Below are 57,671 nucleotides of genomic sequence, written 5' to 3' on the forward strand. Positions count from 1 at the left end.
CGGCAACCATCGCGCGGCTGGAACGCGAAACCGGTGCGATGTATGCGGATGCGTGGCTGGAAGAGTTGGCCGTAACGCGAGCGCAGGTCGATGAAGCGGCTGCAAAGCTGCCGGCCTGATCGCCTGCTGTTGCGGAGGCGCTCGCACCTTCGGATCAACGCGCGCCGCGCACCGTCGCGGCGCTCTTCTCCTGATCCGCTTCTTTCTCCAGCGCCATCCGGAAACCCACCACACTCGGGTCTTCCGTCGGCGTGATCGTGAAGCCGCTCGATCTCGCGAGCGCGATCATCGCAGTGTTCTCCCGCAGCGCCTCGCCGACAAGCCAATGTGTACCGCGCGCACGCGCATACCGGATAATGCGGTCGGTCAGCAGCCGGCCAAGCCGTCGCCCTTTCTGATCCGAGCGAATGGCAACTGCGAATTCCGCTGTTTCGTTATCCGGGTCCGCCACCACGCGCACCACGCCGAGCGTGCGCGCCAGGCCCTCGTCGCTTTGCACCGTCGCGATCAGCGCCATTTCACGGTCGTAGTCGATCTGCGTCATACGCGCGAGCTGCGAATGATCGAAGCTGCCTACAGCACCGAAAAACCGCAACCGCAAATCCTCCGGCGTCATCGCTTCGACGAAGTCGTGATGCGCGGCCTCGTCTTCGGGGCGAATCGGCCGCACCGTAATACGCAGACCTTGCCAGTCGAGCGTCTCCTCGAAGCGGCGCGGATACGGCATGATCGCGAGGCGGCTGCGCGTCGGCGCGATGCTCAGCGTGGGTGCGACAACCGTCACATGATCGCGGTACACGCGCAGCGTGAGCGTAAGACCCACGATTTCCCTGACGTCGCAGACGGCTTGCGAGAGCGCCGTCAAGGCGGCTAACGCAGGCTCCGGCGCGATCAGCCGCGCATACGGCGACCGCGTGACGATGTCGCGGGCGAGCGTCGGATTGAGCGGCGGCAAGCCATAGAGGCGCAGCGGCTCGGAAATACCATCGGCGGACGGCGCCGTGAAGCGGAACACAGGACCGAAGTTGTCGTCGTCATGAAGCTCCACGACGATGTCGACTACCGGCTTGCGCGCAGACGCCGCGTCGGTTCCCGCACAGTCCGATTCGCGCGAAGCTTGAGCCGCGTCGGGACGCCCGTCCACGCGTGCTGTATTCGCTGTCGGCACTGTTTCTATGGCGAGCCCGAAACGTTTCAACAAGTTCGCAGCCGCTTCACCGGTTAATTCGCGCTCCCCAGCAGCAAGCGCGGCGCGAGCCTGCGCTTGCGCGGCGTCGATCGCGTCGGGGACTTCGGCTGGCAAGCCTTCCGGCGTCTGCATCAGCAATTCGCGCCCCATCCGGTAATCGACGAGACGCGCGAATGCGCGGGCGAGCCTATGCGGCGTCGTATGAACCGGAATTCCTTGCGCATGCAACGCGTCGCGCGTCGCAGCGTCGAGTCCGCCAAAGAAGCATGCGAGCAGTCCGCGATACGCGAACCGCTGATTCGCGATCAGCGCCTGCGCCACGTCGTCGACCGGCGCACTATGCGTCGAGGCATGCACGACGAACGCCGTGCCGGTGCTGCGATGCTCGGCAAGCAGCTTCAGCGCCGTGCCGAAGTGCTCAGGACGTGCGTCGTCACCAAGTTGCAGCGGGTTGCCGCCCACCGCGTGCGGCAGCGCCTCCTGTAGCGCCTGCGACGCTTGCTCCGGCCACGGCGCGAGCGTATCGCCAGCGGCGGCGAAGGCGTCGCACGCAAGCGTCGCGAGGCCACGGTCGCTAGTGATCAGCGTCGCGGTCGCACCCGCTGCGACGCGGCCCACGCCAAGCGTTTCGATTTCGTCGAGCAGGTCGTCGAGCGCGTCGACGCGTACCATGCCGGCGCGGCGAAATGCGGCGGTATAAAGCCCGTCGGCGGGATCGGCGCGGCCCGAGCGCAGAGCAAGCACGGGCTTATTGCGCGCCGCCGCGCGAGCCGCCGACATGAATTTGCGCGCCGCCTTCACGCTGTCGAGTTCGAGCAGGATCGCGCGCGTGCCTGGGTCGCTCGCCAGGTAGTCGAGCACGTCGCCCGCGTCGACATCCGCCTCGCCGCCGAGCGCGATTGCGTGCGAAAAACCGAGGCCGCGTGCATGCGCCCAGCCGAGCACCGCGTTGGTCAGCGCGTTCGACTGCGAAACCCACGCCACGCCGCCCGCCTTCACAGTGCACGACGGCGCGCCGAAATGCGCGCGCAGCGCCGGCGTCACGACGCCGAGACTGCCCGGTCCAACGATTCGCAACAGGTGCGGCCGCGCCGCTGCGAGCGCATGCTGCAGCGCGAGTCTGTCGTCGTCGCAGCGCATCTCCCCGACAATGATCGCCGCGCGCGTCCCTAAACCGCCGAGTTTGTGAATGATCGAAGGCCAACTCGCCGCCGGCGTGCAGATAAGTGCCACGGTGGGCGCTTGCGGCAAGTCGCCCACATCGCCGATTACCGGGTGCCCGCTCAGCGTTTTGTATCTCGGATTGACCGGCCAGAGCGGGCCTTCGAAGCCGCCTTCCAGCAAGCGCGCCCAGACCATCGCGCCGGTGCTGCCCGGCCGCTCGGAGGCGCCGATCACGGCGACAGATCTGGGTCGGAATAACGCGTCGAGATTGCGAACGGTCACAGGCGCTCCGCAGATGAAAATGGCGCGCCGCTCGGACGTCGACGCGCGCGTGTTCCTCAGCATAGGCGAAGAGCGGCCATCGCGCGGCGCTTCTCACGCACGAGCCCAGCCCTGGCAATCGAAGATTGATCGGCGCAACCGTGCATTGGGATTTTTTTAGCGCGCGCAGGCAAAATGCAGTGCTTCAATGCGACAATTGCAGGCGATACGCGCGCCTTCACATCGGCCGCACTGCCCCGCACGATCCAAGAGACAGAAGGTGATGTATGCGACGCTTGCCATCGCTCATCGCGTTGCGCTTTTTCGAGGAAACAGCGCGCCACATGAGCTTTAACCGCGCGGCGAGCGCGCTATGCGTGACGCAAGGCGCCGTCAGCCGGCAAATCAAACTGCTCGAGGAATCGCTTGGCGCGAAGCTGTTCGAGCGCGATCACAAAGGCATTCGCCTGACGCCCGTCGGGCTGCAATTCCTGCCTTGTCTGTCGGACGCGTTCGACACCATCGAGCGAGGTTTCCGGCAGATCACCGCGGCAAAGGGCCGGCGCCGTCTCGTGGTGGCCGTACCGCCTACTTTCGCGACGCAATGGTTCTCGCCACGGCTGGGTTCGCTCGCCGATGAGATGCCCGACGTCGAATTGTCGATTCGCACGGAGCCGACCGCCGACTGCCACTGCACGATCCGCTTCGGCCGTCATGCATTGCCCGACGCACATTCGGAATTGCTGATGACCGAGCGCCATGCACTGGTGGGTGCGCCGATGCTGCTCGGCGAGCCGCTCGACAGGCTGCTTGAACACATGCCCGCGCTGCATGTGCTGCACAACGACGCGAGGCTCGACCTGTGGCCGAACTGGCTCGCCACGGCGGGGCTGCCCGCGCGTTACGCGGATAACGGTATTGAATTCTCGACGCTGGAACAGGCGATCCGCGCCGCGCGCAAGGGCGCGGGCCTCGCTATCGTCGACAGAAATATGATCGTCGAGGAACTGGCGGACGGTAGCCTCGCGCAGTTCTCCGATGTCGAAGTGGCCGGCCCGTTCGGTTACTGGCTGGACGTCGCGCCTCAGCACGCCGCCCTCGAATACGTGCAGGCGTTCGCGGGATGGCTGCGCGAACAAGTACTGAACATGGGCTAGCGGCTATTCCGTCCAATGGCGAGCCGCGAACGCGCCTCGAAATAAAAAAGCCGCGTGCATGACACGCGGCTTTCTATGTTCTGGACAGGCACCGCCAGCCACATGCGCTGGCGGACGGGCTCAAACCGTCACATTGCCTTCTTGAACGGCGCGCCCGAATGCTCGCGCAACTCGTTGAACACGATTTTCGGCCATGCCTTCTGCGCAACTTCGATCTCCGACACATGCGAGGCCAGATACGTGGGCGCGTCGGATGCGTCGAGCGCAATACGCGCGGCGTAGGAGTCGGTGAAGCGGCGCAGTTCCGCAGGGTCGTCGCACGTCACCCAGCGGGACATGCGGTAACGCGCGGGCGCCATGCGCACGTCGACCTTGTATTCGGTCGACAGACGGTGCGACACGACTTCGAACTGCAGTTGGCCGACCGCGCCCAGAATCATCAACCCGCCCACTTCGGGACGGAACACCTGAATCGCGCCTTCCTCGCCGAGCTGCTTGAGCGCCTCGCCCAGTTGCTTTGCGCGCATTGGGTCGACCACCTCGACGGTCTGGAAAATTTCCGGCGCGAAGAACGGTAGCCCGACGAACTGCAACGCCTCGCCTTCGGTCAACGTATCGCCGAGGCTCAACGTGCCGTGATTCGGAATACCGATAATGTCGCCCGGATACGCTTCACTCACCGTCTCGCGCCGCTGCGACAGGAACGTCACAACGTTATTCGCGCGAAAAGTCTTGTTCGAACGCGTCACCTTCACGGCCATGCCGCGCTCGAAACGCCCCGAACACACACGAATGAACGCCACGCGGTCGCGGTGCGCCAGATCCATGTTCGCCTGCACCTTGAAAACGACGCCGGTGAACTTCGGCTCGTCAGGCATCACTGGACGCTGCACCGTCATGCGCATCGACGGCGGCGGCGCCAGGTCGACCAGCGCGTCGAGAATTTCTTTCACGCCGAAGTTGTTGATCGCCGAGCCGAACAGCACCGGCGATTGCTGACCGGCAAGAAACTGCTCGCGGTCGAAATCGGGCGTTGCGCCGGTGATCAGGTCGATCTCTTCCTTTGCTTTGGTCCAGCTATGGCCGAAACGACGCTCACCTTCTTCGTCGCTCAACGCTTGCAGCGTTTCAACCGCGCCGCCGGCCGTGTCCTGACCGGCCCGGAACACACGAACCTGATCGCGCTGGATGTCGTAGACGCCCTGGAATTCCTTGCCCATGCCGATCGGCCACGTGAACGGCACCGCCGCGACGCCGAGATGCTGCTCGATCTCGTCGAGCAGTTCGAGCGGCTCGCGCACTTCACGGTCGAGCTTGTTGATGAAGGTGACGATCGGCGTCTTGCGGCTGCGGCAAACTTCGAGCAGCTTCAGCGTCTGCGCTTCGACACCGTTCGCGCCGTCGATCACCATCACGGCCGCATCCACCGCCGTGAGCACGCGATACGTGTCTTCGGAGAAGTCTTCGTGGCCCGGCGTGTCGAGCAGATTAATAACCGCATCGCCGTACTCGAACTGCATCACCGAACTCGCGACGGAAATGCCGCGCTGCTTTTCGATTTCCATCCAGTCGGAAGTCGCGTAGCGATTGCTCTTGCGGCCCTTAACGGTGCCCGCAATCTGAATCGCGCCCGAAAACAGCAGCAGCTTTTCGGTCAGCGTGGTTTTGCCCGCGTCCGGGTGGGAAATGACCGCAAAGGTGCGGCGGCGTTTGAGTTCGGAGACTGACATCGGGTCTGGCGGTCACAGATAGGGGTTCGGCGGTCTTCGGAAGCTTGTGGCCTCCGGGCTGCCACGCGTGGCGCGGCGGCGTCGAGCTGCGGGAGTCGGGTCGGGAACCCGCATCACTATGGCAACCGGGCCGCGTCGGAAAACAGGTCGGGAACGAGCGTTCGACAATACGGATAATCGCCAGCGCAGAACAGCGCAGGGAACGAATGATACACGCCGGGACGGCGGACGTGGGAAAGCCGCCCGCGAGGGGCGGCCGGCCGGCGCAAGTGTTAGAAACGTACGCCGGGCGGTGAAGCGGCTGCCTTAGCCCCGCAACCGCGCCGCCGCCGGGTTGCACGCTTTGTGTCCGACTAGCCGCCGCTCGCTTCGGTCAACGTCAGATGTTTAGTCTCCGGCGCCCAGGCAATCGAAACGATCATGCCGACCAGCAGCACGGCCGCGAGCACGAACATTGTGATGTGAAAGCCGAGCGTGGCGATGCCGAGCGGCAACAGAAACGTACCCACTGCGGAGCCGAGACGGCTGCAAGCAATGGCTAGTCCGACGCCGCAGGCGCGCACTTCGGTGGGAAAACACTCTGGCGGGAACACGCCGACCAGGTTTGAGAATGCCGACATGGTCAGCGTGAAAATGCCGAATGCGACGATCATGGCGAGCGCCGCCGATTCCGGCAGCAAGCTGAGTGCGATCAGCGATACGCACGTCACCGCGAACGAGCCGATCAGGAAAACGCGCCGCGGCAGTTTGATCGTGAGCCAGATGCCGATCAGCGCGCCAAGCACGAGAAAGCCGTTCAGCAGCAAATCCGCGCCTGAATCGTTGTTCAGATGAATCGCCTTGAGGATGGTCGGCAAGAACGTGTAGACCGCGAAATACGGGATCACGAGACACACGAAAAACGCGCAGTTAAAAATGGTCCGGCAAATCAGGTCTTTCTCGAAGAGACGCATGAATCCGCCAGCCGATTGCGCGTGCTGGTCGTGAGCGCCGTCGAGCGTGACGTTCTCGCCGAAGTGCTTGAGCACGACTGACCTGGCCTCCGCAATCCTGCCTTTGCCGAGCAGCCAGCGGGGCGACTCGGGCGTGCCCATGCGCAACACCAGCACGATCAGCGCCGGAACGCCCGCAGACGCGAGCAGCCAGCGCCATGCATCGGGCGAGGCGTCGGCGTAATGCATGCCGAGCACGTTCGCCACCACGTAACCAATCGTCCATACGACGCTGAACGACCCCAGCAATGTTCCGCGATGCTTACGCGGCGAGAACTCCGCGAGAATCGCATGTCCCACCGCAAAATCGCCGCCCATGCCGAAGCCGATCAATACGCGCAGCAAGCAGAGTTCGAAAGGCGAGTGCACATAGAACTGCGCAAACGCGGCCACGGAGATGATGACAAAGCTCAACAGAAAGATTTTTTGCCGCCCGAGCCGATCCGACAGCCAACCGAACACCAGGCTTCCAAAGAAAATGCCCATCAGCGCCGAACTGCCGATCATGCCCATCCAGAATGCGTCGAGGGGCATTTGACGATTCATCGCGGCCAGCGCGTAGCCGATCGTGCCGAGCGCGAAACCTTCGGTGAAGTGCGCGCCGAACGTGAGGCCGGCGATCTTCACGTGGAACGCGTTCAACGGCACGTCGTCGATGGAAATGGGGCGGTTTGCGGACGGCGCCGCAGCCGGGAAAGTGGGGGCGAGGCCGAGAGGGCTCGCCTGGACATCCTGATTACTCACGCTGTCTCCTTGATTTATTGGCTTTTTCGAGCGGCGAACGCCATGCGCTCCCGCCCGTATGAGGTCTGACGATCAGCGTCCGAGCCCGCCCATCATCATGTATTTGAGTTCGGTGTATTCATCGAGCCCATACTTCGATCCTTCGCGGCCGAGGCCCGATTGCTTGACGCCGCCAAACGGCGCGACTTCGGTGGACAGAATCCCTTCGTTGATGCCGACCATGCCGCTTTCGAGCGCCTCGCCCACGCGCCATGCACGCGCCAGATCGCGCGTATAGAAGTACGCGGACAGACCGAACGGCGTCGCGTTGGCCGCGACGACGGCTTCGTCTTCGGTCTTGAAGCGAAAACACGCGGCAACCGGTCCGAAGGTCTCTTCCTGCGCAATCAGCATCGAACTGGATGCATCGACCAGAACCGTCGGCTCATAAAAGGTGCCGCCAAGCGCATGCGGCTTTGCGCCGGTCAGCACTTTCGCGCCCTTTTGCAACGCGTCGGCCACATGCGCCTCGACCTTCGTCAGCGCGGCCTGATTGATCAGCGGCCCTTGTTCGACGTCGCCTTGCAACGCGTTGCCCACGCGCATCTTGCGCGCCGCCTGCGCGAGCGCCAGCGTGAACGCGTCGTAAATGCCGTCCTGCACGTAGAAGCGATTCACGCACACGCAGGTTTGTCCGGTGTTGCGGAACTTGGACGCCATCGCGCCTTGCACGGCGGCGTCGAGATCCGCGTCGTCGAACACGATAAAGGGCGCATTGCCGCCCAACTCCAGCGAAAGCTTTTTCAACGTATCCGCCGACTGCTTCGCGAGCAGCTTGCCCACGCGTGTGGAGCCCGTGAACGAGAGCTTGCGCACTACGTCCGATTCGGTGAGCGCGCCGCCAATTGCGACGGCATCGCCGGAGACCACGTTGAACACCCCCGGCGGAATGCCCGCCTTCTCTGCGAGCACGGCCAGCGCCAACGCGGACAGCGGCGTTTCCTCGGAGGGCTTGAGCACCATCGTGCAACCCGCCGCCAGCGCGGGACCCGCCTTGCGCGTAATCATCGCGAGTGGAAAATTCCACGGCGTGATGGCCGCGACCACGCCGACCGGTTCGCGCGTCACAATGATTTTCGCGTTCGGATTCGGACTCGGAATTACGTCGCCATATGCGCGCTTCGCTTCTTCGGCGAACCATTCGAAGAAGCTCGCCGCATAGCCGACTTCGCCACGCGCTTCGGCGAGCGGCTTACCTTGTTCGCGGGTCAATAGCGCAGCAAGCGCATCGCGATGCTCGAGCATCAACTCGCCCCAACGCCTGACGCGCGCGCTGCGCTCTTTAGCCGTCAACGAGCGCCACGCCCGAAACGCCCGTTCTGCGGCGGCAATGGCTTGCGTCGCCTCCGCCGCGCCGCCCTTAGCCACTTGCGCGATGACTTCGCCTGTCGCGGGATTGAGCACGGGATAAGTGCTTGCGCCTTCGTACCACTCGCCGCCGATGTAATGCCCTGTCCGGAGAAATTCGTTCATGCCGCTTCCTCCAGCTTTTCAGCGAACGCGTCTTGCGCAAGCCTCGGCTCGCGCGCGATGCGCTTGCCAGCGGTGTAGTCGTTGATCAGATCGCACGGCGTGTAATTGCGTTCGAGCTCGAAGACCTCTTCGTCGGACAGCGCCGTGCCGAGCGCGGCGATCGCGCTGTCGAACTGCGCCGGCGTGTCCGCGCCGACCAGCATGCTCGCCACGCCTTCGTGCCTCAGCACCCACGCCTGCGCGATCTGCGCCGCGGACACGCCGCGCCGGGCGGCCACGCGCGCCACCGACGCCGCAATCTGCCGCGACACATGATCGCCATACATTTGCGCGGTGAAGAAGTCGGTCTGATTGCGCGTCGAGTTGGCGTCGCTTGTCAGCAAGCCGCGCGCGAGCGGGCTGAATACGGAGACACCGACGCCCTGATCCTTGCAATAAGGGATCATCTCGCGCTCTTCCTCGCGATACGCCAGGTTCAGCTGCAACTGCATGTTGATCGGCTTATGCCAGCCGTTGCGCTCGCAAACCTGCATGATCTTCGCGAACTGCCAGGTGTACATGGTGGAGACGCCGATATAGCGCGCCTTGCCCGCACGCACGATGTCGTTCAGCGCGCCCATGGTTTCCTCGACCGGCGTGTTCACGTCGAAGAAATGCAGCATGTATATGTCGACGTAATCCATCCCAAGGCGCGCGAGCGACCCGTCGATGCCGTCCATGATGTGCTTGCGCGAATGGCCACCCGCGTTCTGGTATGCGCCCATGTCGTAGCCGACTTTGGTCGTCACGACAATCTCCTCGCGGCGCGCAAGGCGCTTCAGAATCCGGCCGACGACTTCTTCGCCGACGCCTGTGGAATAGAAATCCGCGAGGTCGATGAAATTGACACCGGCTTCCAGCGCATGACGAACGATCGGCTCGCTGCGCGCCTCATCGAAAATCCAGGGCTTCCATTGGGGCGTGCCCATGTTCATCGTGCCGAGGCACAGACGCGAAACCTTCAAGCCGGATTGGCCGAGGCGAATGTATTCCATGAAAGGTGTCTCCTTGCAGATCAGGTACGGCTGCTTTCGATCGAGGCCGCGATCAGCGTTGTTTGGGGGTATAGAACGGGTTCGAGACATCGCGCGCGGCGGCGAACACTTCGTCGCGATGCGGCAAGCCTTTCATCGCGGCAAGGATCGCGTTTCTGCACGCGCGGTAGTTGTTTTCGAAGACGGCGTCGAGATCGTCGGTCGCGGGATTGACCCAGTTCGCCGACACGACAACCCAATCGTTCTCCGCTTCCGGAGGCAGCGTGCCGTTCTCCAACGACTCGGCCACCGCCTTCGCGATACCGGCTTGCGACGCGCCCCAAGTTGCGTTGCCATGGAAGTCGCTGCCGATCTGCGACTTGTTCACGTAAAGCGTCAGAGGCTTGGTCGGCACGCCCGGACGCGCGATCACGACGAACGGCGCGTGACCAGCGGAAGGCGTCGCCAACGCAGTGGCGAACGCCTGGCCCGCCGGGCCGTTACGCGGGCCGACCAGCACGTTGATATGCGCGAGGTTGACGCCCGGTCCTTCGAATCCTTCGCCGATAAAAAGCTGTTTGTCCGTCGATACGCTCATGGTCTTTCCGTCAAGTTGAGTGGATGACCGATTGTGGCGTTCGGCATCCGCGACCATGTATCGATGAGTTTTGATCCGGGGTATGAGGCGAACTCAACTCCGGGTTTGTCCGGACCGCATAAGGAAAGCGGCGTGTTCGCGCAAGCGGAACGCACGCAAAGGTGAGAGTTTTCGGGACTTGCGACGCCGCGCCGCGCACGACGGCGAAAGGTGAGCACGCGCGAGGAGGTTCTTGCACCAACGACGCGGCGTTGCTTGCGCGTCGGCGTGTACGAAGCGAACGCAGAGCCGCGTTCGTATTGCCGCGAACGATTCTTCGTACAGCCTGGGAACGCCCGCCCGCAAAGGCTGGCGCGGGTTTCGGACATGTCGGTGAGGCCCGGTCCCTACTTCGCACTCACCTCGGATTGGGTGCGCCCGGTGAAGAAGCCAGGCTCACCGAAGTATGTGGACCGCAGGCGCCGGTCGGGTGTGCGGACTCCAGGTTTTGATCTAAAGGTGAGCGTTTTCGGGGGATGCTAGCGGTGCAGAAAAGTCGAAGCGCAGCATCACTTCAGGAATGCGGACGACCCGACGCCTGTGAAGCGCACCCTACACTTCGATCAGAAAACGCTCGCGATTCTTGCCCGCGAGCCACGCAGGCGAACGCCCACGGCCGCTCCAGGTCTCGCCGGTTTTCGGGTTGCGATACTTGGCGACCGAAGCGGCTTTGCGCGCAACGGTGCGTGTGTTCGCGAAACCGAGTTCTTCGGCGGTCAGGTCGTACTCGGCGATCTTCTGTTTGATGTCGGCGATCGCCTGCGCGACTTCCTTGTCACGAGCCGCCGCAACTTCCTTGTGAAGCTTTTCGAGCTGAGCGGTCAACTGCTTGTATGAGGCCATCGCGAATGCTCCCGTTGATTGTGGCGAACCGAAGTGCGGACGCTATCAGACAAATAAAACGCCGGATAGAGAGCCCTTCATTGTCCGGCGCTAAAAGTGCGGCCGGTCATCGCCGAAGCATGCGCACTCAATCGTCAATTGCATCGTACACGCGGCGCTCGAAGTCGACTGCCATGGGAAACGGCTCGATCGAACGGCGCTGGATCAGCATGATGCCGATCAGGTCCTCGACCGGATCGGCGAACCAGCTTGTGCCGAAAGCGCCCGGCCAACCGAAGGAGCCGGTTGAGCGATAGCCTTGCGGGAGTTGCTGCGCCGGATCGTCGACGATCGACAAACCGAGGCCGAAGCCCTGGCCCGCCCACATCACATGACCGAACGCCGGGAGGCGGCGTTGATCGCGAGTCAGAAAATTCGAGCGCATCAGATCGACCGAGCGATGCGACAGCAAGCGCACATCGCCGACACGTCCACGCCGCAAAAGCAACTGCGCGAACTGCAGATAGTCCTGAGCGGTCGAGACGAGGCCGCCGCCGCCGCTCTGAAAGCGCGCCGGATTGGCCCAGCGGCTCGCAGACGCATGATCCTCGACCACACGCCGCCGTGTTTCTGGATCGACGCCATATGCGGTAGCCAGACGGGCGAGTTGCGGCTCGGGCACCCAGAACGCGGTATCGCGCATGCCCAGCGGCTCGAAAATGCGCGTGCGGAAAAACTCCCCCAGCGGCATGCCGCTCACTCTCGCGATCAGCGCGCCGAGCACGTCGGTGGCAATGCCGTAATGCCAGCGCGAGCCCGGCTGAAACATCAGCGGCAATTGGGCGATGCGCTCGAGCCACGCGTTCACGTCGCCATGCCCATCGACGCCGTTGAAAGCCGTCGCGTACGCCTGTGCCAGCGGGCCGGTCGCGGTGAAGTGATATGCGAAGCCCGCGCGATGCGTCAACAGATCGAGCACGGTAAGCGGCGTGCGCACAGTATCGGTCGCATCGAGCGGGCCGCCGGGATCACGCAACACGCGCGGCGACGACAGTTCGGGCAACCACTGCGCGATGGGCGAGTCGAGCGCCAGCCGATCCTCTTCGATCAGCATGAGAATGGCGGCGCTCGTCACCGGTTTGGTCATCGACGCGATGCGAAACAGCGTGTCGCGCTCCATCGGCAAGTGCGCGGCTTCGTCGCGCAGACCGAGCGCCTCGAAGTAGCCTGTTTCGCCGCGGCGCCAGACGAGCGCCACCGCGCCGGCCACATCGCCCCGGTCAACGTAACCCTGCAAGGTGCGCGTCAGGGCTGTCAGCCGAGCTGACGAAAATCCAGCTGCTTGCATGTCGATAGTGTGTCCTGGCTTAAGCGTCGTCGATAGACGATGACGAGATGGCAGCGAGTTTTCAGCGCGCAGTGCCGGTCAGGCCTTCTGGCGCTCTTCCAACGCCGCGAGCGCGGCATTAAGACGTTTGATGCGACTGGCCTGTGTCGGCATGCGAACCGAACCGGAAACCGAATCGATGCGGTTTCGCCAATACGACAGCGGTATGCGGTCTTCGGCGGAAATGTGCGAAATGACGTGTTCGAGATGTTGGATGTCTTTTTCGAGTTGGTGATGATTCATTCTTTTCCCCGGAATACTCGTTGACTTAATTCGAAACGCAATGAAAAGCACAACTGTGCCGTTTCTAACGTCCATTCCGTTAGTCGGCAACTTCTTCCTCGCGATTGCCGCGTGGTCTATTTATTCGGCAAAAGCTGCTGGTCGCATGCGCTGGCGAACCTGTGAAAAGAGAATACTGCCGCGGGATTTCATGTTCCGTTACCTGCCGCACTGACTTCGCTTCAGTGCGAAAAAATACCGTGACTTTTTATGGATGTCGATCCATTAGGAATAAAAACCAACGTCGCTGATTAATATGCGAGCGGCATAGACACGGTTTTGCCTGCCACGCATTAGATGCATATATTTATGACGTTCGTGCACTTTTGAAAGACCGCCTTCGGCGCAATAGTTCGCCGCTGAAGGCCGCAAGCATTTTGAGCAGCGAGTTATGCGTGACCGGCGTACAAATTGGGCTACACAGTCCGGGAAAGACTCTTGGACCAAAGGCAGTCGAACACTGCCTTAGTCGGCACCGCGATGGGCGCGGCCGCAGCGCTACTACTTTGCGCGGCAGGCGTAGATCAGGCTGAGCGTGCCATTGTTCGTGGACTGGCGAACCGTGTCGAACGCGCCGCCGCAGCCGGCGGCCGCCTGCTGCGAGCAGGAGTCGGAGCCAGCTGGACATTCAACGAGTGTGGTGGCACGTCCGTCGGACAAAAACAGCGGCGCGCTGCTGCTGCAACCGCCCAATACCGTGCTCGCTGCAACGACCGCGAACACACAGGCGCGGCGCCCGAAGAAAGAAAAGCTGCGGTTCATGTGAAACCCCGATCACGTCTTGTTTTTGGATCACACGATTGTGCCACGCGCCAATTGCGCTGCGTGCCCCGGTGAACGCCGGCTTTGTCAAATCTCGATGCCGTGCGCCGCAATCTTTTTATAGAGCGTTGCGCGCCCCATGCCGATCTGCGCGGCGGTGTCGATCACGCGCCCGCCGTTGGCGCGCAATGCATCGCTGAGAAAGCGCTTCTCGAACGCTGCCATTGCCTCGTTCCACGACGACGGCTCCAGCGCCGGATTCCCCGCTTCGGCCACAGCCGGCGGCTGGGCGTGCGGCGCGCCTTGTATCGCGCTGAGTGCGCCGCCCTGCCCCGAACCGACGAACGGCGCAAGCGCGCGCGCATCGATCCGCTCGCTGTCGGACAACATCACGGCCCGCTCAAGCGTATTGCGCAATTCGCGCACATTGCCCGGCCATGCGTAGGCGCACAGCAAGCGCAATGCATCGTCCTGCAGTTCGTAGTGACTGCCGCCGCGCGCCTGCGTCGACAGGTCCTCGAGCATTGCGTAGGCGAGCGCTTCAATGTCTGAAGCGCGGTCGCGCAAGGGCGGTGCGTGGATCGTCAATACGTTCAGGCGATAGAACAAGTCCGCGCGGAAACGTCCCGCCGCCACGAGCGCGGGCAGATCGGCAGAGGTCGCCGCGATGATCCGCACTTCGGCGCGCACGATCCGGTTCGAACCGAGCGGCTCGAACTCCTTGTCCTGCAAAACTCGAAGCAGCTTGCCCTGCAACGGCAGCGGCATATCGCCGATTTCGTCGAGGAAAAGCGTGCCGCCGTTTGCCAGCTCGAACTTGCCAACGCGGCCCTTGCGATCCGCGCCCGTGTAAGCGCCGGGCGCCGCGCCGAAGAACTCGACTTCGAGCAACGTGTCCGGAATCGCCGCCACGTTCACCGTCACGAGCGGCTGGTTCGCGCGCGCCGAGCCGCCGTGGATTGCGTGCGCGAGCAGTTCCTTGCCGGTGCCGGTCTCCCCTAGCAGAAGAACCGGCGATTCCAGTTGCGCCGCACGGCGCGCCTGGCGCTTGACCTCCAGACTGGCCGCGCTCGTGCCGACAAAACTGCCGAATGTGTACTTGGCCCGGCGCGCCTGTGCAAGCGACTGGCGCGTCGCGATCAATTCTTCCTGCACGCGCGAATAGTGCGAAAAAAGCGGTGTGAGCGCCTTCAGTTCGTCAAACAGCGCGAAACCGACGGCGCCCACGGTCTCGCCTGCGTCGTCTTTCAGCGGCAGACGCGTGACGACGAGCGGCTCACGATCCGTTTCCAGAATGTCGAGCAGAATCGGCTTGCCCGTCTTCACGACTTCGCGCATCAGGCTGTTTGGAATCACCGCTTCGCAATCCCGGCCAATAGCCTGCTCGGGGTCCGCAAAGCCGAACCGCGCCGCATAACGCTTGTTGATCCAGACTACGCGCGCCTCGGCGTCGACGATGAACGTGCCTTCGCTGAAATTCTCGAAAGTGCGGAATAGCGAATCCATCGCGCGGCGCAGGACGTCGCTATAGGTGGCGGGAAGCCCCGCCCAGTCGTTCATCATGTTGTCGCTGTCTCCGGCTATCGTCTATTAGTCGCTTGTCTCGATTTGTGGACAAGCTTATCTCAACGAAGAGATCGCCGACAAGCCTGTACAACCACGTTCTCGCCGTGACGTCAGTGTGCATGGAGCAATTCACGTCCCCGTTTGGAGACGTTTAGGTACAATCTGCGGCAACACGTCTCATGGTTTTGTCCGCTTCGGCCCCGCGCATCGGCGCGCGAGCCGTTACCGGGCGCATGGCATGGAACCTGCGTTCGCGGGCGCCGTGCCGTGTCTAACCGAGACGGCGTACACGTAGAACAAACCAAGCTTCTGGAGACTCAATGTCCTTTGTCATCGTCCTTGCCGCGCTGGCGTTTCTGATGTTCGCCGCGTATCGCGGCTACAGCGTCATTCTCTTCGCACCGATCGCCGCTCTCGGCGCCGTCCTTCTGGTCGATCCGGCCGCCGTTGCACCGGTTTTCACCGGCATCTTCATGGAGAAGATGGTCGGCTTCGTCAAGCTTTACTTCCCCGTATTCCTGCTGGGCGCCGTGTTCGGCAAGGTCATCGAACTATCCGGTTTCTCGGAGTCGATCGTGGCCGCCGCGATTCGCTACATCGGCCGCTCGCGCGCGAACGCCGTGATCGTCGCTGTGTGCGCGCTGCTTACCTACGGCGGCGTATCGCTGTTCGTGGTGGTGTTCGCGGTCTATCCGTTCGCCGCTGAGTTGTATCGCCAGAGCAATATTCCAAAGCGCCTGATGCCGGGCGCCATTGCACTGGGCGCGTTCTCGTTCACGATGGATTCGCTGCCCGGCACGCCGCAAATCCAGAACATCATTCCAACGACGTTCTTCAAAACGACCTCGTGGGCCGCGCCCGCGCTCGGCGTGATCGGCTCGCTGTTCATTATCGTGGTCGGCCTCAGCTATCTCGAATGGCGCCGCCGCGCCGCGATGGCAACCGGCGAAGGCTACGGCACGGAACTCGTCAACGAACCGGAACGCGTCGAGCCGAAGCAGCTGCCGCATCCGTTGCTCGCGGTCGCGCCGCTGGTACTGGTCGGCGTCGCGAACTTCGTGCTGACTCGCTGGATTCCCGCTACGTACGGCGCTTCGTACACCGTCGCGCCGGACATCCTGCCGGGCGTCCACGCGCCGCTCACCACGACGATCAAGACAGTCGTGGCGATCTGGGCTGTCGAGGGCGCGCTCTTGCTCGGCATCGTCATGGTCGTGCTGACAGCGTTCGGCCGCGTGCGCGAGCGCTTTGCGGTCGGCACCAAGGCGGCAGTGGCGGGCGCGCTGCTGGCGTCGCTGAATACTGCTTCCGAATATGGCTTCGGCGGTGTCATCGCCGCATTGCCGGGTTTCCTCGTGGTGAGCGACGCGCTGAAAAGCATTCCGAACCCGCTCGTCAACGCAGCCGTGTCGGTCAGTTCGCTGGCGGGCATTACGGGTTCTGCGTCCGGCGGCATGAGCATCGCGCTTGCGGCCATGTCGGATGTGTTCATCAAGGGCGCGGAGGCCGCGCATATTCCGATGGAAGTGCTGCACCGCGTGGTCGCAATGGCAAGCGGCGGCATGGACACGCTGCCGCATAACGGCGCGGTCATCACGCTGCTGGCGGTGACCGGATTGACGCACCGTCAGTCCTATCGCGACATCTTCGCGGTGACGGTCATCAAGACGCTGGCTGTTTTCTTCGTGATCGCCGTTTATTACACGACCGGACTCGTTTAAGCACAGGCTTGCAGGGGACGATGCCGGCCGCCTCGCCGGCATCGTGAGTTTTGATCGGTTATCTTGTCAGCCCGACATTCGAAGCCATGACCGGCATTCCCAATGAGCTCAACCCCCGCTTTCTGGATGATTCCCGGCGCTCCTACGCCGGTCGGCCCGTTTTCCCACGCCACTGAAGCCGACGGCTGGGTTTTCCTCACGGGCCAGATGCCGACCTCCCCCACCGACGACGCCGCGCCGCTTCCCGAAGGCGTAGTCGCGCAGACCCGTCGCGTGATGGACAACCTTGTGCTGGTTCTCAAGGGTCTCGATCTCGGCCTGCAACACGTGGTCGCCGCACGCATCTTTCTGACGGAGTTCAAGCGCGATTACGCCGCGATGAACGAAATCTACCGCGTGTACTTTCCCGCCGACGCGCTGCCGGCGCGCACTTGCATCGGCGTGACCGCGCTTGCGCGCGACGCACTGGTGGAAATCGACTTCATCGCACGACGGCCGGGCTGAGCGGCGACGGTGCGCGTGGTCAATGCGGTCAATGCGTCGACGGCTCGTCGACGCCGTAGTGATCGCACAGAGCCTCGTGCAACGACACCGCGCGCTCGTCCATTTCGGTCGTCCAGATTTCGCTGTCGTTGCACAGCCGTTGTAGCTGCCTGCACTCTTCAACGAACCTCGGCTCCTGCACGATCACGAACGCGCCGCTCGCACTATGCGCCCAGCCGGCCAACGCCTGCCGGTCTTCTTCATCGACAATGGCGAGTAGCCGCGGCAGATCGTTTTTCAAGTGCTCCTTGAGCATGGCGGTGTAACGCGCTTTCTCGTCTGCGGCGAGCGTGGCGCCCGTTGCGGCAACGGACGCAGGATCGGCAGCCGGTGCGGCCTTTTCCGGCACGGCAGGCGCTACGGCGAGCAGTGCAGCCTGAAGTTCGCTCAACGAAGCAGGCTTCGAGACGTAACCGCTGAAACCACGCTCATGCCAGCTTTGCGCTTCCTGATTTTCGGCCACCGCGCTGAAGGCAAGCACCGGCACGTCGGCGTCCACCCTGCGCAGTGCGGCGAGGAACTCGAAGCCGTCCATGGCCGGCATGTGGATGTCGGTCAGTACGACGTCGAAACGCGTCCGTTCGAAAAAGCCGAGCGCCATTCTGCCGTCACCGGCGATGGTCGGCGCGCATCCGAGCGTGGCAAGCTGTTCCGCAATCAAGGTTTGAATCAGCGGATTGTCTTCGGCAACGAGGATGGCGAGGCCTTGCAGCGCCGGATGCGTCGTTAGCACAGTCGCGGCCGCCGAATCTATTCGCGGTGCCGCCGGCACCTCGCCAGCCGCGGCAACCGGTGTGCCCTCGACTGCCAACTCGATGGCAGACCGGACTGCCGTTCCGCTGAACTCCGTCACTTCGAGTACGCCTTCCGCGCGCAATTGCGGTCGTTGCGGACCCGCTCGCGTTACCCAGACGGCAGGCACCGGCTGCAACGCCCGTAGCGAAGCGATGACGTCGAGGTCGTACGCGCCCGTAACAATCAGCGCCTTCGGGCGGTTTACTTGCAGCCACGCCCGCGCGGCGGCGAGCACGGGTACCACGTGCGCGCTCCATCCGAAGTGCTCGAGCCATCGGCGAAGCAGTTCGGCGACCTGGGAATCCTGACACAGCGCGAGCAGCATCCCGCGCTTCTCAGCGACGGGCGCCGGCTTCGACGGCTTCTCATCGGGCGAGGCAGCGAGCGGAATCGACACGTTGAATACGCTGCCGACGCTCACCACGCTCTCGGCCGAAATCGTGCCGCCCATCAACTGGCAGAGGCGCGCACAGATCACGAGTCCGAGACCGGTACTTTCGGCGCCGCGCGACGCACCAGCCTCGCCTTGCACGAACGGCTTGAAAAGCCGCGTGACCAGTTCCGGGGTCATGCCCGGCCCGGAATCCGACACGCGGCAATTGAGGATCGGACGGCCTTGCGCATCCTCGATAAGGTCGGCTTGCAGCATGATCTTGCCGCTCGACGTGAACTTGAATGCGTTGCTCAACAGATTGTTGATGACCTGCGCGATCCGCATTCTGTCGCCGACAACCGTCCGGTCGAGCGCCGGCGAAAGCAGTGAAAAGAAACGGACAGGGCGATCGCCGGCCATCGCCGCATAGGAAAGCGCAATGCTCTCGAATGCCTCGAGTAGAGCAAACGGTTCGCGTACCAGAAGCATCTCGCCGGCATCGATCTTGGAGAAGTCGAGAATATCGTTGACGACGCGGCGCAGCGCATCACCCGCCACATTCAGCGCGGCAAGCCGCTGCGCATGCGCTTCAAGCCCCGGCGTGCGCGCGAAGAGTTCGAGATTGCCGAGCAGCGCATTCAGAGGCGTGCGAATTTCGTGGCTCATCGCGGCAAAGAAGTTGGTGCGCGCGCGCATCATCGCTTCAGACGCCTGCTGCGCGTCGCGCAACTGTTGTTCGAGCGCGTGCTGCGCAGTCACATCGAGAATCGCGCAGAACAACACGTGCTCGCCGGCATAACGAGCGGGCGCGTAGGTGATTTGCAGGAATTGCGCGGGCGCGACGCCGGCTTCTGGCGCGGCGGTTGCCTGCGCATTCGCAGGCACTAACGTCGCAGGCTGAGATGGCGGCTGCGCCGGCGCGACAAAAGCGGCGATCCGTGCAAACGCGGCGACGGAGGTCTGCTCCGGTGCCTGCGCGAGAAACCCGGCAGCGATATGCGGCGGCAGCCGGCTTGTGCCGGGTTCAATTTGCAACAGTTCGCCGGCGAGCGCGTTTGCCGTCAAGATCGAATAGTCGCTTCGCCGCACGATGCACAATCCGATCGGCGTCGCGCTTACCAGAATGTGGTTGAGGGTGTCGCTTTCCAGCGCGCGTGAAGTCTCGGCAAACGCGCTGCGCAAAAGCCGCAGGCCGAACAATCGCGCGGTCAGCGCAATGGCCAGCATGACCACAAACGCAAGACTACCGATCACTGCCAGTTGCCAGCCCAGCGCCGCGAACAACCCACCCCAGGGCACATAGCCGACGAGCGAGCCGAAGCCCGGCATGAGCGGCTCGTAGAAGATCACGCCTTCGCGGTCATAGTGAAAAACGTGCGGGGGAGTCGCGGCCACTGCGTGCTGCAGCATCGCGCCGGTTTGCGCGTCGAGCGCAGCGGAAGACGCCAGAATGCGGCGATCGGGCGCCATCAGCAATGTCGCGCCCGCGCTGCCTGGCGGCGCAATGCGCGCGGCGAGCACATCGAGTGGAATGCTTGCGCTGATGAGCGTGACAGGCTTGTCGCCCTCGTAATACGCGCTTACCGCCGAGATCACCGGCGTGTTTTGCAGAGGATCTCGATAAGGTCCGACCCACAGGCGCTCGCCTTTTCCGGGCACGCGCTTGCCGGTTTGCGACTTGAGCTCGCGCTCGATCGTCTCCCTCAGCACACCTGCGAGCGCCGCTTGCTGAGCAGACGTGGCGAAGCGCGCCGCCCCGCTGTTCGGTTCGGCGGCGGAACCCGCCAGCGAAGGAAGAATCACGGCGTAGTCTTCATCGACGCCGATCAGCGTTGCCCGTTGTTCGAGTTCGAACGCCTGTTGCGTGACAAGCGTGGATTGCGCCGATTCGTAAAGCCGCCCCAGTTTGTCGCCGAGTCGGGCGCCCCAGGCGGCGCGAGTGGACTGCCCAATCACGACGTCGAACTCCGCGTCGACTCTGTCCACCGTGCCGCGCGCCGCGCCCGTCTGTGCGATGGATTGCTCGACCGCCTCGGGCGCGCGCCGCACGTCCGTTGCGCCGTAGTAGTAGTCGAGGGTAAATTCGGCGCGCCGCAGGAAGGACTCTTCTCGATGCAGCAGCAACGACAGGTCGGTTGCATTCTGCGACGTGAACGTGCGGCGATATTCCAGCTGCTTGAACGCAGCCACGACCGCGATGACCAGCGCAAAAACAGCCACCATCAGCATCAACGAGCCGATTGTCGCGAGATAGACCCGTTGCTGGCGCTTCGCCGTCTTCGCGAGCGACGCGAACGCGTATTCGAGTGACTCTTGACTACGATCAAGGATTTTCTGCATCAGATCACGTGCGTGCGGTTCGCGCAGGCAGACCACTGCGATCTTTAGCGGACTGCTCTGCTGGCCTGTATCGGCGCAGTGTAGTCGCTTTGACCGTGTCGCGCGATGCATCCGGCACTTTTAACGCAGTCTACCGCCAAGGCATTCTCCAACCCTGTATTAACGGCGCCACGGGCTTAAACCTGAGTGGATTAGTGGGGGAACCCTCAAGGCGCCCGCACTTCATGCCGATATTCCTTGCAACACTGTAAGACCGCGCACTGTGCGGGGTAAGCATCAGCAAGGAAAGTCATGCGCAATAACCAGCCTGTCACCGGGCAAGAGTACGAATTCCCGTCGTCGCAAATGCTTGTTTCCGCGACCGACCTGACCGGCCGCATCGAATATTGCAATCCGGCTTTTATCGCCGTGTCCGGCTATACCCATGAGGAGCTCGTCGGTCAGCCGCACAATCTGATCCGCCATCCGGACATGCCGCGCGAAGCGTTCGCGGACATGTGGGCAACGATTCGCGACGGACGCCCGTGGACTGCGCTCGTCAAGAACCGCCGCAAGAACGGCGACCACTATTGGGTTCATGCGAACGTCACGCCGGTGGTCAAGAAAGGTGCCGTGGTGGGCTATCTCAGCGTGCGAGTGAAGCCGGCGCGCGACGCCGTGCGCGCGGCCGAAGCGTTGTACTCCCGCATGCGGACGGGCGAGGCGCGCGGGATCAAGCTGCGTCGCGGCATGATCGTGCGCACGGGTTTGCCTGGTCGGCTGCAAGCACTGACGCGTCTGCCCGTGGCGACGCGCGCCGCTTTCGGCTATGCGCTCACGCCGCTCGCGCTCGCGGCGGCCGGCCTCGCGGCCTGGCAAGGCGCGCCGCCAACGCCGTTCTGGATTGCATTCGGCGTGGCCAGTGCCGTCAGTCTGGTTTCATGGCGTCTGCTCGCGCGGCACGTGGCTGCGCCGGTGCGCGACATGAGCGGATTCGCGACCCGGCTCGCCGCAGGAGATCTGACTGTCGATCTGGAGATCGCGCGTCACGACGACCTGGGCGATGTGCTGCAAGCATTGAATCAGTTGAAGGCCAACCTGGCCGCGATCGTCTATGACGTGCGCGAGCAGATCAACGGCATGCTCGATAACGCGCGCGAGATTTCGAGCGGCAACGTGGACCTCGCTCGCCGTACGGAACTGCAGGCCGCCTCGCTCGAAGAAACCGCCGCCACGATGGAAGAGCTGACCACCACCGTGCAAGCGAACGCCGACGCCAGCGTGCGCGCGCTCGACCTCGCGAAAGACGCGCAGGCCGCGGCAGCCGAAGGGGGCAAGATCGCAGGCCAGGTCGAGCAGACCATGGCGGCCATCACGGCCGCATCGCGGCGAATTGCCGACATTACCGGTGTGATCGACGGCATCGCCTTCCAGACCAACATTCTGGCGCTGAACGCCGCCGTCGAAGCGGCACGCGCGGGCGAAGCAGGCCGCTCGTTCGCCGTGGTCGCGGGCGAGGTGCGGATGCTTGCGCAACGTTGCGCGGCGTCGTCGAAGGAGATCAAGTCCGTGGTCGAGGCAAGCGCGGCGGAAGTCGCGGCGGGCACCGACCTGGTGGCGCGCACCAGCTCTCAAATGCGTGCAATCGACGAAGCGGTCGAGCGGGTGTCGTCGATCATCGTGGAAGTGGCGAACGCGAGCAGCGAACAGGCCGAGGGCATTCGCCAGGTGAACCAGGCCGTTTCGCACCTTGATGGCGCGACCCAGCAGAACGCCGCACTCGTCGAACAGGCGGCGTCCACGGCACAGCGTCTCGCCGCGCAGGCGGACGTGCTTAGCGAGGCAGTACGTCTGTTCACGGTTGCGGACACGGCGCCTGCATCGCGCGTTGTTGCTCGCACGCGTCAGCGCGCGCCGGCCAATGCTGCGCACGAGCCAGCATCTGCAGTGGCGCTTGCGCATGCACAGCGCGATGCTCATCACGCGAAGCATGACGAGGCGGTCCCGGTTGTCCATTAATGGCGCATGGATGCCGCATCGAGGTTGCATTGAAGTCGCATTGATCCGATAGATCGGCATTACTCCTACCTCGACAGCGGGATATTGACGCCTTACCGTGCAAGCGTCGCTGCCCAATGGATGTATGGACAGACTGACCCGAGTAACAACGGCGTTGAGCGGCCCGTCCCAAACAGACGGGCCGTTTTTTTTCGTGCAATCTATGCTGTTGGAGCGCGCGCATCGATGCGCGCCTTCTTGCTCGCAGATTCATGCCGCTTGCTATCGACGGAGACACAGATGATCGAGTCCAACTCGCGAGGCGCCGCTTCACGCGATCCGTTGTCTTTGCATCTGACTGCCATGGCGCGCAACAACGCATGGTCGAACCTGCGCCTCTACCGCGCGTGCCTGAGCCTAACCGACGAAGCATTCGCCGCGCGCAGGGTGAGCTTCTTTCCTTCGTTGCAACTCACGTTGAATCACATTTTGCTGGTGGACCGTTACTACTACGACGCGCTTGTGGGCGGCGGCCAGGGCCTCACGATTTTCAACGACGAACTGCCCTATCCGCGCGCGACTCAACTGTGGGACGCCCAGGCGCGAAGCGATAGCGACCTGCTGGCCTTTTGCGAGTCGCTGACGGGCAGCGACTTGGACCGCGAGGTGGAGATCGACCGAGGTCCGTCGGTCGGCATTCAACGGGAGAGCATCGGCAACGTGCTGCCTCATCTCTTCGTGCATCAGATCCATCATCGCGGGCAGGTTCATGCGATGTTGAGCGGCTCCGACGCGGCACCTCCACAACTGGACGAGTTCTTTCTCGACGGCGATGCGCCGTTGCGCGCCTCGGAGATCCTGGAACTGGAGCGCATGCGCGAAGCTCATAACCGACCGTTGTAGTGGAGCGACGGCTGGACATTGCCCATGGTCCGGCGAGCGCGATGTACTGAGCATTGCTTCGGGCGTTTTTGCCGATCGCCTATGCGCTGACCTCGGGATGCATAGCCATGCTGCGCGTCAGCAGCATGACACTGCACGAGAAGAACTGCACCGCCACGGGGCACGAAAAATGCGCCCGTCGTCGCAACGAGTCGCGTTAAACTCATTGTCACAGGTGAACGCCACTGCACGCACCCGGCTCGCGGCCCGCGGGCTTAGGTGCACGGCGGCGTTCGGGCAAGCAGGCGCACGCATCGGTCAATCGCCAAAGCGTGAACATTGCGCGACAGACGGCGCGTCATGCTGCCCGTACAATGGTTCGATCAACAACGATTAAGGACAACTTCGATGCGCACTACCGGGTCCTCCGGGTCAATGGCCCTGCTCACCGAATACGACGACGCAACCGGGCGCGAACTGCGTTCGCTGCGCCTTGAGTCGACAGAAGACGGCAAAGGCATCCTTCTGATCGAGGTCGATGAGCGCAAGCCCGGCATACATCGGGAAGTACGCTATGAAATCACGCCGGCCGAGCTGATTGCGGCAATCCGCGCGCACGGCGCCGAGTTGCCGGGCGAGCAGCATAATCATCGTCAATAACGTAATCGCGCGGCGCAGCGCATCAGCGTGATCGCCGCGTGCGCAGTAGAAAGCGCGGCACTGCAGGCGCCGCGCACCATTACCGACATCTCCGCGCGCCACCTCTGTTCAGGCTGCGCGAGATTCAATCGTCTTTCATTTTGTTCGGCTCGCGCTGGTTGACATTCGCGGCGCGCGCGGCGCGCGGACCTAAGGCGCGGCGGTAACGCTTCCAACCCCGAATAACCGGGGTTTTTCAAGGGCTTTGCACGCCTTGAAAATGGTCCATAATCGCTCCATTCTCCTATGCTTCCCTACTGCGCCGTGCCTGAAAAGGCCGCGGATGTAAGTCGATGCTACATGATCTCGTCGAGCAATACGGACCGGCGCTCATTTTTGCCAACGTGCTGGCCGCCTCTATCGGGCTGCCGGTACCGGCTATGCCGTCGCTCGTGTTGTTCGGCGCAATGGCCGCCATGCATCCCGGCTCCGTCGGCACGCAACTGCTGCCGGTACTCGTGTTGTCCATCTTCGCAACGCTGATCGGCGACAGCGCGTGGTATCTGGCCGGCCGTCTGTACGGCGGCAACACGCTGAAAACCATCTGCCGCCTGTCGCTTTCGCGTGACACGTGCGTGAAAAAAACCGAGCGGTTTTTCGGGCGCTGGGGCGTGCGTGTGCTGGCCGTCGCCAAGTTCGTTCCGGGCCTGTCGATCGTGTCTATTCCAATGGCGGGCGCAATGGGCACCCGGTATCGCACGTTCCTCACCTACGACAGCATCGGCGCCGCGTTGTGGTCGGGCACGGGGCTGATCGTCGGCGCCTTGTTCGCGCATCAGATCGACATGGTGTTCGCCGCCGCCGGGCGCCTCGGCCGCACTGCGGGCGTCGTCGCTATTGCGCTATTGCTGTTGTACGCGGGGTATCGCTGGATTCGGCGTCGTCAGTTGATCAACAAGCTCGCGTCGGCTCGCATCGAAGTCGACGAACTCGCCACGCTGGTCGAGGCGGGCAAGACGCCAGTGCTGTTCGACATCCGTTCGCACGAGAAGCGCAAGCTCGATCCGTTCGTGATTCCGGGCTCGCAATTCGCCGACGAGCGGCAGCTCGATCAGATCGTCGCCACGTATCCGCGCGACCAGAAGCTCGTGATTTACTGTTCGTGTCCCAATGAAATTTCGGCCGCATGGATGGCCAAGCAGTTGAACGAAGCAGGCTTCGACGACGTGCTGCCGTTGCGCGGCGGCATGGAAGCCTGGCGCGACTCCGGCAGGCCTGTCGAGGCCTTGCCCGGCATGCCGCCGCCCGAGGCCGCAGTCGAGCACATCGCGCCGAAAGCGGTTTGACGCCGCGGCGCTTCCGCTTGCGCGCTTTTGCGTGCGCGCCGTTGCGCCTTCGTTCAGTCAATCAATGAACACTGAAGGAGCGGTTCAATGCTTTCCGTTTCAGAACCCGAAACACAATCCGAAGCGGTAGTCGCCGACGCGCCGTTTTCGAATCTGTCCACGCGCATGCATCAGATGTTCCCCGCGCTCACCGCAGCGGAGATCGATCGCGTACGCCGGTTCGGCGAACCGAGCCACTGGGAAGCGGGCGAACTGCTGTTCGAGACCGGCCACACCGGTCCTGGCATGTTCGTGCTGCTCGAAGGGCGCGTGAAGGTCTATCAACGCGACGGCATCGGCCGTGAAGTCGTGATCGGCGAACACGGGCCGGGGCATTTCCTCGCCGAGGTCGGCCAATTGTCGGGACGCCACGCGCTCGTCAACGGCATGGCGCTTAGCGCGGTGCGAGCGTTGCTCATTCCGCCGGAGAAGCTGCGCGCACTGCTCGTGGCCGAAGCCGAATTGGGCGAGCGCATCATGCGCGCGCTGATTCTGCGGCGCGTGTCGCTTATTGAAAAGGGCGCGGGCGGCCCGATCCTGATCGGCAGCAGCACGGACGCGCGCCTCGTGATGTTGCAAGGCTTTCTGTCGCGCAACGGTCATCCGCATTCCACGATCGACGAATGCGACGAGGACGCGTTGCGTCTCGTCGAGCAATTCGGCGCGCAGCAGGAAGACATGCCGCTCGTCATCTGTCCGGACGGCTCGGTGCTGCGTCATCCGAGCATGCCCGAACTGGCGACCTCGCTCGGCTTGCTGCCAGATCTGGACGCCTCGCTGGTCTACGACGTCGCGATTGTAGGCGCGGGACCGGCCGGGCTCGCCACGGCCGTGTATGCGGCGTCCGAAGGACTCTCGGTCATCGTGCTCGATAGCCGCGCGCCGGGCGGCCAGGCCGGCGCAAGCTCCCGAATCGAAAACTACCTCGGCTTTCCGACCGGCATTTCGGGTCAAGCGTTGGCCGGACGCGCGTTCGTGCAGGCGCAGAAATTCGGCGCGCACGTGGCGATTCCCGTCCACGTAAAAGCGCTGCATTGCGGGGAGGCGCCGTACCGTCTCGAACTGAAGTGCGGCGGTCACATCAGCGCGCGCACGATCGTGATCGCGAGCGGTGCGGTGTACCGGCGCCCCGCGCTCGAAGGGCTCGACCGTTTCGACGGACGCGGCGTGTACTACTGGGCGTCGCCTGTCGAGGCGAAGCTGTGCAAGCGCCAGGAAGTCGTGCTCGTGGGCGGCGGCAATTCGGCCGGCCAGGCGATCGTCTATCTGGCGACGCATGCAGCGAAGGTCCACGTGCTGATCCGGCGTAGCGGCTTCGAAGCCACCATGTCGCGCTACTTGATCGACCGCATCCGCTCGCTGCCGAACGTCGTCGTGCATCCGAACTCGGAGATCGATCGCCTTGTCGCTGACGAAAGCGGGCTTGCGTCGGTGACTCTGAAAAAGCCCTTGCCCGATGGCACTGACCACATCGACACGCGGCATCTGTTCCTGTTCACCGGGGCGGACCCGAACACCGACTGGCTGCGCACCTGCGGCGTCGAACTCGACGAAAAGGGCTTCGTGCTGACGGGCACCAGCGCGGACGGCGTGTCGGCATGCGATCTCGCAACGACCGTGAAGGGCGTGTATGCGATCGGCGACGCGCGCGCGGGCTCGACCAAGCGCGTGGCGGCAGCGGTCGGCGAAGGTGCGGCGGTGGTCGCGCAGATTCACCAGATACTGGCGGTTTCAGCGGACGAAGCGGTCGCATCCGTGGCTTGACCTTGAGTTTGAGTTTGAGCTTCACCTTCGGCGAGGACCGCCGCACGTACACGGGCGGTCCACAGCAAAAGCTGCCGGCCAGGCTGCCGGGTAATGCTCTGTTACACACGCCTTCAACTCGTTGCACCTGCTTTTCTTTCTATCTCGTAAGATCAATGTCAGCCATTCGACAGCGAATGGCGGATCGTTGGAAACAGCAATCGTCTTGCTGGGACACAGGAGAGAAGCATGAACAAACGCGCGATCTTCTTCGCCGCCTTCGGACTTGCCGCCGCCTGCGCATCGACTGCCGCTTCTGCTCGCGTCGACGTGGGCGTGTTCGTCAACACGCCCGGCCCAATCTACGCCGCGCCGCCAGTGATGTACGCCCCGCCGCCGGTCGTCTATGCGCCTCAGCCCGTCTACGGTTACGGCTACCGCGACGACTATTACCGGGGCCACCGCTGGCATCACGATCATGGCCGTCATCGCGGCTGGGACAAGCATCACGGGCGCGGCTGGTAGGCTTGGAGCGCGCGGGCCGCGGAGCCCTCGCTGCGCTGCGCTCCGCTGTTTGGGTGCTGACGACGTGGCGCATCCGGGCGCGGCCGTTCATGCACCGGCGCAGGCGTTTTCAGGTGGCCGATTTGATGCTTTTCCTTCGACGCGCTCACCATCGCCCGCGTCCACCTCAACCCATTGGTAGGTCGGTTTCCGCCCACCTCGTGCTCAGCCGCGGCCAGTCCACGACTCGTCTGTCGCTTCGTCGCTGCACCACCTCCAATGCGCGCAGCGCTCGCCTCAACCTCCGCTTTGCATTCACGCTACAGTAGCGTCTGCTGATTCAGGTCAGGCTCGCGCCTTCTCATCGCAGTCACTCACTGAACAACCTCCGCGTGAAGACTCTTCCGCTTTCCGCCGCCCGCACGCTGCATCTGGCCGCACAAGGTCTGCTGACACCGCCGCGCCGCAAGGCCGTGAAAGCCGACGTCCTCGACGCGATCCGCCGCATGGCGCAATTGCAGATCGACACGATTCACGTCGTCGCGCGCAGCCCTTATCTCGTGCTCTTCAGCCGGCTCGGCGCCTATGCGCAGCAATGGCTCGACGAACATCTCGCCGAAGGCAAGCTGTTCGAGTACTGGTCGCACGAAGCGTGTTTCGTGCCGATCGAAGACTACGGCCTGCTGCGTCATCGCATGCTGGACCCGAGCGGCATGGGCTGGAAGTACGCGGCAGACTGGCACAACAAGCATCGCGAAGACATTGAGAAACTCCTGGCACACATTCGCGCCACGGGCCCGGTGCGCTCGGCGGATTTCGCTCGCGAGTCGGGCAAGGGCAACGGCTGGTGGGACTGGAAGCCCGAGAAGCGCCATCTGGAAGTGCTCTTCGCCATTGGACAACTCATGGTGGCGGAGCGGCGTAATTTTCAGCGCGTCTACGACATCACCGAACGCGTCTTGCCGGACTGGAACGACGCACGCGATCTGCCACCTTCGGATGTCGTCACCGAGGAACTGCTGCGCCGCACTTGCCGGGCGCTCGGCGTCGCGCGGGCCGACTGGGTGGCGGATTATTACCGTCTGCCGCGCCGCCCGTATCGCGACGAGCTTCATGCGCTTGCGGACCGCGGCGAATTGATTCCCGTGCAAGTGGTCGGCTGGAAGCAGGACACGTTCGTGCACCGCGACCTCGCGCCCATGCTCGACGACGCCGCGAGCGGCAAACTCGCCTCGACGGTGACGACGGTACTGTCGCCGTTCGACCCTGTGGTGTGGGACCGCAAACGCGCTGCCGCGCTGTTCGACTTCGACTATGCAATCGAGTGTTATACGCCGGCGGCGAAGCGCAAATACGGTTACTTCGTGCTGCCGCTACTGAGCCGCGGGCGGCTGGTAGGCCGCGTCGATGCAAAGGCGCACCGCGCGCAGGGCATTTTCGAATTGAAGTCCGTGCATATGGAAGCGGGCGTGCGTCCGAGCGCCCGACTCGCTGGCGACCTGCGGCGCGCGTTGCAACGGTGCGCGGATTGGCACGGCACGCCGCAACTGCAAATCACATGGGCGGCGCCGGAATGGCAGGACGCATTGAGCGTGGATGAGTGCGTCGAACAGTAAGCGCGCCGCCGTCCCGTGCAGTCAATGCAGCGCCGACCACGCAAGCGACAGCGAAAAGACGCCGAGCAGGATCGACGCGCCGCGCTGGATTTTCGCCGCATCGAGCCAACGCAGCTTGCCGCTGCCCAGCGCCGCGCCGAAAGCGATCCATGCGAGCGCGATCGGCACGAGCAGGCACACGAAGATCAGCATGGCCCAGAGATAAGCGGTCCAGAGTGCGAAAGCAGCGGCCGGAAAAATAGTGCCCGCGAACAGCAAGGCTTTGGGATTGAGCAGCGTCGCAATGAACAGCGTGCGCGTGCCGCTCGCGCGCGGCGTCGAGTCGGGTAGCGCGACGGCCGCGCGCCACATATCAATGGCCAGCCAGGCGATGTACAAACCCGCCGCCACGCGCAGCAACGCGGGCAGCCATGGCAGCGCATGCGCGGCTTGCGCCAGGAACCGTCCCCAGACGGAAATAGAAATCAGGTAGCCGACAAGCTCAGCGGCGATAAGCGGTAGCGACCGCTGCAGGCCTTGGCGCAAACCTGCCGACGCAAGCAATGTATTAGTCGGCCCCGGGGTGATCAGCACGACGATAATGCCGACGGCCAGCAACGCGGTAGCGGACGCAGAGAACATGGAAAAGGCGCAATGTCGAGAACAGTGCGCCTTTTTATCACAGACGGCGACTCGGCCAGCACTCGGCTTGGCGACGAGGCGCGAGGAGGGATCGCTGTCGTTAAGGGTCAGCCGTTAAACGCTAAACGCCAATTGCTGATGGCGAGCGTAAAGGCCCAACCAACGTTCAGTGTTCGAGCTTGGCGCGCAGTTCTCGCGCAGCTTCTAGCAGCCCTTCATATCCCGAACGCGCGTGTTCGGGCAAGTCCGGATCGCCGACGAACGCGCCGAGCGTTTCGATCAGGCTGTACAGAATCCCCTTTGCAGCACCTGACGCAATGCTGCCGGACGATACCTGCTGATCCACGTGACTGAGTGCTGCGTCGAGGTTTTCCAGATTGGGCCGGTCGCCCGGGGGCGGCGTAGGCGTTACGTCTTGCGTCATGATGAAGCGTCTCTCCGTTTGAAGCGGTAAACGAGCGATCCTTTCACGTTGTTATATACCGATCGCGGGTTGCCGTCTATTCGTGATCGGCGCGAACGCGACCTGGACTAAGGTGTCCACCGATACATCAGGATTTTTGCGCGCGCGTCGTCTTCTACCAGAATCACGTACTCGCCGTTGTCACGTTTCGCCGCGCTGATGCCGAGATAGACGTCCACCCATCCGCCCGTGTTGCCCACGCTCGCGCCGGGCGTCATACAACCGACCGGCTGACCTGTGCGCGCGTCGTAGACATCGACCTTCGCCGTGTACAACTCGGCCACGAAGACATAGTCGCCGGCCACCGCGACGCCTACGGCGGTCGTTTGCGGATTGCTCTGCGTGTTCCACGGCAGCGAGACCGCGTACTGCTGCGTAGGTGTGCCCGAGCTCCAATTGTCATAGCGCGCGAGCACGGGGCCGGCCTCTTTCCAATGGGTCGCGTCCCACGGAACGGCGCTCGTAAAACCGGACAGATACATGGTGTCGGATTCCGCGATGTAGATGAGCCGTGCCAGTCGCGTGAAAGGCTGCGGCATCGCAAACATTCTGGAACTCGAGTAGGTGTAGATCGGATTGCCCGCTAGATCCAGCCCCTGCAAAGGCATTTCGCGGATGCCGCTCAGCGGTGTGGCAAGCCACACGTTGCCCGGCGCGTCCACCCACCAGAAGCCATTGCCCACGGTGCTGCCGGTCGACGGATTGCTGCTGATCTCGCTGGCGTCCACAACGCCATTACGGTTGACATCGCGCCACAGCCATTCGCCATAGCCCGGCTGACCTGAAGGCCACGTGCCCGGCAGCGGATTTTGCGCGAGCAGCCCCGACGGAATCGCCGTCTCGCCATGTGCGGCGTCGAAACGGTAGACGTTCAGGTAGTGCGCGCCCGGATCGAGCGTATAAAGAAACGGCCGGCCGTCGATCCTTCGCACCATCGGCTCGCCGCGCACGCCGCGCGGCTGATGAAACGTGGGGTCATCGGGATAATCGAAGCGATTCAGCGTGAAGCCCGCATACGACCATTCGTGGCCCACAGGCTGGTTGTAGTCTAGCGCGAAGCGCTTCGAACCGGTGTACACCGAAGCCGGCGTGGCTGGATCGAATGCGGCGCTGTCCACGAACGTCAGCCCATACAGCCGCCAGTTCAACGCATGCGAACTGAACACATAGCTTTCGAGCACCGCACCTTGACCGACCGATGCAGAGCCAACTGGCCGCGGCCCTTCACCGTTTTGCGCGACATATAGGTTGCCCGCCGGATCGAGCGCGATCCCCGTCATGCCGTTAAAGCGCCAGTTGCCCGGCACACCCTTGACCGCGTGGAAGATACCGTTGCGCGTGCCGAGCGGTGAGGCCGCTCGCGGTTGACCGCTGGCGTCCTTGTTGAAGACGAGAATCTGTTGCGACGGCCCGTTATCGGAGACGAGAATTTGTCCCGCCGGCGTAACGGCGATGTCGGTCGGATCTGCGCCGGCGGCCAACGGCAACGCGCCGGCAAGCGCGGTACCATCTGCGCTGAAGTGCAAGATAGCTAGGTTTCCGGACGATATGCCGCTTATCACCCAGAGCGTCGAATCGGTGTCGATCGCGATACGTCCTGGTGAGCTGACGCTCCACGAGCGCAATGGCTGCATCGTATTGGCGTTCAAAACAACGATGCGGTTCGCGTAGGTGTCCGAGAGATACAGTTCGCTGTCGGTGGCGGCAAGTCCGCGGATGGCCGCGTCGGTACCGGTCGTTACTGTATCGACGGGCAGGAAGCTGTTTTTCGTTGCGTTCGCGCTATTGCCCACGCCAGCATTAAACGGCACGCCGGCCGAGAGATTCGCTAACGTGCGGCGCGTGATGCCAAACCACGTCTGTCCCGCCGGCGGATAGTCTGCGCCGACCAGCTTGTTGTTCTCGTTACCGATCGACATTGCCGCGTACAGATACGTGTGGTTGACCGCGACGGCATCGCCGCCCGCAGCGCCCCAACCGTGCGTGAAGCCGGCGACGGCAATCTTGTCGCCCCCGCGATACGCGGCGATCTCACTGCCGCTCTCGTCCCACGGCGCGTTGGTAAAAACAGTACCGTCGGCGCCCGCCGCGATTGCCTGGATATCCTGCTGCATCCACTTGCCGTCACCGAAACCGAAGCTGTTGCCGATCCACGAGGTGGTGTAGGTGAGCTGCGACTGCGCATAGCCAGTAAGCGGAAGAAGGCAGTGGCAAAAAATGATTGCCGCGCCGAGGCGCGAAAGGAGATTCACGACGATGTTCCCTTGCAAGTGACGCTTTCATCCTCGCATAGAAAACAGGTGAATTAATTGATAAAAAAATTGACCGTAAATATTTGATAAAACAAATATACCGCATGCATCGGAGTGCGCGGCGTGCCGGCTCTTCTGCGGTCTCGCGGTGTTATGTGACAGGAACGGTCCGTCTCGTCACGATGCGTCAATAGGTCACCAATACCTTTTTTTTCAAATGCTATTTGTGAATCCCGATCCCCAGCAAAGGCGCAGTTTGTGTGCATAAACCCCGCGCGCATCAGGCGTGGCTGCGTCGCCCGAAAATGCGCCGTGTCATATCAAACGCAACCAGATTGCCGGCCACCACCAGCAGTAATCCAACCACTGTCAATGCCGACCACTGATAGCCCTCGAATACCGTCGACACCGCTAGCGCCACGATCGGAAACAGCACGGTCGAATAGGCGGCGCGCTCGGGCCCGATGCGCCCGACCAGCATCAGGTATGCGGTAAAGCCGATCACCGAGCCGAATACCGCGAGATACGTCAGTGCGCCGAGATAGCGGGTGGACGATTCGATAGCGAATGGGAAGCCGACGAGCGCGCTTCCTATGGTCAGCACGCTCGCGCCGATCAACATCGCCCAGCTATTGGTCGCGAACGGATGTAATCCCATCGACTGCATGCGGCTCGACAGCAGATTGCCAGCCGAAAAGCACAATGTGCCGAGAAACGCGATGCCAAGCCCGAGCCATGCGGCGTGGTCGCCGAGATGTCCGCTCATCTGCTGAACGAAGAGACACACAATACCGACGAGGCCCAGCATCGCGCCCGCAATCGCCGATGGCTGCAACGGACGCCCCATAAAAAGCCGTCCATTGATCGAATTGAGAAGCGGCGCGGTGGAGAACACCACTGCCACGAGGCCGCTCGGCACCACCTGTTCGGCGTAGTAGAAGCACAGGAAGTTGACGCAAAACAGCGCGAGCCCTTGGGCGAACAAAAATCGCCATGCGGCGCGCGGCGGCCACATCGGCCGGCGCATGATGCGCAACAGCGCGAACAGCACCAGTGCGGCGATCCAGAAACGCCAGGCGATGGAAACCGGCGGCGGCACTTCGCCCAACTGCCATTTGATCGCGATCCAGGTGGTGCCCCAGATCAGAACAGTAACGGCATAAAGCGACAGATTCATGGTCAAGCCTGCAACAGCGGATACGGGAGTGCGACTATGAGGCAACGCAGACGCCCGGACTTGTCCAGGATTGCGCATTTTCGGCGGCGAACCGCGAGCGCATAGGTGCCGGGGCGCGGCCAGCCGTATACTTACGCTCATATCCCGCAAGAACGACACCAGTCCCGTGAAGCCGAGCCCGCCCGTCGCTGTGAATGACGCCACTGAAACGCCGTTCGGCATTCAGTCGGTGTGTCACACGCTCGGCAGCTCGAACGCGAACCTGGACCGGTTTGCGTGGCTCGGTGACGGTCTGGCGATTGCCGTATGGACGCGCGACACAGAGGTCGCAGAGACTGTCTACGATCGGCCAGGCCACCACACCCTCTCGTGCTACCTGGATGGCGGCTATCGCACCGAGCGGCAGAAAATGCCGGGGCGTTACGGCGCGCCGTCGCGGCTATGCGCGTTACCCGGCGATCATGAATCGCGCTGGTGGGTGCGCGGCCATATGCATTTCATGCACCTCTATTTCCTGCCTGAGCACTTCACGCAACGCGCTGTGCAGGAACTAGACCGCGAGCCGCGCGAGTTGACGCTTGCCGACCGCACATATTTCGAAGACGCGCGCATTGCCAGTCTGTGTCAGTCGCTGGCGAACGAACATTGGGACGACCCGGACGGTTTGCTGCGCACCAACGAAACCGCGCATGAAGTGCTGAGCCTACTGCTGCGCTCGCAAGGCGTGCGCCGCACCGGCCTGGCGCTGAAGGGCGGTTTGTCGGTCGCGACCAGACGGCGACTGCGCGATTACATCGAGAGCCATCTTGCAGAGCCGCTCACTATCGGTGAACTTGCAGGCGTGGCGGCGCTGTCGGAGTTTCACCTTGCGCGGATGTTCCGCACGTCGTTTGGACTGCCGCCCGCTGCGTGGATCGCGCAGCAGCGGCTCGAACGCGCGCGCATGCTGTTGCGCACCACGTCACTGCCGCTTCTGCGGATTGCCGAGCTATGCGGCTATGCAAACGCGAGTCACTTTAGCCACCGTTTCCGCGAAGGCGTGGGCGTGTCGCCCACCGCGTACCGGCAGGCTGTCCCGGCTTAAGAGTTATTGCAGCGCCATTGCTAGCACACGGGCCACATGAATGGCCTCCACACCCGCTCCATCGTGAATCTGATGACGGCAACTCGTGCCGTCCGCGACCATGACGGTATTGCCGTCGATCTTGCGCACCGCCGGCAATAGTGACAACTCGGCCATGGCTTGCGACGTCGCATAGTGCTCCGCTTCGTAACCAAAGCTGCCGGCCATTCCGCAGCACGACGATTCCACCGTCGATACCTTCAGCTCGGGAATCCATTTCAGAACGGTTTGCACGGGCGTAAAGGCGTCGAACGCCTTCTGATGACAATGGCCATGCACCAGCGCCTGTGGCGTATCCAAGGGCTTCAGCGAGAGTTTCAGGCGACCCGCTTTTTCCTCGCGTACCAGGAATTCTTCGAAGAGGAATGCCTGTTTGGCGAGCCGCTGTGCTTCGTCGCCGAAGCCGTAGTGCAAAAACTCGTCGCGCAGCGACAGCAGGCACGACGGCTCCAGACCGACAATAGGCACGCCGCGTTCCACGAAAGGCTTGAAGAGATCGAGCATCCGCCTCGCTTCGTGCTTCGCTTCGTCAACCAGGCCCGCCGCGAGAAACGTGCGGCCGCAGCAGACCGGCCGCTCGCCTTCGCGCATGTTGAAGTGCACGGTGTAGCCCGCCGCCTCCAGTACTTTCTGCGCCGCCCTGGCGTTGTCGGGCTCCATGCTGTTATTGAAGGTGTCGACGAACAACAGCACTTCCTTCAGCGCCGCGCCATGCGCGTTCACCGTGGGCCTCGCGCTCGACAGAAACGACTTCCTGAAACGCGGCAAGCTCCGTTCGCTCGCGAAACCGACCGCGCGCTTGAACAAGGCCGACACGAGCGGCACATTGTCGGCAAGCGCGATCAAGCCCGGCATGCGGCTCGCCGTGGCAGCGTAGCGCGGCATGAAGGCGACGAGTTTGTCGCGCAGCGTCAGACCGTGTCGCTTGACGCGCGCGGCGCGCGCTTCGATCTTGAACTTCGCCATATCGACGCCCGTCGGACAGTCGCGCTTGCAGCCCTTGCATGACACGCAGAGATCGAGCGTGTCCTTTACTTCGTCGCTGGCAAGGCCGGCCTCACCTAGCTGACCGGAGATCGCGAGACGCAAGGTGTTCGCGCGCCCGCGCGTGACATGCTGTTCGTCTTTCGTCACGCGGTAGCTCGGGCACATCGTGCCTGCATCGAATTTTCGGCAGTGGCCGTTGTTATTGCACATTTCGACGGCCTTCGCGAGACCGCCTGCTAGGTCGTTGCCGCTGCCCGGCGCGGTTTCGCGGCCAGTCAGCGGATCGCGTTCGACATTCCATGCGGACCAGTCGAGCGCCGGTTCAATGGGCCGTTCCTGATAGCCGGGCGCGAAACGGAAATAGCGCGCGTCGTCCATTTTCGGCGGACGCACCATCTTGTCGGGATTGAAGCGGTTGTCCGGATCGAACAGCGCCTTGATCTCACTGAACGCCTGATTGAGTTTGGGACCGTATTGCCACGCCACCCATTCGCCGCGGCACAAACCGTCGCCGTGCTCTCCGGAATAAGCTCCCTTGTATTCGCGCACTAATGCGGCGGCTTCCTCGGCAATCGCGCGCATTTTCACTGCGCCGTCGCGTCGCATGTCGAGGATCGGCCGCACGTGCAGCGTGCCGACGCTCGCATGCGCATACCAGGTGCCCTCGGTGTCATGCCGATGAAACACCTCCGTCAACTGGCTTGTGTACTCGGCGAGATGTTCGAGCGGCACCGCGCAGTCTTCGATGAAGGACACCGGCTTGCCGTCGCCCTTCATGCTCATCATGATGTTGAGGCCGGCCTTGCGCACTTCCCACAACGCCTTTTGCGCGTTCGCGTCCGGCATTTCCACAACCGAGCCAAGCAAGCCGAGATCGGCCATCAATTCGGAGAGTTGCCTGAGCGACTCGAGTTGCGCGTCGCGCGACTCGCCCGCGAATTCCACGAGCAGCACCGCTTGCGGCTCGCCAACCAGCGCCTTTTCGACGACCGGGCGAAACGCAGGGTTGCTCATGGCCAGATCGATCATGGTGCGGTCGACCAGCTCCACCGCGACCGGCTTCAGCTTGACGATGTGCTGGGTCAGATCCATCGACTGCCAGAACGTCGGAAAATTGACCACGCCCAGCGTTTTGTGCGCGGGCAACGGCGCGAGCTTCAGCGTCAACTGACGGCTGAATGCGAGCGTGCCTTCCGAGCCGACCAGTAGATGCGCGAGATTCGCCACGCCGTCGTCGGTATAAGCGCGCGGATTTTGGCAGTCGAACAGGTCGATGTTATAGCCGGCCACGCGGCGCAACACTTTCGGCACGCGCGCCACGATTTCGTCGCGCTCGCGTTGCGCGATCTGCCTGACGCCTTCGAATATCTGCTGCAAACGCGCGCCTTGCGGCGCATCGCGCAACGAAGCGAAACGCGCTTCGGTGCCGTCGGCGAGAATCGCGTCGATCGCTTCGACGTTGTGCACCATGTTGCCGTATTCAATCGAGCGCGAACCGCACGAATTATTGCCCGCCATGCCGCCGATCGTGCATTGCGCCGCTGTCGACACGTCCACCGGAAACCAGAGACCGTGCGGCTTGAGCCACGCGTTCAGATGATCGAGCACGACGCCCGGCTCGACCGTCACCGTGCGCGCCTCCAGGTTGAAATCGACGATATTGTTCAGCCATTTGCTCGTGTCGATTACGAGCGCTTCACCGACCGTTTGTCCGCATTGACTCGTGCCCGCGCCGCGCGCGAGCAGCGGCACTTTCTCGCTGCGCGCAATGTCGAGTGCGATGCGCAGATCGTCCTGGTCGCGCGGCACGACAACGCCGACGGGCATGATCTGATAGATCGACGCATCGGTCGCATAACGTCCCCGGCTTGCTGCATCGAACAGCACGTCACCACGCAACGATTTACGCAGATGTTGCGCGAGCGGCGTCATCAGACGCGCCGTGGACGGCACGAGATGAATCGGCTTGACCAGCAAAGCGGAAGTGGGGTTCGTCATAACGTCGGTGTTGTTGCAATACGCAGAAATCGCGGCGCAACGCGGCAAAGCGCGCGAGCGCCCGAACGGTCAATACAACGTGACGCTTACCGATGGCAGTCCTTCGATGCGTCCGTGTGCCGTGCCCGCGCTTCGTGGGAAGAACATGCCGGTGTACGAACCAGTTGTCACGACCATTTCGGGCGTCACGGTGACGCCACGCGACGTCGCGTGATTGACAAGCCACGTGAGCAATCGGCGCGGATCGCCTGCGGGATTGGCGGGCGTCAATTCCACGACATCGCGTCCGTTGAAATCGAAACGCAGCGCGGGCGAGACAAACGGGAAGCTCTCGTCGTACGGCATGAATTCGCCGACGATGAGCGCGCCGTGGTTCTGCAAGTCCGCGAGTTGCGCGAGCTTGTCGACGTCCGGCCACGCGGCGAAACGGCTCGCGACGATTTCGATGGTCGCGCCGAACGAGCCGATTGCGGCATGGACGTCGGCCTCGCTATAAGGCGTTGTGGTGGGCTCGAAACTGCGACCGAAACGAAAGGCGATCTCTAGTTCCAGGCCCAATGGCGCGAAGGCCGCGCGCGGCACAGTGGCGCCGTTGGGATACCGGTCGACGTCCGGCAACGGCGCGCCCTGGATCGGCCCGCTGTCCGACTTGGCGCCGATCTTCCAGCCGCCGATGCGCGCGCCGGCAATGGCCAGGATCTCATGCTGGACCGCATACGCCGCGTTGGCGTCGGTCAGCGTGAGATTGGGCGGGAGGTGGTCGAGCGTCGCATGATCGCGGCGCGCATCCGCGAGCAAGCGGCTCAGAGGCAACGTAGTCAGCTTCATGGCGTCGGCGCGAGAGGATTTAAGCATCGCTTACACGCCCATGCGCGGCGAGACCTGCCCCTTGTCCGCGGAATCGCCCGCAAACTTGCTCTCCGGCTGCATCCGGAACGCGAGCACGACACCAATCGCCATCAACAAGATACTACCGACGAACGGCAACTCCCAGCTGCCGAAGTAATCGATCAGGAAGCCGCCCATTACGGGCGAGATGATCGCCGCGAGCGCCGAGCCCGTGTTCATCATGCCGCTCGCCGTGCCGGAGGCTTCCGGCGCGATGTCCATCGGAATGGCCCACATCGGTCCAATCGTCATCTCGGCGAAGAAGAAACCTGACGCGAGGCACGCCATCGACAGATACACGTTGTGCGTGAACATAATCGGAATGAGCGACAGCAGGCAGAACATCATGCACACCGACACCATCCAGCTGCGTGCGCGCTTCAGGCTCCCGGTTCGCGTGTAGATGACGTCGGTCACGACGCCGCCAAGCGTATCGCCCACTACGCCGGCGAGGAACACGACCGAGGCGAAGATCGCCGACTTCTTCAATTCCAGGTGATAGCTGTGCAGGAAGTATTGCGGAATCCAGCTCAGGAACAGCCACAGTGTCCAGCCATAGCAGAAGTACACGATCGTAACGGGCGCCATGCGGCGAAACAGCTTGCCCCAAGGCACGCCCGCCGACTTTGCTTTGGGCGCGGGCAATACTTCTAGCTCTTCAGTCGTGATACGCGGATGGTCTTTCGGATGCTCGGTAAACGTCAATGCCCACACGACAACCCACAACAAGCTGAAGGCGCCGCAGATATAGAACGACTCGCGCCATCCCCAATTCGCCATGACAAGCACGATGAGACCAGGTGCAACCGCATTGCCGATACGGGACGCCGCGTGCGTGATCCCCTGCGCAAAACCGCGCTTCTCTTTCGCGACCCAGCGCGCCATTGCGGATGTCGCGGCGGGAAACGTTGCGCCTTCACCGAAACCGAGCAGCACGCGCGCGGCCAGCAGCGAGATCAGCCCGCCAGCGAAACCGGTCAGCAACGTGGCGATGCCCCAGATCGCGCCGCACGCGAGCAGCGTACGTCTCGCGCCAAAACGATCGCTCACCCAGCCGCCGATAATCTGAAACAACAGATACGGATACGCGAAAGCTGAGAAAACCAACCCGACTTCCGTATGCGAAAGATGGAATTCCTTGCCGAAGCCCGCAGCCGCTGTACTGACGTTGACGCGGTCCAGGTAGGTGATGAAGTACATGATGCAGAGCATCACTAGAACGATACTGGTCGCACTGGTCAAACGAAACCGCTTCATCGTCTCTCTCCATTTGCATGTGTCGACGGCGCGCCTCACATGACACGCCTGGTCGTCGCCCGGCGGTAGGCGCCGCCGGGACATCGCATTGTTCAGGGCCGCGTTCTGCGCGCGGCTTCGTGATGGAACTGACTTCGTTGATGCCTGCTTTCGTTGCGGTCTGCTTTTTTCGATGCGTTGCTGTGGCTCGTTGAGCGGGTCGGGTCTTGCGACGTGGCCAGCACAGCTTCTGCCGCTTCGTTCAGGCTGCCGCCTTCAAACCGGACGCTTGCGTCGGCTCGCTCAACCACTCCATAGCGGCAGGCAAGCCGCTTCCCTTGAGCGGAACGCCCGCGAGCCGCAAGCCCATTTCGCAACCTGCGAGCGTCGCGAGCAGCATCAGGTCGTTGCAATCGCCCAGATGACCGATGCGGAACATGCGCCCTTTCATCTTGCCGAGACCCGTGCCAAGCGACATGTCGAAGCGTTCGTAGATCAGCTTGCGAACCGCGTCGGCATCGACGCCGTCGGGCATCATCACGCCCGTCAGCACCGGGCTATATACAGCCGGATCGGCGCACTGAATTTCCAGGCCCCAGGCGCGCACCGCGCGGCGAGTCGCCTCGGCCAGACGCTCGTGGCGCGCGAAGACGTTGTCGAGCCCTTCGCCGAGAATCATTTCGAGCGCTTCATGAAGCCCGTAGAGCAGGTTCGTGTTCGGTGTGTAGGGCCAGTAGCCCGTCTTGTTCATCTCGACGATTTCGCTCCAGTCCCAGAAGCTGCGGGGCAACTTTGCATGCTTGCTGGCGGCGACGGCTTTCGGCGAAATCGCGTTGAAGCTGATGCCCGGCGGCAGCATCAGGCCCTTCTGCGAGCCTGAAACGGTGACGTCGACGCCCCACTCGTCGTGGCGATAATCGGCGCAGGCAAGGCCCGAAATCGTGTCGACGAGCAATAGCGCGGGATGACCTGCGGCGTCGATTGCGCGTCGCACGGCGGCGATATCCGAAGTCACGCCCGTCGACGTTTCGTTGTGCACGACGCACACCGCCTTGATCGAGTGCTGCGTGTCGTCGCGCAGACGCGCTTCGATCATTTGCGGTTGAACGCCGCGGCGCCAGCCCTCGATGCCGGGCAAGCCAAGAAACTCAGGCTTGAGCCCCAGGCTTTCGGCCATCTTTTTCCAGAGCGTTGCGAAGTGCCCGGTTTCGAACATCAGCACGTGATCGCCGGGGCTCAACGTGTTCGAGAGCGCCGCTTCCCATGCGCCGGTGCCGGACGCCGGATAGATCACCACGGGATGCTGTGTCTTGAAGATCTTCTTGATCCCGTCGAGCACCTTCAGACCCAGTTCGCCGAACTCAGGCCCACGGTGGTCGATGGTCGGATAGCTCATCGCCCGGAGGATGCGATCGGGCACGGGGCTCGGCCCTGGAATCTGTAGAAAGTGACGGCCGGCGGGATGAAAATCTAACTTCAACATTGCGCTCCTCCGATTGAATTTTGCATGCAAAAAACTATATCAGACGAGTTCGGACGGGTGAAAGATCAAAATCGCCTTTGCGCACAGGTGTTTACCCGCGTTGTTTCGCTGCGCGCGGCGATCCGATAAAATCGAATTCAATGTGGATAAGGAAGTTTGTATGCAAAATTCGGAATTTGAGGCAAGTCTGCCCACGGCGGCCGTGTTGCCGAAAGTGGAGCGTCAGCGCTTGCACGACACGGTTGTGGAGCACATTCGCCGGTTCATCGTCGAAGGCGTACTTGAGCCGGGCAAGAAGCTCAACGAGCGCGAGTTGTGCGAAACCCTCGGCATTTCGCGCACGCCGCTGCGTGAGGCGCTCAAGGTGTTGGCCGCCGAGGGGCTGATCGAGATTTCGCCGAACAGGGGCGCGTCGGTGTGGAAGATGTCGGAGGCCGAGTTGCGCGAGACGTTCGAACTGATGAGCGGTCTCGAGGCTTTTTCGGGCGAACTGGCAGCCGAGCGGATGACGGCTGCAGAGCTTGCCGACATCAAGGCGTTGCATTACGCAATGCTCGCTTGTCGCGCGCAAAACGATCTGGCCGGGTACTACAGCCGGAATCAGGCGATCCACGACAAGATCAATGAGGCCGCGCGGAACTCAGCGCTTCGGCAGACTTATATCTCGGTGAATCGGCGCTTGCAGGCGCTGCGTTTCCGGTCCAATTTTCAGATCCCGAAGTGGGACAGCGCCATTCATGACCACGACGAAATGCTGAAGGCACTCGAGGCTCGAGACGGTAAGAGGCTCAGTCAGATTCTTCGGCAACATCTGCTTGATAAGCGCGATGCGGTCTTGCAGGTGCAGTCGAGGGAGGAGGCGGCGGGGTCGGGGTTGAAGGCTTGAGGGGTGTGTCTTACGTGCCGACGCGGGTCATGCGTCGGCGCGCAAGCGTGGAAATTTGTTCGATCGAAAGGTGCACTAACCTTTGGATAGCATCGTGTGATAGGCGGTCTGCGGGATAGGGTCATGGGGATCTCGTCCTGGACAAGCTAAGTGACTTGCCTGAAGTGTGAACAGGCGAGTTTTCCTCCGTTCTGCGACGTGGACAGGCCAGCTAAACGATGCTGAAAATCAGGCTGCATCCGCATGTGGCACGGTGACCCTGTCGGGCAACCGGTACGCCGTGGTCAGTGATCTTTTCGTCGCCCTCGATGATGACATTGGGCTTTACGTCCGGATGCTGCGCACATGTCACATGGTCGCCCTTGCGGGCGACGCGCCTGCCGCCGTAATGCATGGTGTCGGAGGCGGTGATGACTTCGCCGCCGTGATCGGTGCTGTCGCCGAGTCGGATAAGGTCAATCATGATTTGCTGTTCGGTTACTGGTTCACTGGCGAGTCGTCAGATTTGAATTCAATACTTTGCAAGACATTCAGGATCGAGCCATTTTTCTCATTTCTGAGATTTGCGCCACCTCCAGACACTCCGATCAATATATTCTCCCCGTGAATGAAACAAAATCTCGAACCTTGATCTTCTGTCTTAGACCTGCTGTCTATCACGAATCCCCGAGTTTCGCTTAAGTCTATATTTTTGAATATCACGTCGTCTTTACTTGAAATTGGTACCCATTGATTACCATCGAAATTTGCGGGGCACTTCAACGAATTCGAGTCCATGATGTCCTGCAACTCGGGAGAAACTTCGGCCCGCGTCGAACTGGATGACCATTTGAAATTTGAAATTTTGTCGCACATCAAGCCGATCCATTGGGTCTTCATGGTTTTAGGCTCCTCAAACCACCAATCGTATCCCGACGTCATCTCAGCCTGCTTCAGATGCGGCAGATGGTGGTCTGTTAGCGTGCGATTTGCGCGATAAAGTACAAGATCTGGGTCGTTGTATTTCACATGATCTCGCTTTCCAATTGTCATCGAAAATCGACAATTGCCCATATCAACCAGTATCACTGCTGGACCGTCTGCACTAGCAGTCTGTCCAGCCGCATTACCCACCCTAACCCACTGGTCTTGTGCAAACGCCGGATTAATAAAGGATGCGACTAAGAGAAACAAAACCACAGCTACGATAGGGCGGTAGTTCATGGCGCCTCTGAACGAGAGAAGTCAATAGGCAGGCAAGATGTTGAACTGTTTGGCTGCGGAAAATTCGTGACATCGAACAGGATCACTTGCGCATTAGCGAATGCCAAGAATCGAGACTGTATGTCCCAAATTGAGCTGTACTGACTTGAAGGTGAACCAGTATTTACGGTACCAGCAACCTTTCCAAACGCACTGTTTTCATAGTAGTACTTGGTCCCATGATCTGTATCGAGCGACCGCAGTGTGCTGGCTTGTTGACTTTCGTGTTCGTCCGCGCAGCTCGCTGCTCTCGACCAGACCCAATAGCAACCGGCACTATCCGCCGCTTCAAACGGATTGGCCGTTGCATTCCTCCTTTCGATAATTTCAGAGGGAATATGCGTTGACGCGTCGCTAAGCGAATTCGTCGGATCGTACATCCCTTTGTGCCCGTTTAGCATTGGTCGATGGGAGTCAGCCAGATGCGTATGCTGATCCAGTGCGGTCTTCACATCGCTGGTAACGGAAAGCCCTCTGAACGTCCAATACTTTATATAGTTGGTGGCGTGTGTAAGTTGCAACATCCCTCGTCCGTCCCACGGTTTGTACCAGTAAGGTGATCCCTCATGGTACTTTTGAAACCATTGGGTTTCCTCTGTCGCATTTCCAAAGAACGACGCCATACGAACCGGTGATTGAACTCCATATTTGCGGATCGCATTGTTGAGTGCCAGCCGTCTTTGGATGGCATTGTGATCGCTCGCCGACAACATAGGATCTGCCCCATGTATGCTTACCGTTTGCCACTTCCAAGGCGTCCCTTTTTGTACAACATGTTTGGGCAGAAGTTGCTGAAGCTCACTTCGACTGAGCCACCCACACTTCCTGAAGTGTCGAATAAACGCGAGCGGGTGGAAATACCACAACTTTTTTCCCCCGGCCAATGCGGGGATACGATCCAGAAACTGAAGTTTTTTTAGGAAGCCGACAAACCTGTCGTAACCATCACGGTCGGTGTCCTTGCGCTTCCCGAAATATCCGTCCGGGTTGTTCAAGTCCTGATATCGCTGGTCGTTGTTGGCCGGGTCCCATTCGCTGTTTGTATGGCAGACGAAACCGGCGAGCTTATTTCGCACGGTATCGTTGCCTTGCACGTAGTACGTGAGCTGATCATCCAGACTGAACTTCGGGTCGTCCTGGGAAACCTCGTATTCGACCCCCGTCGCATCACCGACGAGCTGCATCAACTTGCGGTAGCTGAACAGGCCATTAGCATCCAGCGGTGCATTACCGCTGTTGATCTTCTGCCAGCCAGTAAAAAACGGAAAGTCAGCGTCCGAGAGTTTGATGATTGACGTTTTGCTGATATCGACGTAACCCTGCGTACCATTTGCATCGAACGGCACAGCAACCCAGGTCACTTTGTCTTGGGACAAGCTGAGTGTGGGCGGTAGCGAGAGGATGCGCCCGAATCGCAGCAGTTCGTAGCCATCGCTCGGGCAAGTTGGATACAACTTCAGTGCGCGCTCATAGAGCTTGTATTCATATTCGGGGAAGCAATCTTTCACCGGCTCGGGCGTCAGCAATACGCAGTTGCCGTCGTCGCTCTCGTCCAGCCACGAGCGCGTGTAGCGCTGTCCCTTGTGGAAGTACGCCTCGACATACAGTTTGGCCTTGTCATTCGGTAACTTGCCTCTGCTTAGCGCGGGAAACCACGGGTCGTCATACGGCGTCCCAGGACGAGCTACAAATTCAGCCGTGGCGGGAATCACAAAATAGGCGTGCCCCCACCAGTCATCTGACGTGGGCTGTACCGGATTCTTTTCGCCAAGCTGGACTGTGTGGCCAGATTGATCGAACCACGTGGTGAAATCATCCTCGGCCATGAAGATTTCGAAATGCAGGTGTCGCGTGCCCTGCGATGTGCCCCAGTGCCCGAGGATATCTTTGCGATATACCTTTTTGCCATTGCCCTGCTTTACGTTATCGCTCGCTTCGAGCAGCCACGCTGCTAGTGCAGTGGGCGAACTGTTCTGAGGTGAATTAGCTGGCGACCCAGTAAGTGATTGTTGCGCCGTCAGGTCCAGCAGATGCATGTACAGCGAATAAAAGGTAAGGGTGCGTCCGTTCCCCGTATCGGTTACGTGGCGCAGCAGCAGGAAGCCCGTGTTCGTATTCAGTGCCTCCTGGCCGGTCGCTTCATCAATATGGCCATCGGAGATGGGATTCAGACTGATGCGGTAGGCGACCACTTCGCCATCGGCGACGGCCCGCACGGGTTCGTCCAAGGTCGGTGGCACGAGATGGATGCCACCGTGCCAACGACGGTCAAAGGTGACGGGGAAGACGCCGTGGCAGCCTCGCTCATACGTTTCGACTACCGTCATCAGCTGATCGGGGTCAGTATTGTTGACGGCGCCCGAATTGAGTCCGGGCTGGGGCAGGAAGGGTGGACTAATAATCATGGTTAGCGCGATTGAGGATATAGACTTGTTGTTTTCAGATCGCCTTGAGGCATCGTCGGTGAGGGCATACGTTTCGAATCCGGCCCCGGCACATCCCACGACGCGCCTCTCTCCAGAATCGCTCCCGGCGACCCGTTGACGATCCCGCGGCCGTTGATCTGGATGTACGAGCCGCCCGCGCCAATCCAGACTTCCTTTGCCGCCGTCAGCACGATCCTGCCGTCGGTGCTGCTGATCGTGAGGTCGTTGAGTGCCGCCAATGCCATCTGGTCGCTTTGCGCCTGGATGTCCACCCGGCCTTTGGCCGCGATCAGCTTCATGCCCAGCTGATAGGCAAACACTCTGAATGCTCCGCGCACCGACGCAAACAGTGAGCGCCCCGACGACACACTCACATCCCGTCCCGCCGTGATCGCGTGATCGTTCGCACTCGCCATGTGCGTGCTGTCGGCCGCGGTCGTCGCGATGCCCGCTGCACTCGCCACCACGACGTCCGACCGTGTCATCTCGGGCGACGGGTTGTCCGCCGTCTTCTGCCCGCCTCTGATCGCATCGTTCTGCGTCCTGATCGTGCCGGTGACGTCGCCCTGACTCAAACCCGGCGTCTGCGCATTGTGCTGGGTCGCCACACGTGAAAGCTCCTCATGCTGCTGCCGCGCCTGCGTGAGCCGCGCCACCGTCTCGCCCATGTCCTTCACCGGCGCACTCGCACCCGCGCGCGCTTCCGTCGTCAGTAACATGCCTCTGTTAGCGCGCATCACCGCATGCGCGTCGGTGGCCACCTCGATCCCCTCACCCCGCGCCTCGGTACGCCCCTTCGTGCCGTCAATGCGCGTGTTGAACCCCGCCACAAACCGCGAATTCGCCTGGTCGCTCGCAAGCTGCGCCTGCATCATGCCAGGCGTATCGTCCAGCGCGAGGTGGTTGGAGCGCAGGCCGTACTCGAGGCTTTTACTCCGCATGCCGCTCAGTGCCGCATTGGCCGGCAGCTCCCACGGCGGCATGTTGAATCTGTCCACCACGAATCCCGCGACAACGGGCCGGTCAGGATCGCCGTGCACGTGCGCGACCAGCACCATCTGACCGGCGCGGCCGGGGGCGACGACACCCAGCTCGCCGCCCTGCCATTGCGTCATCACGCGTACCCAGATCGAACTCGCGCCATCGAGATTCGCCCGCCGGTCCCAGTCGAACTGGATGCGCAGCCGGTTCCGGTGGTCGATGAACATTTCCTTGTCCTGCGGCGCGACCACCACCGCATATTCATAGCCGTCGATGCGCGGCCGGGGCGTGATCTGCGGCAACCGGAAATACTCGTTCGACGGTTGCAGTTCGAACTCCGTGTCGACGGTGTATTGACGCCATGCACCGGATGACGTGCCGACTTCAGTAATGTCCAGATCACAGCGCAGCACGATGTATTCGCGGTTCGCGCGCTCCTGCGGATAGCCCGCAAGCGTGAACGTGCGGCCCGGCTGAAGGGCCTGGAGGTGCCCCCTGCCGGTTGCGCGCAAACCCTGACAGCGCCGCGCTTCGAGCTTGATCCGCGCAAGGTGCTGGCCTTCGATCTGCTCGTCGTTCGGATGGGCAGACGTGCGCCGCGTCTCGGGTTGGGCAAACTCGGCGGGCTCGTACAGCTCGATGCGCTGGCTCGCGGTACCGCGCGCATCCTCGAATGACTCGCGGTTCGGCACAAGACTTTTTGCCAGCCGCGGCTGTGCGTAGTTATGGTCGTTGACCGTCGCCTTGCCCGGCGTCAGCGTGTAGGCGATCGACAGTTCACTGATGTGTTCCTCGTCAATGCGGCCGCCGGTGTGATAGCGAAGCGTTTCATACGCCAGGCCATGCGGACGGAAACCACCCAGCAGGTCGGAGATGACGAGCGAATGATAGTTGTTCCGGTGTTCCCACCAGTAGAAGAGTCCGAACTCCTCCATTAAACGGGACACAAATTGCCAGTCCGACTCCCACGCCTGCCGGAGCATGTCGCGCGCAGGATAAGCCCTGCCCCCGCCGGGCCACATTCCGCCAATGCGCCACTCGACGGTGCCCTCGTAGGGCTGCAGCACCTGCTCGAGCACCTCGATCACGGTACCGTGGAAGATGCGCGAATCGCAGTTCAGCGTCGCCCGCCACACGAACGGGCGCAGCACGAAGTCGAACACCGCCGCGCGGTCCTCAACGCACCGGATGCGCGCTGAAACGATTTCGCCATTGATATGGCGGGTATCGGCACCGACGTTCACGCGCCCGGCATCGCCTGTCGCGCCGGTGCGAAAAGTACCGATGCCCGTAACCTGGATCGCGACGGTGCCCGATGTGCCGACGATCTTCGCCAGGTCGAGCTGCGCGGCACTCGCCGGGTCCTGCAGGAAGTCCGGGTTTTCGACCTCGGTTTCCACGATGTATTCGAACAGCTCGCCCACCGCCTCGCGTCCGCGCAGACTGCGGACCGTCAGCATCGGCTCCCGGGTTTCGATGCACTGCCGGCTGCGGTAATCGACGCCAATGATTTCGGGAAGCGCGGCACCGCTGAACGTGAGGGTGCGCGTTTGCGTCGTCCACCGGGTCATGCGTACCTCGCTTCAGCGGGTCGGGGAACCGTGGGAAGCGGCCTGCTCGCCCATTGCGTCCACGCATCGCCGGTCGTGTCCGGCGTACGCGGCTGGATAACCCACGACATTGTTAGCCCCTCCAAAAGTTATGTTTCATATGCCGCTGGCTGTCCTGACAGTTTGGAATCCTACTAAATCTCCACCACGAGGCACCCCTTCTCCATTGAGGACTCGGGCCTTTGCATTATCAAATCGATCCCGACCGGCGTACAGATGGAAACTGTCGCAGTTTTGTAAAACAAAATCGGGATAGGTTTAGCGCATAGCCATCTAATGGATTGACTGACGCTCGACAGCGCCAGATCGTCCGCAAGATAGGGAAAGGCACGAAAAAAAGCCCGCACGAGGCGGGCATTAGCAACTATCTGGAAAAGCCGGGAACGTCGCCTAGCGCTCATCATCGCGCCGCTGCTGCCAGTGGCTCGCACCATGGGACGCAAACGACCAACGATCCAACGGGTGAGCAGGTTCGATGCTAAGTGGGACGGCAAGCTTCAGCGAACTGTGGGCGCGACCTACGACCATTCCAACCGCGTTGAGTCCGTGGCAACCTCTGTCAATAGCGTCGGGCCTGCACGGTGGAACCACGACGCAAACCCTTCACGCCCAATCGTGCCGCGGACGCCATCGGCACCCGTTCAAGTACCTGACACTGTGCCAGCCAAAACGAGAACTTATCCCCAGTTTTTGTTCAAAACCCTGTGGACAACCTCAGCAAACAAACACCAAGTACTTGATGGCACACTGCAATCCCGCGCCGTCTCCGCAACAGTCAGCCGGAGACAGCATCGCTGGGAAACAGCCCTCACCGTACTCCATCCTTCCGCCGCAGCGACTCCGGCAACCCGCGCAGCACGATCAACGCACAAATTACACTCATCGTACCGATCACATACAACGCAGGCGTCGTGCTGCCGGTCAGATCCCGCACGCGTCCAACCATAATCGGACTCACGATTCCCCCGAGCTGACCCAGCGTATTGATCAACGCGATGCCGCCAGCCGCGCCCGCCCCAGTCACCAGTTTAGGCGGCAGTGCCCAGAACGCCGGGATAGATGCCACCACGCCTGCGCCCATCACGGCCAATGCGGCGATCAGGAAGCCGGTCTGTTTATCGAAGAAACCTGCGGCAAAGAATCCGATTGCCGACATCACGAGCAGCCCGAAAACGAACTTGCGCCGCTCGCCGGTTGCGTCGGACAGGCGCCCCACCACCACCATGCAGATCGCGCCGCATACATATGGCACCGCCGTGAGCAAACCGATCAGGGTCGGATTGTGCGTGCCGGCCACACGGATCAGATGCGGCGTCCAGAAATTCAATCCATACGACGCAACCTGAATCAGAAAGTACACGAGACCCAGCGTGAGAAAGCCTGGCGTCCTGATCGCGCCGAGCAGCGAATGCCCGGTGTCGGGATGACGGCTTTGCTGCGCGATCTGCTCAGACAGATACGACTTCTCGGCGGGAGACAGCCAGCTCGCGTCCTCGATGCGGTCCTTCAACAGCTTTAGCACGAGATAGCCGAGCAGCACGCACGGCAGCCCGCCGAGCAGGAACAGCCAGTGCCATCCGGGCATACCGAGCACGCCGTTCATATGCCCGATAACCAGGCCGGCAAGCGGCGCACCGACCAGTCCCGAAAACGCCGACGCGAGAAACAGCATCGACGTAATACGCCCACGATAGCTCGGCGGAAACCACAGCGTGAGGTAATACAGCACGCCGGGAGCGAAGCCCGCTTCCATTGCGCCGATCAGAAAACGCAGTCCGTAAAACTGCCATTCGGTATTGACGAAGACCATCGCCGCTGTGGCGAGTCCCCACGAAATCATGATCCGTGCAATCCAGCGCCGCGCGCCAACCTTGTACAGGAACAGATTGCTTGGCACTTCGAACAATACGTAGCCGATCACGAACAGGCTCGCGCCAAGACCATACGCGGTGTCGGATAACCCGAGATCGCTTTGCAACTGAAACTTGGCGAAGCTGATATTAATGCGGTCGAAGAACGCAAACAGATAGCAAATCATGATGAGCGGCATCAGCCGCCATGCCACTTTGCGGATAATGGCCGCCGCGCCGTCCGCGCTTTGCTCGCGGCCGCCGGTTGCGATTGCGCCCAGGTCACTCATGTTCGTCTCCAATGCCGGATTCGGCGCTGCCGTCCGGTCGTTTAGTGGATCAAGGAAAGTTAGATTTGCAGCACGTAGTCCGGCACGGGATGCAGGTCGCTGTTGCGTCCGGCCTTCGCCACCTGCCCGGGTACGTCATGGCCGAGCAGATCCGGCAGTGCCCGCGACAACGCGAGCAGCTTCTCCAGATCGATGCCGGTCGGGATGCCCATCTCGTCGCACAGATTCACGAGGTCTTCCGTACAGATGTTGCCGGATGCACCCGGCGCGAACGGACAACCGCCAAGGCCGCCCAACGCGGCGTCGAAACGACGTGCGCCGGCTTCATACGCAGCCAGTACGTTGGCAAGCCCAAGTCCGCGCGTATTGTGAAAGTGGAGCGTGAGCGCGGAAGGCGTCACGCGCTCAAGCACCCGCGTCACGAGCCGCGTCACCTGGCGCGGATTCGCCATGCCGGTTGTATCCGCGAGCGTGATGCCTTCTATGCCCATCTCGCGATATGTATCGACAATGCCGACCACGCGGTCCTCGTCGATCGTGCCTTCGAACGGACAGCCGAACGCAGTCGCCACGGAGGCGTTGAGCAATACGCCCGAATCTTTGACGTGACGCACGATGTCGCCAAACGCCGTCAACGACGACTCGCAACTCATGCGCATATTCGCGCGATTGTGCGTCTGACTTGCCGACATCACGAGGTTCAGTTCATCCGCCTTCGCAGCCAGCGCGCGCTCGGCGCCCTTGAGGTTGGGCACCAGCGCGACATAGATCACGCCCGCATGGCGCTCGATCTGCTGAAACACCGCCTCGCCATCACGCAACGCCGGGATCGCTTTCGGCGATACGAACGAACCGGCCTCGATCCGCGTGAAGCCCGCCGTCGAAAGCGCGTTGATCAACGCGATCTTGTCGGCGGTATCGACCCAAGTGGGTTCGATCTGCAGGCCGTCGCGCGGTGCGACTTCCTGGACAATCAGCTTGTCGGCAGATTTGGTGTCCATGACACCGTTCGATGCTCGGCTCATTGCACGGCTCCTTCGCGGCGAAGCCGCTCGATTTCTTCGGTTGCAAATCCGAGTTCGCTCAGCACGCTGCCGGTATGTTGGCCAAGCGTGGGACCTTGCCAGCGCACTTTCCCCGGCGTGTCCGACAGCTTCGGCACGATGCCCGGCATCTTCACCGATGCACCGCCAGGCAGTTGCGCCTGCAACAACATGTCACGCGCCTGGTAGTGCGGATCGGACACGATGTCCGCGACTGAATAGATGCGTCCCGCAGGTACTTCGGCGCGCTCCAGCGCGGCCAGCACGTCGTTGGTGGAATGGTGCGAGGTCCATGCGGCGATGGCTTCGTCCAGCATCGCGCAATGCCTGGCGCGTCCGTCGTTGTGAGCCAATGCTGGATCGTCGGCGAGGTCGGCGCGGCCGATCGCCCGCATGAGTCGCCGGAAAATCGGGTCGCTGTTGCCTGCAATCACCACGTAGCCGTCGTCTTCGGTGGGATACGTGTTGGACGGCGCAATGCCGGGCAAGGCGCCGCCGCTGCGCTCACGAACGTGACCGAGGAGGTCATACTCGGGCACGAGGCTTTCCATCAGATTAAAAACGCTTTCGACGAGCGACACATCGACCACCTGGCCCTCGCCCTGTCCCGTCTTCACGCGAAGCAAGGACATCAACGCGCCGATCACGCCGTGCAGCGATGCGAGCGAATCGCCGAGACTCACGCCGACGCGCGCCGGCGCGCCGTCCACTTCGCCCGTCGTATAGCGGATGCCGCCCATCGCCTCGCCGATTGCGCCGAAGCCAGGCCTGTCGCGATATGGACCGGACTGTCCATAACCGGAGATACGGACCATCGTCAGCTTGGGATTGATCGCGTGCAGCACGTCCCAGCCGATGCCGAGCTTTTCGAGCGCGCCCGGACGCAGATTTTCAATGATGACATCGGCCTCGGCCGCAAGCCGCTTCACGATCTCGACACCATCTGCCGATTTGAGATTCACGCAAACCGATTTTTTGTTGCGCGACTGCAGATACCACCAGAGCGAGGTGCCCTCGTGCAGCTTGCGCCATTTGCGAAGCGGATCGCCCGTTTCAGGCGCTTCGATCTTGACCACGTCGGCGCCGAACTCGGCCATGAGGCGCGCGGCGAACGGCGCGGCAATGAGAGTTCCGATCTCGACGACGCGGATACCCTGAAGGGGTCCACTCATGTGCTGTCTCCATAGCAGTTTTCTGTTGGGAGACAGCTTGCAGGCATGCCGCGGCGGCGTCCAACCGCAATTCGCCAACGACCGTTCGCGAACGGCGAACGCTCCCGCGAGGTGCGGATTATGCCGGCGCGGGTCGCACGTTGTCCTTTGCTTCCACCGAACGCAGATGCTCGAACAGCAGACGGCTCACCGGCGACAACGCATCGACGTCGCGCACGACCAGCACGAGGCTGCGTTCCGACCACTCGTCTTCGAGTGGCGCGCCGACCAGTCCAAGCGGGCGGCCCATGAGCTGATAAACCTTTTGCGGCAATACGCCGACGCCCATGCCTGCCTGCACCATCCGGCATACCGCGTCGAAGCCCGGCACATGGATTCGCAGCCGCAATGGCTTGCCGGCCTGGCGCGCGGCCATATGCGTGCGCGCGTTGATGGAACTCGCGGCGTGCAAGCCGACGTGATCTCCGTCGAGCGTTTCGGCGAACGCGACGCTCTTGCGCGTAGCCAACGGATGATCGTCGCGCATCACGAGCACGAGTGAATCGTGCCGATAGTGCTCGACGTGCAAGTCACGCGTGTCGGCGTCGCCGGAAGATATGCCGAGATCGGCCAGGCTGTCGTCCACTGCTTCGACCACGCCACCGCTCGGGCGCTCTTCCAGATCGAGCTTCACACGCTCGTGCTCCAACTGGAACGCGCGCAGATCTTCCGGCAAGAATTCGACGATCGCTGACAGATTCGCCATCATTCGCACGTACCCACGCACGCCACTCGCGTGGCCCGCGAGTTCAATGCCGATGTTTTCGATGTCGCGCATCACGCGCCGTGCGTGATGCAGCAGCGTTTCACCTGCCGGCGTGAGCGTCATGCCGCGCGCGTTGCGCTGGAACAGCGTGGCGCCGACCGCCTGCTCCAATTCGAGCAGGCGCTTGCTCGCCGCCGAAACGGCGATCGCCTCGCGCTCCGCGGCGCGCGTCAGCGTGCCTTCCTCGTAGACGGCAAGGAATAGTTGAAGGGTCGTAAGGTCGAGCTTGCGAAGAAGGTTCTTGATCACCATGGCGCGGCGCCGGCAGTTCGGTCAGCGCTAATCATCCCATATGCAGCCGCGCAGCCCGAGCCCTGAATTGTCGTGGTGAGATCGCCCTGCGGCAACGCGGGCATTCATGGCCATGAGTCGAGTCTGTGATTGTGCGAATCAACAGAGCCGCTTGCCGTGCAGCGCTAAAGCGCGTTTGGTATGCTGGATCGCGGGGCGTCATGGTCGTTCCATCGGCCTCAGTATTCACCAACGCGCATGTTGCGATAAGCGCTGCGACCGGTCGAACGCGGCCAATCGCACGGCGTCGGCTGCCAAGGCTCTCGCAGTTCGCCCATCGTCAAAGGAATGATTCGATGCCCACCGTCGCGATAGCGATCTTCCCCGGCGTGCAGGCGCTCGACGTCGCCGGGCCTGTCGATGTGTTCTCAGAAGCGAACCGCTTCGTCAGTCCCGAAGAGCGCTACGAGGTCACACTATTGAGCGCGAAGCAAACGCCGCTGCGCGCGTCGAACGGCATGACGCTAATCGCCGACGCCACGTTCGATCACGCTCGCGAGCCGTTCGATCTCGCGTTGGTCGCGGGCGGCCCTGCACTGCCCGAAGGCGAGCCGCCCGCTGCACCGTTGCTCGACTGGTTGACCGACGTCGCGCCTCGATGCGCGCGTTACGGTTCCATTTGCACCGGCGCTTTCGCGCTTGGACATGCGGGCCTGCTCGATGCACGCAACGTCACCACACATTGGCAACATGCGGCCCAACTCGCTGCGCAGTTTCCCAAAGCGCGCGTCGATTACGACCGCATTTATTTGCGCGATGGCCAGCTGGTGACGTCGGCGGGCGTGACTGCCGGCATCGATCTGTCGCTCGCACTCGTCGCCGAAGACCATGGTTCGCACATTGCACTCGCAGTGGCGAAGCGGCTTGTCGTATTCGCGCAGCGGCAAGGCGGTCAGTCGCAATTCAGCCCCTACCTCACGGCACCCGCCGACGAAACATCGCCGGTCGCAAAAGTCCAGGCGCATGTCATGGAGCGCATCCACGAAAGCTTTACGGTCAAAGAACTCGCCGACGTCGCGGGAATGAGCGCCCGTAATTTCGCGCGCGTGTTCGTGCAGGAAACGGGCGTGACGCCGCATGAGTTTGTCGAGCGCGCGCGTGTGGATGCAGCGCGCAAGTTGCTGGAAAGCAGCGGCGCCGCGCTCAAGACGATCGCCTACGATTGCGGTTTTGGCACAGCCGACCGCATGCGGATCGTCTTCATGAAAAGAATCGGCGCAACGCCGATGCAATATCGTGAGCGCTTTCGAGCCACCTGATTACCGTCGATGAGCGGCGCCGCTGCGCGCGCAAAACATGCGTGAGAAGATAACGCTCTGCTCAAGCCAACGCTCAAGGAACGACATGAACCCCTCTTCTCCGATTCGCGCGATCGTCACCGGACACACGCGCGGCCTTGGTGCGGCGCTCGCTGAACAACTGCTTGCACGCGATATCGCGGTGCTCGGTCTATCGCGCTCGCGTCATGCATCGCTCAAACAGCGCTTTCCCACGCTGCTAGAGGAAACCGAACTCGCACTCGCCGATACCGGACGCGTTGCTGAATGGCTGGCGACCGATGCTTTGCGCGCATTCGTCCACGGCGCTGACACGGTCCTGCTGATCAACAACGCGGGCATGGTGCAGCCAATCGGTCCGATTGAAGGGCAGGACGTGGTGGACATCGCGACTGCCGTCAGCCTCAACGTGGCAACGCCGCTAATGCTGGCGAGCGCGCTGGCCGTCGCAAGCCCGCATGCGAGCGATCGGCGCATCGTGCATATTTCGAGCGGCGCGGCACGCAACGCTTACGCAGGCTGGAGCATTTACTGCGCGACGAAGGCGGCGCTCGATCACCATGCGCGCGCTGTCTCGCTCGACGCGAACCGCGCGTTGCGCATCTGCAGTCTTGCGCCTGGTGTGATCGATACGAACATGCAGGCGGAGATTCGCGGAACCGGCGTCGAACAGTTCCCCATGCGTGAGAAGTTCGAAGACCTCAAGCGCACCGGTCAGCTTTCCACGCCCGAGCAATGCGCGGCTCAGTTGCTCGACTACGCACTTGGCGATGCATTCGGTGAAACGCCAGTGGCCGACATTCGCGAAATCGCGAAGTCGGCTTGACGTGTAGCTGGCATCGTCGCTCCCGAAAAACCTCACCTTTGCGTGCATGTGGCGATGGTTCCCGTGGCTTTACGGCGGGGTCATCGCGCGAATAACGCTCTTTATTCGGGGATTTTTGCCCGTTGCTTCGCTTCTTGCCGATGATTCGGAGGCGACGCTCGCGCTCCCGAAAAACCTCACCTTCGGTACGAAGCGATCAACACTTCGCAGCTGGCGGCGTTTTCCGAGCTCCCGAAAACTCTCACCTTTCGCAGTGAGGGACAGGCTGCAAAGCCATACTGGGCGGGGCACCGGTTGCTCGAAACAGACGATTCCCGAAAACTCTCACCTTTCGGATGCGCAAACGATCTGGATACCCAGGTAAGACGCCGTAGCACGCGATTCGATACAGAAGGACTCGTCGGCGGCGAATCGTGCGACTACATGAACGGTGAGGCGGTTTGAGTCTGGCCGCTCACGGTCGATGCAACGTCCTAACCCCTCCCGAATTCCCTCACCTTTGCGCGGGCGACACGCGACGGAGAGCTCTCTTGCATTACCGCGTCGGCTGGACGTCTAGCGAATTTTTGCGGTTTTTGCAGCAAGAAGCGGAGCTAGCCGAGCGTTTCGAGCCGCCGCCTCCCCGCTCCCGAAAACCCTCACCTTTGCCGTCGCGGTCGTGCATCAACTCGCGAGCTTGCGAAACGTCTCGAGAACGGCGTCGCCCTTAAACGGCTTCACGATCCAACCTTTGACACCCGCCGCCTTGCCGCGCTCTTTCATCGCCGGGCTGCTTTCCGTTGTCAGCATGATGACGTTGACCGTCTTGTTCGCGAGTTCGCCGCGAATCTTTTCGACCATAGTGAGACCGTCCATGTTCGGCATGTTGACGTCGCTGATCACGAGCTTGATGCCTGGACTAGCCTTCAGTTTCGCGAGGCCATCTTTGCCGTCCACCGCGGTGTCCACATCGAGACCATTCTTCTTCAGAAAGCCGGCCACTTCGTCGCGCACCGTGCCTGAGTCGTC

Annotated in this window: 44 protein-coding genes (2 of these 44 running past the window's edge); 15 read left to right on the plus strand and 29 right to left on the minus strand. The window is 62.0% G+C overall.

Annotated elements, in window-relative coordinates; translation table 11 throughout:
- Positions 1–119: the 3' portion of a hypothetical protein gene (locus OH764_RS32195; RefSeq protein WP_088176618.1), read on the plus strand. The gene continues 427 nt to the left of window position 1, outside the view; 119 of the gene's 546 nt are visible here — the last part of the coding sequence; its start codon lies off the left edge, out of view; it ends in the stop codon at positions 117–119.
- 35 nt (positions 120–154) lie between these two features.
- Here the strand turns inward: OH764_RS32195 and OH764_RS32200 are convergent, their stop codons facing one another.
- Positions 155–2,635, minus strand: a complete 2,481-nt coding sequence (locus OH764_RS32200; RefSeq protein WP_498850013.1) for a bifunctional acetate--CoA ligase family protein/GNAT family N-acetyltransferase — start codon at positions 2,633–2,635, stop codon at positions 155–157.
- Positions 2,636–2,901: 266 nt separating this feature from the next.
- On the opposite strand from OH764_RS32200, the gene OH764_RS32205 reads away from it, so the two are divergent.
- Positions 2,902–3,771: a LysR substrate-binding domain-containing protein gene (locus tag OH764_RS32205; RefSeq protein WP_027779974.1), complete on the plus strand. Its 870-nt coding sequence runs from the start codon at positions 2,902–2,904 to the stop codon at positions 3,769–3,771.
- A gap of 128 nt (positions 3,772–3,899) precedes the next feature.
- On the opposite strand, the gene OH764_RS32210 is transcribed toward OH764_RS32205, so the two are convergent.
- From OH764_RS32210 to OH764_RS32255, 10 genes are all read right to left on the minus strand, one after another.
- Positions 3,900–5,501 carry a peptide chain release factor 3 gene (locus OH764_RS32210; RefSeq protein ID WP_020068586.1) on the minus strand — a complete coding sequence of 534 codons (1,602 nt, stop codon included), beginning with the start codon at positions 5,499–5,501 and terminating at the stop codon, positions 3,900–3,902.
- A gap of 353 nt (positions 5,502–5,854) precedes the next feature.
- Entirely contained in the window at positions 5,855–7,237 is a 1,383-nt protein-coding gene (locus OH764_RS32215) for an MFS transporter (RefSeq protein WP_498850014.1), read from the minus strand.
- A 72-nt stretch (positions 7,238–7,309) separates the two neighbouring features.
- The gene (locus OH764_RS32220) at positions 7,310–8,749 is read right to left on the minus strand and encodes an NAD-dependent succinate-semialdehyde dehydrogenase (RefSeq protein WP_498850015.1); all 1,440 of its coding nucleotides are present in this window, start codon (positions 8,747–8,749) and stop codon (positions 7,310–7,312) included.
- Positions 8,746–9,783 (minus strand): aldo/keto reductase, encoded by a 1,038-nt coding sequence (locus OH764_RS32225; protein WP_498850016.1) that lies wholly within the window; start codon positions 9,781–9,783, stop codon positions 8,746–8,748. Before OH764_RS32225 ends, OH764_RS32220 begins: the two co-directional genes overlap by 4 nt.
- Before the next feature lie 52 nt (positions 9,784–9,835).
- Positions 9,836–10,360, minus strand: coding sequence for a formaldehyde-activating enzyme (gene fae / locus OH764_RS32230; protein ID WP_498850017.1), 525 nt, complete (start codon positions 10,358–10,360; stop codon positions 9,836–9,838).
- Between the two features lie 591 nt (positions 10,361–10,951).
- A complete protein-coding gene (locus OH764_RS32235) occupies positions 10,952–11,242 on the minus strand; it encodes an H-NS histone family protein (RefSeq protein WP_087753653.1) in 291 nt (96 codons plus the stop codon).
- A 127-nt stretch (positions 11,243–11,369) separates the two neighbouring features.
- Positions 11,370–12,569, minus strand: coding sequence for a serine hydrolase domain-containing protein (locus tag OH764_RS32240; protein WP_498850018.1), 1,200 nt, complete (start codon positions 12,567–12,569; stop codon positions 11,370–11,372).
- A gap of 78 nt (positions 12,570–12,647) precedes the next feature.
- Positions 12,648–12,851, minus strand: coding sequence for a hypothetical protein (locus tag OH764_RS32245; RefSeq protein ID WP_020068593.1), 204 nt, complete (start codon positions 12,849–12,851; stop codon positions 12,648–12,650).
- Positions 12,852–13,391: 540 nt separating this feature from the next.
- Positions 13,392–13,652, minus strand: coding sequence for a hypothetical protein (locus OH764_RS32250; protein ID WP_498850019.1), 261 nt, complete (start codon positions 13,650–13,652; stop codon positions 13,392–13,394).
- A gap of 87 nt (positions 13,653–13,739) precedes the next feature.
- Entirely contained in the window at positions 13,740–15,215 is a 1,476-nt protein-coding gene (locus OH764_RS32255) for a sigma-54 interaction domain-containing protein (protein ID WP_498850020.1), read from the minus strand.
- Between the two features lie 323 nt (positions 15,216–15,538).
- Here OH764_RS32255 and OH764_RS32260 point away from each other — a divergent pair, with 323 nt between their 5' ends.
- Positions 15,539–16,939, plus strand: a complete 1,401-nt coding sequence (locus tag OH764_RS32260) for a GntP family permease (protein ID WP_498850021.1) — start codon at positions 15,539–15,541, stop codon at positions 16,937–16,939.
- 102 nt (positions 16,940–17,041) lie between these two features.
- The gene (locus OH764_RS32265; protein WP_027779984.1) at positions 17,042–17,443 is read left to right on the plus strand and encodes a RidA family protein; all 402 of its coding nucleotides are present in this window, start codon (positions 17,042–17,044) and stop codon (positions 17,441–17,443) included.
- 28 nt (positions 17,444–17,471) lie between these two features.
- Here OH764_RS32265 and OH764_RS32270 read toward each other — a convergent pair whose 3' ends face one another.
- A complete protein-coding gene (locus OH764_RS32270; RefSeq protein ID WP_498850022.1) occupies positions 17,472–20,990 on the minus strand; it encodes a hybrid sensor histidine kinase/response regulator family protein in 3,519 nt (1,172 codons plus the stop codon).
- 291 nt (positions 20,991–21,281) lie between these two features.
- On the opposite strand from OH764_RS32270, the gene OH764_RS32275 reads away from it, so the two are divergent.
- From OH764_RS32275 to OH764_RS32305, 7 genes are all read left to right on the plus strand, one after another.
- On the plus strand, positions 21,282–22,988 hold the full coding sequence (locus tag OH764_RS32275) for a methyl-accepting chemotaxis protein (protein ID WP_498850023.1): 1,707 nt from the start codon (positions 21,282–21,284) through the stop codon (positions 22,986–22,988).
- A 279-nt stretch (positions 22,989–23,267) separates the two neighbouring features.
- Positions 23,268–23,870: a DinB family protein gene (locus tag OH764_RS32280; RefSeq protein ID WP_498850024.1), complete on the plus strand. Its 603-nt coding sequence runs from the start codon at positions 23,268–23,270 to the stop codon at positions 23,868–23,870.
- 387 nt (positions 23,871–24,257) lie between these two features.
- A complete protein-coding gene (locus tag OH764_RS32285; RefSeq protein ID WP_027804733.1) occupies positions 24,258–24,509 on the plus strand; it encodes a hypothetical protein in 252 nt (83 codons plus the stop codon).
- A gap of 332 nt (positions 24,510–24,841) precedes the next feature.
- Positions 24,842–25,834 (plus strand): DedA family protein/thiosulfate sulfurtransferase GlpE, encoded by a 993-nt coding sequence (locus tag OH764_RS32290; RefSeq protein ID WP_498850025.1) that lies wholly within the window; start codon positions 24,842–24,844, stop codon positions 25,832–25,834.
- 87 nt (positions 25,835–25,921) lie between these two features.
- Entirely contained in the window at positions 25,922–27,637 is a 1,716-nt protein-coding gene (locus OH764_RS32295) for an FAD-dependent oxidoreductase (RefSeq protein WP_498850026.1), read from the plus strand.
- 228 nt (positions 27,638–27,865) lie between these two features.
- Positions 27,866–28,141, plus strand: coding sequence for a hypothetical protein (locus OH764_RS32300; protein ID WP_020068605.1), 276 nt, complete (start codon positions 27,866–27,868; stop codon positions 28,139–28,141).
- 371 nt (positions 28,142–28,512) lie between these two features.
- Positions 28,513–29,736: a winged helix-turn-helix domain-containing protein gene (locus OH764_RS32305; RefSeq protein ID WP_498850027.1), complete on the plus strand. Its 1,224-nt coding sequence runs from the start codon at positions 28,513–28,515 to the stop codon at positions 29,734–29,736.
- A gap of 21 nt (positions 29,737–29,757) precedes the next feature.
- On the opposite strand, the gene OH764_RS32310 is transcribed toward OH764_RS32305, so the two are convergent.
- The 4 genes from OH764_RS32310 to OH764_RS32325 form a co-directional block, all read right to left on the minus strand.
- Positions 29,758–30,357 carry a LysE family translocator gene (locus OH764_RS32310; protein ID WP_498850028.1) on the minus strand — a complete coding sequence of 200 codons (600 nt, stop codon included), beginning with the start codon at positions 30,355–30,357 and terminating at the stop codon, positions 29,758–29,760.
- A 166-nt stretch (positions 30,358–30,523) separates the two neighbouring features.
- The gene (locus OH764_RS32315; protein WP_498850029.1) at positions 30,524–30,781 is read right to left on the minus strand and encodes a hypothetical protein; all 258 of its coding nucleotides are present in this window, start codon (positions 30,779–30,781) and stop codon (positions 30,524–30,526) included.
- A 107-nt stretch (positions 30,782–30,888) separates the two neighbouring features.
- Positions 30,889–33,072, minus strand: coding sequence for an NHL repeat-containing protein (locus OH764_RS32320; protein ID WP_498850030.1), 2,184 nt, complete (start codon positions 33,070–33,072; stop codon positions 30,889–30,891).
- Positions 33,073–33,352: 280 nt separating this feature from the next.
- Positions 33,353–34,249 carry a DMT family transporter gene (locus OH764_RS32325; RefSeq protein ID WP_498850031.1) on the minus strand — a complete coding sequence of 299 codons (897 nt, stop codon included), beginning with the start codon at positions 34,247–34,249 and terminating at the stop codon, positions 33,353–33,355.
- Positions 34,250–34,415: 166 nt separating this feature from the next.
- Between OH764_RS32325 and OH764_RS32330 the strand changes: the two genes are divergently transcribed.
- Complete coding sequence (locus OH764_RS32330) at positions 34,416–35,333, plus strand: helix-turn-helix domain-containing protein (RefSeq protein WP_204523350.1); 918 nt, start codon at positions 34,416–34,418, stop codon at positions 35,331–35,333.
- A 3-nt stretch (positions 35,334–35,336) separates the two neighbouring features.
- On the opposite strand, the gene OH764_RS32335 is transcribed toward OH764_RS32330, so the two are convergent.
- The 4 genes from OH764_RS32335 to OH764_RS32350 all read right to left on the minus strand — a co-directional run bounded on the left by OH764_RS32335 (position 35,337) and on the right by OH764_RS32350 (position 41,964).
- On the minus strand, positions 35,337–38,357 hold the full coding sequence (locus tag OH764_RS32335; RefSeq protein WP_498850032.1) for an FAD-binding and (Fe-S)-binding domain-containing protein: 3,021 nt from the start codon (positions 38,355–38,357) through the stop codon (positions 35,337–35,339).
- A 69-nt stretch (positions 38,358–38,426) separates the two neighbouring features.
- Complete coding sequence (locus OH764_RS32340; protein WP_498850033.1) at positions 38,427–39,212, minus strand: 2-keto-4-pentenoate hydratase; 786 nt, start codon at positions 39,210–39,212, stop codon at positions 38,427–38,429.
- A 3-nt stretch (positions 39,213–39,215) separates the two neighbouring features.
- A complete protein-coding gene (locus OH764_RS32345) occupies positions 39,216–40,502 on the minus strand; it encodes an MFS transporter (protein ID WP_498850034.1) in 1,287 nt (428 codons plus the stop codon).
- Between the two features lie 241 nt (positions 40,503–40,743).
- Positions 40,744–41,964 (minus strand): pyridoxal-phosphate-dependent aminotransferase family protein, encoded by a 1,221-nt coding sequence (locus OH764_RS32350; protein ID WP_310069962.1) that lies wholly within the window; start codon positions 41,962–41,964, stop codon positions 40,744–40,746.
- Between the two features lie 160 nt (positions 41,965–42,124).
- On the opposite strand from OH764_RS32350, the gene OH764_RS32355 reads away from it, so the two are divergent.
- Entirely contained in the window at positions 42,125–42,850 is a 726-nt protein-coding gene (locus tag OH764_RS32355) for a GntR family transcriptional regulator (protein WP_087753665.1), read from the plus strand.
- 211 nt (positions 42,851–43,061) lie between these two features.
- On the opposite strand, the gene OH764_RS32360 is transcribed toward OH764_RS32355, so the two are convergent.
- The 8 genes from OH764_RS32360 to OH764_RS32395 form a co-directional block, all read right to left on the minus strand.
- Positions 43,062–43,313, minus strand: coding sequence for a PAAR domain-containing protein (locus tag OH764_RS32360; RefSeq protein WP_498850035.1), 252 nt, complete (start codon positions 43,311–43,313; stop codon positions 43,062–43,064).
- A gap of 14 nt (positions 43,314–43,327) precedes the next feature.
- Positions 43,328–44,053, minus strand: coding sequence for a hypothetical protein (locus OH764_RS32365; RefSeq protein WP_498850036.1), 726 nt, complete (start codon positions 44,051–44,053; stop codon positions 43,328–43,330).
- Positions 44,050–46,497, minus strand: coding sequence for a hypothetical protein (locus tag OH764_RS32370; protein ID WP_498850037.1), 2,448 nt, complete (start codon positions 46,495–46,497; stop codon positions 44,050–44,052). The genes OH764_RS32365 and OH764_RS32370 overlap by 4 nt, the downstream gene beginning before the upstream one ends.
- A gap of 2 nt (positions 46,498–46,499) precedes the next feature.
- Positions 46,500–49,070, minus strand: a complete 2,571-nt coding sequence (locus tag OH764_RS32375) for a type VI secretion system Vgr family protein (RefSeq protein ID WP_498850038.1) — start codon at positions 49,068–49,070, stop codon at positions 46,500–46,502.
- Positions 49,071–49,917: 847 nt separating this feature from the next.
- Complete coding sequence (locus OH764_RS32380) at positions 49,918–51,249, minus strand: MFS transporter (RefSeq protein ID WP_498850039.1); 1,332 nt, start codon at positions 51,247–51,249, stop codon at positions 49,918–49,920.
- Positions 51,250–51,308: 59 nt separating this feature from the next.
- The gene (locus tag OH764_RS32385) at positions 51,309–52,250 is read right to left on the minus strand and encodes a hydroxymethylglutaryl-CoA lyase (RefSeq protein ID WP_498850040.1); all 942 of its coding nucleotides are present in this window, start codon (positions 52,248–52,250) and stop codon (positions 51,309–51,311) included.
- Between the two features lie 20 nt (positions 52,251–52,270).
- Positions 52,271–53,464 carry a CaiB/BaiF CoA transferase family protein gene (locus tag OH764_RS32390; RefSeq protein ID WP_498850041.1) on the minus strand — a complete coding sequence of 398 codons (1,194 nt, stop codon included), beginning with the start codon at positions 53,462–53,464 and terminating at the stop codon, positions 52,271–52,273.
- 118 nt (positions 53,465–53,582) lie between these two features.
- Positions 53,583–54,521: a LysR family transcriptional regulator gene (locus OH764_RS32395; protein ID WP_498850042.1), complete on the minus strand. Its 939-nt coding sequence runs from the start codon at positions 54,519–54,521 to the stop codon at positions 53,583–53,585.
- Between the two features lie 335 nt (positions 54,522–54,856).
- Here OH764_RS32395 and OH764_RS32400 point away from each other — a divergent pair, with 335 nt between their 5' ends.
- Positions 54,857–55,819, plus strand: a complete 963-nt coding sequence (locus tag OH764_RS32400) for a GlxA family transcriptional regulator (protein WP_498850043.1) — start codon at positions 54,857–54,859, stop codon at positions 55,817–55,819.
- Positions 55,820–55,904: 85 nt separating this feature from the next.
- Positions 55,905–56,663: an SDR family oxidoreductase gene (locus OH764_RS32405; protein WP_498850044.1), complete on the plus strand. Its 759-nt coding sequence runs from the start codon at positions 55,905–55,907 to the stop codon at positions 56,661–56,663.
- Positions 56,664–57,326: 663 nt separating this feature from the next.
- Here OH764_RS32405 and OH764_RS32410 read toward each other — a convergent pair.
- A protein-coding gene (locus tag OH764_RS32410) for a response regulator (protein ID WP_020068625.1) crosses the window boundary here: on the minus strand, positions 57,327–57,671 show its 3' portion. 21 nt of this gene lie beyond the right edge of the window; only the last 345 of its 366 coding nucleotides appear in the window; its start codon lies beyond the right edge, outside the window — the gene reads right to left on this strand; it ends in the stop codon at positions 57,327–57,329.

This window comes from Burkholderia sp. M6-3 (genome assembly GCF_050858985.1).
GTDB classification, from domain to species: Bacteria; Pseudomonadota; Gammaproteobacteria; order Burkholderiales; family Burkholderiaceae; genus Paraburkholderia; species Paraburkholderia caledonica.

What these genes read in the sequence shown, in the direction of transcription:
- OH764_RS32300 (WP_020068605.1), top strand. Translation starts at nt 27,866, where the DNA reads ATGAACAAACGCGCGATCTTCTTCGCCGCCTTCGGACTTGCCGCCGCC.
- OH764_RS32365 (WP_498850036.1), bottom strand. Translation starts at nt 44,053, where the DNA reads ATGAACTACCGCCCTATCGTAGCTGTGGTTTTGTTTCTCTTAGTCGCA.
- OH764_RS32355 (WP_087753665.1), top strand. Translation starts at nt 42,125, where the DNA reads ATGCAAAATTCGGAATTTGAGGCAAGTCTGCCCACGGCGGCCGTGTTG.
- OH764_RS32405 (WP_498850044.1), top strand. Translation starts at nt 55,905, where the DNA reads ATGAACCCCTCTTCTCCGATTCGCGCGATCGTCACCGGACACACGCGC.
- OH764_RS32380 (WP_498850039.1), bottom strand. Translation starts at nt 51,249, where the DNA reads ATGAGTGACCTGGGCGCAATCGCAACCGGCGGCCGCGAGCAAAGCGCG.
- OH764_RS32370 (WP_498850037.1), bottom strand. Translation starts at nt 46,497, where the DNA reads ATGATTATTAGTCCACCCTTCCTGCCCCAGCCCGGACTCAATTCGGGC.
- OH764_RS32240 (WP_498850018.1), bottom strand. Translation starts at nt 12,569, where the DNA reads ATGCAAGCAGCTGGATTTTCGTCAGCTCGGCTGACAGCCCTGACGCGC.
- OH764_RS32250 (WP_498850019.1), bottom strand. Translation starts at nt 13,652, where the DNA reads ATGAACCGCAGCTTTTCTTTCTTCGGGCGCCGCGCCTGTGTGTTCGCG.
- OH764_RS32395 (WP_498850042.1), bottom strand. Translation starts at nt 54,521, where the DNA reads ATGGTGATCAAGAACCTTCTTCGCAAGCTCGACCTTACGACCCTTCAA.
- OH764_RS32280 (WP_498850024.1), top strand. Translation starts at nt 23,268, where the DNA reads ATGATCGAGTCCAACTCGCGAGGCGCCGCTTCACGCGATCCGTTGTCT.
- OH764_RS32265 (WP_027779984.1), top strand. Translation starts at nt 17,042, where the DNA reads ATGAGCTCAACCCCCGCTTTCTGGATGATTCCCGGCGCTCCTACGCCG.
- OH764_RS32335 (WP_498850032.1), bottom strand. Translation starts at nt 38,357, where the DNA reads ATGACGAACCCCACTTCCGCTTTGCTGGTCAAGCCGATTCATCTCGTG.
- fae (WP_498850017.1), bottom strand. Translation starts at nt 10,360, where the DNA reads ATGAGCGTATCGACGGACAAACAGCTTTTTATCGGCGAAGGATTCGAA.
- OH764_RS32290 (WP_498850025.1), top strand. Translation starts at nt 24,842, where the DNA reads ATGCTACATGATCTCGTCGAGCAATACGGACCGGCGCTCATTTTTGCC.
- OH764_RS32400 (WP_498850043.1), top strand. Translation starts at nt 54,857, where the DNA reads ATGCCCACCGTCGCGATAGCGATCTTCCCCGGCGTGCAGGCGCTCGAC.
- OH764_RS32310 (WP_498850028.1), bottom strand. Translation starts at nt 30,357, where the DNA reads ATGTTCTCTGCGTCCGCTACCGCGTTGCTGGCCGTCGGCATTATCGTC.
- OH764_RS32275 (WP_498850023.1), top strand. Translation starts at nt 21,282, where the DNA reads ATGCGCAATAACCAGCCTGTCACCGGGCAAGAGTACGAATTCCCGTCG.
- OH764_RS32340 (WP_498850033.1), bottom strand. Translation starts at nt 39,212, where the DNA reads ATGCTTAAATCCTCTCGCGCCGACGCCATGAAGCTGACTACGTTGCCT.
- OH764_RS32235 (WP_087753653.1), bottom strand. Translation starts at nt 11,242, where the DNA reads ATGGCCTCATACAAGCAGTTGACCGCTCAGCTCGAAAAGCTTCACAAG.
- OH764_RS32360 (WP_498850035.1), bottom strand. Translation starts at nt 43,313, where the DNA reads ATGATTGACCTTATCCGACTCGGCGACAGCACCGATCACGGCGGCGAA.
- OH764_RS32270 (WP_498850022.1), bottom strand. Translation starts at nt 20,990, where the DNA reads ATGCAGAAAATCCTTGATCGTAGTCAAGAGTCACTCGAATACGCGTTC.
- OH764_RS32385 (WP_498850040.1), bottom strand. Translation starts at nt 52,250, where the DNA reads ATGGACACCAAATCTGCCGACAAGCTGATTGTCCAGGAAGTCGCACCG.
- OH764_RS32260 (WP_498850021.1), top strand. Translation starts at nt 15,539, where the DNA reads ATGTCCTTTGTCATCGTCCTTGCCGCGCTGGCGTTTCTGATGTTCGCC.
- OH764_RS32315 (WP_498850029.1), bottom strand. Translation starts at nt 30,781, where the DNA reads ATGACGCAAGACGTAACGCCTACGCCGCCCCCGGGCGACCGGCCCAAT.
- OH764_RS32255 (WP_498850020.1), bottom strand. Translation starts at nt 15,215, where the DNA reads ATGATGAACGACTGGGCGGGGCTTCCCGCCACCTATAGCGACGTCCTG.
- OH764_RS32285 (WP_027804733.1), top strand. Translation starts at nt 24,258, where the DNA reads ATGCGCACTACCGGGTCCTCCGGGTCAATGGCCCTGCTCACCGAATAC.
- OH764_RS32375 (WP_498850038.1), bottom strand. Translation starts at nt 49,070, where the DNA reads ATGACCCGGTGGACGACGCAAACGCGCACCCTCACGTTCAGCGGTGCC.
- OH764_RS32345 (WP_498850034.1), bottom strand. Translation starts at nt 40,502, where the DNA reads ATGAAGCGGTTTCGTTTGACCAGTGCGACCAGTATCGTTCTAGTGATG.
- OH764_RS32295 (WP_498850026.1), top strand. Translation starts at nt 25,922, where the DNA reads ATGCTTTCCGTTTCAGAACCCGAAACACAATCCGAAGCGGTAGTCGCC.
- OH764_RS32350 (WP_310069962.1), bottom strand. Translation starts at nt 41,964, where the DNA reads ATGTTGAAGTTAGATTTTCATCCCGCCGGCCGTCACTTTCTACAGATT.
- OH764_RS32205 (WP_027779974.1), top strand. Translation starts at nt 2,902, where the DNA reads ATGCGACGCTTGCCATCGCTCATCGCGTTGCGCTTTTTCGAGGAAACA.
- OH764_RS32225 (WP_498850016.1), bottom strand. Translation starts at nt 9,783, where the DNA reads ATGGAATACATTCGCCTCGGCCAATCCGGCTTGAAGGTTTCGCGTCTG.
- OH764_RS32390 (WP_498850041.1), bottom strand. Translation starts at nt 53,464, where the DNA reads ATGAGTGGACCCCTTCAGGGTATCCGCGTCGTCGAGATCGGAACTCTC.
- OH764_RS32220 (WP_498850015.1), bottom strand. Translation starts at nt 8,749, where the DNA reads ATGAACGAATTTCTCCGGACAGGGCATTACATCGGCGGCGAGTGGTAC.
- OH764_RS32325 (WP_498850031.1), bottom strand. Translation starts at nt 34,249, where the DNA reads ATGAATCTGTCGCTTTATGCCGTTACTGTTCTGATCTGGGGCACCACC.
- OH764_RS32210 (WP_020068586.1), bottom strand. Translation starts at nt 5,501, where the DNA reads ATGTCAGTCTCCGAACTCAAACGCCGCCGCACCTTTGCGGTCATTTCC.
- OH764_RS32245 (WP_020068593.1), bottom strand. Translation starts at nt 12,851, where the DNA reads ATGAATCATCACCAACTCGAAAAAGACATCCAACATCTCGAACACGTC.